At 60.6% G+C, this 57,671-nt stretch carries 49 protein-coding genes (1 of these 49 running past the window's edge); 20 read left to right on the top strand and 29 right to left on the bottom strand.

Annotated elements, in window-relative coordinates:
- Together ACTZWY_RS14575 and ACTZWY_RS14570 are read left to right on the top strand one after the other, a co-directional pair.
- Positions 1-413 carry the 3' portion of a DUF1850 domain-containing protein gene (locus ACTZWY_RS14575; protein WP_444791438.1) on the top strand. 61 nt of this gene lie to the left of the window's left edge, so 413 of the gene's 474 nt are visible here — the last part of the coding sequence; its start codon lies off the left edge, out of view; the stop codon is at positions 411-413.
- A complete protein-coding gene (locus tag ACTZWY_RS14570; protein WP_444791437.1) occupies positions 410-2,638 on the top strand; it encodes a TRAP transporter permease in 2,229 nt (742 codons plus the stop codon). The genes ACTZWY_RS14575 and ACTZWY_RS14570 overlap by 4 nt, the downstream gene beginning before the upstream one ends.
- Before the next feature lie 58 nt (positions 2,639-2,696).
- Here ACTZWY_RS14570 and ACTZWY_RS14565 read toward each other — a convergent pair whose 3' ends face one another.
- The 3 genes from ACTZWY_RS14565 to uxaC all read right to left on the bottom strand — a co-directional run bounded on the left by ACTZWY_RS14565 (position 2,697) and on the right by uxaC (position 7,068).
- Positions 2,697-4,175 (bottom strand): UxaA family hydrolase, encoded by a 1,479-nt coding sequence (locus tag ACTZWY_RS14565; RefSeq protein ID WP_444791436.1) that lies wholly within the window; start codon positions 4,173-4,175, stop codon positions 2,697-2,699.
- A complete protein-coding gene (locus ACTZWY_RS14560) occupies positions 4,168-5,595 on the bottom strand; it encodes a mannitol dehydrogenase family protein (protein WP_444791435.1) in 1,428 nt (475 codons plus the stop codon). The genes ACTZWY_RS14565 and ACTZWY_RS14560 overlap by 8 nt, the downstream gene beginning before the upstream one ends.
- Positions 5,596-5,661: 66 nt before the next feature.
- Positions 5,662-7,068, bottom strand: a complete 1,407-nt coding sequence (uxaC, locus tag ACTZWY_RS14555; protein ID WP_444791434.1) for a glucuronate isomerase — start codon at positions 7,066-7,068, stop codon at positions 5,662-5,664.
- 81 nt (positions 7,069-7,149) lie between these two features.
- On the opposite strand from uxaC, the gene ACTZWY_RS14550 reads away from it, so the two are divergent.
- Together ACTZWY_RS14550 and ACTZWY_RS14545 are read left to right on the top strand one after the other, a co-directional pair.
- The gene (locus ACTZWY_RS14550; RefSeq protein WP_444791433.1) at positions 7,150-7,836 is read left to right on the top strand and encodes a GntR family transcriptional regulator; all 687 of its coding nucleotides are present in this window, start codon (positions 7,150-7,152) and stop codon (positions 7,834-7,836) included.
- A 132-nt stretch (positions 7,837-7,968) separates the two neighbouring features.
- Complete coding sequence (locus ACTZWY_RS14545; protein WP_444791432.1) at positions 7,969-9,039, top strand: AbrB family transcriptional regulator; 1,071 nt, start codon at positions 7,969-7,971, stop codon at positions 9,037-9,039.
- Positions 9,040-9,050: 11 nt separating this feature from the next.
- On the opposite strand, the gene ACTZWY_RS14540 is transcribed toward ACTZWY_RS14545, so the two are convergent.
- The 10 genes from ACTZWY_RS14540 to ACTZWY_RS14495 all read right to left on the bottom strand — a co-directional run bounded on the left by ACTZWY_RS14540 (position 9,051) and on the right by ACTZWY_RS14495 (position 19,938).
- Positions 9,051-9,257, bottom strand: coding sequence for a formate dehydrogenase subunit delta (locus tag ACTZWY_RS14540; protein WP_444791431.1), 207 nt, complete (start codon positions 9,255-9,257; stop codon positions 9,051-9,053).
- On the bottom strand, positions 9,247-10,068 hold the full coding sequence (fdhD, locus tag ACTZWY_RS14535; RefSeq protein WP_444791430.1) for a formate dehydrogenase accessory sulfurtransferase FdhD: 822 nt from the start codon (positions 10,066-10,068) through the stop codon (positions 9,247-9,249). Before fdhD ends, ACTZWY_RS14540 begins: the two co-directional genes overlap by 11 nt.
- 10 nt (positions 10,069-10,078) lie before the next feature.
- On the bottom strand, positions 10,079-12,976 hold the full coding sequence (gene fdhF / locus ACTZWY_RS14530) for a formate dehydrogenase subunit alpha (protein ID WP_444791429.1): 2,898 nt from the start codon (positions 12,974-12,976) through the stop codon (positions 10,079-10,081).
- 145 nt (positions 12,977-13,121) lie between these two features.
- Positions 13,122-14,642: a formate dehydrogenase beta subunit gene (locus tag ACTZWY_RS14525; protein ID WP_444791428.1), complete on the bottom strand. Its 1,521-nt coding sequence runs from the start codon at positions 14,640-14,642 to the stop codon at positions 13,122-13,124.
- Positions 14,639-15,115 (bottom strand): formate dehydrogenase subunit gamma, encoded by a 477-nt coding sequence (locus ACTZWY_RS14520; RefSeq protein ID WP_444791427.1) that lies wholly within the window; start codon positions 15,113-15,115, stop codon positions 14,639-14,641. The genes ACTZWY_RS14525 and ACTZWY_RS14520 overlap by 4 nt, the downstream gene beginning before the upstream one ends.
- Before the next feature lie 89 nt (positions 15,116-15,204).
- Entirely contained in the window at positions 15,205-16,092 is an 888-nt protein-coding gene (locus tag ACTZWY_RS14515; RefSeq protein ID WP_444791426.1) for a LysR family transcriptional regulator, read from the bottom strand.
- Positions 16,093-16,133: 41 nt separating this feature from the next.
- On the bottom strand, positions 16,134-17,222 hold the full coding sequence (locus tag ACTZWY_RS14510) for a sensor histidine kinase (RefSeq protein ID WP_444791425.1): 1,089 nt from the start codon (positions 17,220-17,222) through the stop codon (positions 16,134-16,136).
- 230 nt (positions 17,223-17,452) lie between these two features.
- Positions 17,453-17,647 (bottom strand): hypothetical protein, encoded by a 195-nt coding sequence (locus tag ACTZWY_RS14505; protein WP_444791424.1) that lies wholly within the window; start codon positions 17,645-17,647, stop codon positions 17,453-17,455.
- Positions 17,648-17,797: 150 nt separating this feature from the next.
- On the bottom strand, positions 17,798-18,946 hold the full coding sequence (locus ACTZWY_RS14500; RefSeq protein WP_444791423.1) for an iron-containing alcohol dehydrogenase: 1,149 nt from the start codon (positions 18,944-18,946) through the stop codon (positions 17,798-17,800).
- Between the two features lie 98 nt (positions 18,947-19,044).
- Entirely contained in the window at positions 19,045-19,938 is an 894-nt protein-coding gene (locus tag ACTZWY_RS14495; RefSeq protein WP_444791422.1) for a LysR family transcriptional regulator, read from the bottom strand.
- A gap of 130 nt (positions 19,939-20,068) precedes the next feature.
- Between ACTZWY_RS14495 and ACTZWY_RS14490 the strand changes: the two genes are divergently transcribed.
- From ACTZWY_RS14490 to ACTZWY_RS14465, 6 genes are read left to right on the top strand one after another with little or no spacing between them, the layout of a single operon-like run.
- On the top strand, positions 20,069-20,959 hold the full coding sequence (locus ACTZWY_RS14490; RefSeq protein ID WP_444791421.1) for a carbon-nitrogen hydrolase family protein: 891 nt from the start codon (positions 20,069-20,071) through the stop codon (positions 20,957-20,959).
- A gap of 48 nt (positions 20,960-21,007) precedes the next feature.
- Positions 21,008-22,579 (top strand): ABC transporter substrate-binding protein, encoded by a 1,572-nt coding sequence (locus ACTZWY_RS14485; protein WP_444791420.1) that lies wholly within the window; start codon positions 21,008-21,010, stop codon positions 22,577-22,579.
- 3 nt (positions 22,580-22,582) lie between these two features.
- Positions 22,583-24,256, top strand: coding sequence for a dipeptide ABC transporter ATP-binding protein (locus ACTZWY_RS14480; protein ID WP_444791419.1), 1,674 nt, complete (start codon positions 22,583-22,585; stop codon positions 24,254-24,256).
- Positions 24,253-25,185: an ABC transporter permease gene (locus ACTZWY_RS14475; protein WP_444791418.1), complete on the top strand. Its 933-nt coding sequence runs from the start codon at positions 24,253-24,255 to the stop codon at positions 25,183-25,185. Before ACTZWY_RS14480 ends, ACTZWY_RS14475 begins: the two co-directional genes overlap by 4 nt.
- A complete protein-coding gene (locus ACTZWY_RS14470) occupies positions 25,178-26,041 on the top strand; it encodes an ABC transporter permease (protein WP_444791417.1) in 864 nt (287 codons plus the stop codon). Before ACTZWY_RS14475 ends, ACTZWY_RS14470 begins: the two co-directional genes overlap by 8 nt.
- 27 nt (positions 26,042-26,068) lie before the next feature.
- Positions 26,069-26,746 carry an RraA family protein gene (locus ACTZWY_RS14465; RefSeq protein ID WP_444791416.1) on the top strand — a complete coding sequence of 226 codons (678 nt, stop codon included), beginning with the start codon at positions 26,069-26,071 and terminating at the stop codon, positions 26,744-26,746.
- On the opposite strand, the gene ACTZWY_RS14460 is transcribed toward ACTZWY_RS14465, so the two are convergent.
- From ACTZWY_RS14460 to ACTZWY_RS14410, 11 genes are all read right to left on the bottom strand, one after another.
- Positions 26,743-28,116 carry a glutamine synthetase family protein gene (locus tag ACTZWY_RS14460; protein WP_444791415.1) on the bottom strand — a complete coding sequence of 458 codons (1,374 nt, stop codon included), beginning with the start codon at positions 28,114-28,116 and terminating at the stop codon, positions 26,743-26,745. The two genes, ACTZWY_RS14465 and ACTZWY_RS14460, sit on opposite strands and share 4 nt — an antisense overlap.
- Positions 28,117-28,216: 100 nt before the next feature.
- Positions 28,217-29,548 (bottom strand): cytochrome-c peroxidase, encoded by a 1,332-nt coding sequence (locus ACTZWY_RS14455; protein WP_444791414.1) that lies wholly within the window; start codon positions 29,546-29,548, stop codon positions 28,217-28,219.
- A gap of 82 nt (positions 29,549-29,630) precedes the next feature.
- A complete protein-coding gene (locus tag ACTZWY_RS14450; RefSeq protein ID WP_444791413.1) occupies positions 29,631-30,773 on the bottom strand; it encodes a Gfo/Idh/MocA family protein in 1,143 nt (380 codons plus the stop codon).
- Complete coding sequence (locus ACTZWY_RS14445) at positions 30,770-31,831, bottom strand: sugar phosphate isomerase/epimerase family protein (protein WP_444791412.1); 1,062 nt, start codon at positions 31,829-31,831, stop codon at positions 30,770-30,772. The genes ACTZWY_RS14450 and ACTZWY_RS14445 overlap by 4 nt, the downstream gene beginning before the upstream one ends.
- A gap of 41 nt (positions 31,832-31,872) precedes the next feature.
- Positions 31,873-33,474 carry a glycoside hydrolase family 43 protein gene (locus ACTZWY_RS14440; protein WP_444791411.1) on the bottom strand — a complete coding sequence of 534 codons (1,602 nt, stop codon included), beginning with the start codon at positions 33,472-33,474 and terminating at the stop codon, positions 31,873-31,875.
- 45 nt (positions 33,475-33,519) lie between these two features.
- Positions 33,520-34,641 (bottom strand): Gfo/Idh/MocA family protein, encoded by a 1,122-nt coding sequence (locus ACTZWY_RS14435; protein WP_444791410.1) that lies wholly within the window; start codon positions 34,639-34,641, stop codon positions 33,520-33,522.
- A gap of 10 nt (positions 34,642-34,651) precedes the next feature.
- Entirely contained in the window at positions 34,652-35,401 is a 750-nt protein-coding gene (locus tag ACTZWY_RS14430; protein ID WP_444791409.1) for a sugar phosphate isomerase/epimerase family protein, read from the bottom strand.
- A gap of 32 nt (positions 35,402-35,433) precedes the next feature.
- On the bottom strand, positions 35,434-36,519 hold the full coding sequence (locus ACTZWY_RS14425; RefSeq protein WP_444791408.1) for an ABC transporter ATP-binding protein: 1,086 nt from the start codon (positions 36,517-36,519) through the stop codon (positions 35,434-35,436).
- 4 nt (positions 36,520-36,523) lie between these two features.
- Positions 36,524-37,411, bottom strand: a complete 888-nt coding sequence (locus ACTZWY_RS14420) for a carbohydrate ABC transporter permease (RefSeq protein ID WP_444791407.1) — start codon at positions 37,409-37,411, stop codon at positions 36,524-36,526.
- On the bottom strand, positions 37,408-38,319 hold the full coding sequence (locus ACTZWY_RS14415; RefSeq protein ID WP_444791406.1) for a carbohydrate ABC transporter permease: 912 nt from the start codon (positions 38,317-38,319) through the stop codon (positions 37,408-37,410). The genes ACTZWY_RS14420 and ACTZWY_RS14415 overlap by 4 nt, the downstream gene beginning before the upstream one ends.
- Positions 38,320-38,394: 75 nt before the next feature.
- Positions 38,395-39,630 carry an ABC transporter substrate-binding protein gene (locus ACTZWY_RS14410; protein ID WP_444791405.1) on the bottom strand — a complete coding sequence of 412 codons (1,236 nt, stop codon included), beginning with the start codon at positions 39,628-39,630 and terminating at the stop codon, positions 38,395-38,397.
- A gap of 220 nt (positions 39,631-39,850) precedes the next feature.
- Between ACTZWY_RS14410 and ACTZWY_RS14405 the strand changes: the two genes are divergently transcribed.
- Positions 39,851-40,891: a LacI family DNA-binding transcriptional regulator gene (locus ACTZWY_RS14405; protein WP_444791404.1), complete on the top strand. Its 1,041-nt coding sequence runs from the start codon at positions 39,851-39,853 to the stop codon at positions 40,889-40,891.
- A 57-nt stretch (positions 40,892-40,948) separates the two neighbouring features.
- Here ACTZWY_RS14405 and ACTZWY_RS14400 read toward each other — a convergent pair whose 3' ends face one another.
- The gene (locus tag ACTZWY_RS14400; RefSeq protein ID WP_444791403.1) at positions 40,949-41,866 is read right to left on the bottom strand and encodes a LysR family transcriptional regulator; all 918 of its coding nucleotides are present in this window, start codon (positions 41,864-41,866) and stop codon (positions 40,949-40,951) included.
- Between the two features lie 146 nt (positions 41,867-42,012).
- Between ACTZWY_RS14400 and chvE the strand changes: the two genes are divergently transcribed.
- From chvE to ACTZWY_RS14370, 6 genes are all read left to right on the top strand, one after another.
- Entirely contained in the window at positions 42,013-43,062 is a 1,050-nt protein-coding gene (chvE, locus tag ACTZWY_RS14395) for a multiple monosaccharide ABC transporter substrate-binding protein (protein ID WP_444791402.1), read from the top strand.
- An 84-nt stretch (positions 43,063-43,146) separates the two neighbouring features.
- The gene (gene mmsA / locus ACTZWY_RS14390; protein ID WP_444791401.1) at positions 43,147-44,679 is read left to right on the top strand and encodes a multiple monosaccharide ABC transporter ATP-binding protein; all 1,533 of its coding nucleotides are present in this window, start codon (positions 43,147-43,149) and stop codon (positions 44,677-44,679) included.
- A gap of 1 nt (position 44,680) precedes the next feature.
- Positions 44,681-45,910, top strand: a complete 1,230-nt coding sequence (gene mmsB, locus ACTZWY_RS14385) for a multiple monosaccharide ABC transporter permease (protein ID WP_444791400.1) — start codon at positions 44,681-44,683, stop codon at positions 45,908-45,910.
- A 19-nt stretch (positions 45,911-45,929) separates the two neighbouring features.
- Positions 45,930-47,672 carry an L-arabinonate dehydratase gene (araD, locus tag ACTZWY_RS14380; protein WP_444791399.1) on the top strand — a complete coding sequence of 581 codons (1,743 nt, stop codon included), beginning with the start codon at positions 45,930-45,932 and terminating at the stop codon, positions 47,670-47,672.
- A complete protein-coding gene (locus ACTZWY_RS14375) occupies positions 47,672-48,586 on the top strand; it encodes a Gfo/Idh/MocA family protein (RefSeq protein WP_444791398.1) in 915 nt (304 codons plus the stop codon). The genes araD and ACTZWY_RS14375 overlap by 1 nt, the downstream gene beginning before the upstream one ends.
- A 10-nt stretch (positions 48,587-48,596) precedes the next feature.
- On the top strand, positions 48,597-49,514 hold the full coding sequence (locus ACTZWY_RS14370; protein ID WP_444791397.1) for a dihydrodipicolinate synthase family protein: 918 nt from the start codon (positions 48,597-48,599) through the stop codon (positions 49,512-49,514).
- A 47-nt stretch (positions 49,515-49,561) separates the two neighbouring features.
- On the opposite strand, the gene ACTZWY_RS14365 is transcribed toward ACTZWY_RS14370, so the two are convergent.
- The 4 genes from ACTZWY_RS14365 to ACTZWY_RS14350 form a co-directional block, all read right to left on the bottom strand.
- Positions 49,562-50,452: a DMT family transporter gene (locus tag ACTZWY_RS14365; protein ID WP_444791396.1), complete on the bottom strand. Its 891-nt coding sequence runs from the start codon at positions 50,450-50,452 to the stop codon at positions 49,562-49,564.
- Between the two features lie 84 nt (positions 50,453-50,536).
- Positions 50,537-51,544: a TRAP transporter substrate-binding protein gene (locus tag ACTZWY_RS14360; RefSeq protein ID WP_444791395.1), complete on the bottom strand. Its 1,008-nt coding sequence runs from the start codon at positions 51,542-51,544 to the stop codon at positions 50,537-50,539.
- A 37-nt stretch (positions 51,545-51,581) separates the two neighbouring features.
- Positions 51,582-52,859 carry a TRAP transporter large permease gene (locus ACTZWY_RS14355; protein ID WP_444791394.1) on the bottom strand — a complete coding sequence of 426 codons (1,278 nt, stop codon included), beginning with the start codon at positions 52,857-52,859 and terminating at the stop codon, positions 51,582-51,584.
- Positions 52,859-53,398, bottom strand: a complete 540-nt coding sequence (locus tag ACTZWY_RS14350) for a TRAP transporter small permease (protein ID WP_444791393.1) — start codon at positions 53,396-53,398, stop codon at positions 52,859-52,861. Before ACTZWY_RS14350 ends, ACTZWY_RS14355 begins: the two co-directional genes overlap by 1 nt.
- Positions 53,399-53,551: 153 nt before the next feature.
- Between ACTZWY_RS14350 and gntR the strand changes: the two genes are divergently transcribed.
- The 3 genes from gntR (at position 53,552) to ACTZWY_RS14335 (ending at position 57,623) form a co-directional block, all read left to right on the top strand.
- Positions 53,552-54,565 carry an HTH-type transcriptional regulator GntR gene (gntR, locus tag ACTZWY_RS14345; protein WP_444791392.1) on the top strand — a complete coding sequence of 338 codons (1,014 nt, stop codon included), beginning with the start codon at positions 53,552-53,554 and terminating at the stop codon, positions 54,563-54,565.
- A 104-nt stretch (positions 54,566-54,669) separates the two neighbouring features.
- Positions 54,670-56,451, top strand: a complete 1,782-nt coding sequence (locus tag ACTZWY_RS14340; RefSeq protein WP_444791391.1) for an IlvD/Edd family dehydratase — start codon at positions 54,670-54,672, stop codon at positions 56,449-56,451.
- Positions 56,452-56,471: 20 nt separating this feature from the next.
- Complete coding sequence (locus tag ACTZWY_RS14335; protein ID WP_444791390.1) at positions 56,472-57,623, top strand: fumarylacetoacetate hydrolase family protein; 1,152 nt, start codon at positions 56,472-56,474, stop codon at positions 57,621-57,623.
- Positions 57,624-57,671 lie beyond the last annotated feature (48 nt).

The following is a 57,671-nucleotide window of genomic DNA, read 5'->3' as shown; positions in this document are numbered from 1 at the left end:
GCCCCGGTGCCGCCCGCGACTGCACGCCACGGGCGCTTGACGTGGTTCGCCTGCACGATGGCAAGACATTGGCAACCCTACCCGCAGGTGCGTTTTCGATGCTGTGGCGTCATTCGGTCACCCTGACCATGGTTCAGGCCGATTATGTTCTTGACCCCCAAGGCCGGATCATCCAGATCGCGGAACGTTTCGCCGCGCATGGCCCCGGCATGGCCCATGACGGCACAGGTTGGCGTGTCCATGACGGGCAGATGGTCATTGACCTGAACCGCGATGTGGGCCGCCTGATCCTGCGCAGCGCCCCCGCGCACGAAAACCGCCTTATTGCAGGCGACACCGAACTTGACTTGACCCAATGGCCCGCCACGCCGCTGGAAATACGCCCGCCAGATTGCAAGGACACCCCGCAATGAGCACATCTGCCCCCCAAAGCGACCTGACCGCCGCCGAAATGGAAGCGCTGGTGCGCAAATATGACAGCGAAACCAATTTTCGCCGCCTGACGGGGGTGACGGGGCTTGTGGTGACGCTGGCCTGTATCGTGCTAAGTGTGTTTCACATCTACACATCGGGTTTCGGCCTGCTGAACGAGGTGATGCACCGGTCCGTGCATATGAGTTTCATCATGCCGCTGGTGTTTTTGCTGTTCCCGCGCACGCGGGCAGAACAGCCTGCGCGCGCATGGGGGTTCGGGCTGGCCTTTGCGGCGTTCTATGTGTTTTTGGGCGTGCAACTGGCCGATGCGCTGACCGGGCGCATTCCTGACATGGCGCGCTGGGGGTTGATTGGCGTCAGCTTCGCACTGGGCCTGACGGCGCTGCCTGTCACGGCACTGGGTGGTCAGGGTGACCGGCTGTCAGTGATGGACTGGCCGCTGGCCATCGCGGGGGGTGGGGCATCGCTGTATCTGATTGTCTTTTTCGATCAGATCTTCATCCAGAATGTCGGCTTCCCGCAGCCGCTGGATTATGTGATGGGCCTTTTGGCCATTATCATGGTGCTGGAAGCCGCCCGCCGCACCATGGGCGAGGTGCTGCCCGTGATTGGCACGCTTGCCCTGCTCTATGCCATTTTCGGCCCCTATTTGCCCGGTGATCTGGCGCATAGGGGGTATAATATCATCCGGCTGGTCAACCACCTGTATCTGGGCACTGAAGGGATTTACGGCATCGCCATCGGGGTGGTGGCGACATTCGTGTTTCATTTCGTGCTGTTCGGGGTGCTGGCGCAGAAATCTGGCCTTGGCCAGTTGTTCATTGATCTGGCCAGTATTGTGGCCGGGCGCTATGCGGGTGGCCCTGCCAAGGTAGCGGTCGTGTCATCAGGGTTTTTCGGCATGATCTCCGGCTCTCCGGTGGCGAACACGGTGACGACAGGTGCCTTCACCATTCCCATGATGAAGGCCAAGGGGTTTTCAGGCCGCTTTGCCGCTGCAACCGAAGCATCGGCCAGTTGCGGGGGACAGGTAACACCGCCCATCATGGGCGCAGCCGCGTTTGTGATGACCGAAATGTTGGGCGTCCCTTATAACGAATTGATCCTGATCGCCATCATCCCGGCGGCGTTTCATTACCTGTCGACGCTGTTCATGGTCCATCTGGAAGCGAAGCGCCTGAATCTGGAAGGGATCGCGCCCGACAAACTGCCGCAATTCATGGATGTGTTGGTGCGGTCGTGGCATCTGTTCATCCCGCTGATTGTCATGGTCACGCTGTTGTTGATGAAATTCACCCCGTTTCTTGCGGCCTTCTGGGGGATTATCCTGACAATCGTATGTTCCTATATTCCGGTCCTGTTGCAACTTGTGGGGCTTGGCCGGCGCATGGATGCCAGCAGCGCCCTGACCCCGTTCAAGCTGAAGGATGCGCTGGTTGGCGGCGCGCAGCAATCCATCGCCATTACCGCGGCCTGTGCCTGTGTGGGTTTCATTCTGGGGGTCACAACGCTGACGGGCATGGGATTCAAGTTTTCGGGCGCGGTGATTGATGGCGCTGCATGGATGGGGGCGGCCCTGTCGGGGCTGGACCCGTTCGGGTTCCTGTCGCAAAACGGCACAACGCTGTTTTTTGCGCTGATATTCGTGGCCGTCGCTTGCATCATCATGGGCGCGGGCATTCCCACAACGCCCACCTACATTATCCTTGCCGCGATTGCCGCGCCTGCGTTGCAACAATTGGGTGTGCCGCTTCTGGCCACGCATTTCTTTGTGTTCTATTACGGGGTTCTGGCCGATATTACGCCCCCTGTCGCCCTTGCCGCCTATGCTGGCGCGGGAATTGCGAAATCAGACCCCATGAAAACCGGCATGACCGCATTTCGCTTGTCCATGGGCAAGGCGCTGGTGCCGATGATGTTCATCTATGCGCCCGCGCTGTTGTTCATCGACTTCACATGGTGGGACTTCATGCTGGCGCTGTCGTCAGGGGTGCTATCCATCGTGGCGCTGTCTGTCGCCTATATCGGGTTTTTCAAAACAACTGTGGCACGCTGGGAAAAATGGGCGCTTAGTCTGGCGGGGCTGGTTCTGGTTGCGCATGACGTGACGGCGATTGTCCTAAGTGCGTCAGTGGTGCTGGCAATCCTGTGGCGCAACACGCGCAAGCCCCCTGATACGGCCATCCCGCGCCCCCAGGACTGAGTGGCGCGCGCCCCCCGCTTGGCGTGGCGGGGGGGCGTTGGCCGTTGCGACCAATACGCTAGACCACGGCCCCTATCTGCCATGGCACAAATTCATGATCGCCCAGTCCCAGCCCTTCGGATTTGGTGACATGCCCTGATGCGGCGGCAAGCACCATGTCCACAATCTGCGCGGCCTTGTCCTGCAAGGACACCCCGTCAAGCATGTCGCCGCAATTCAGGTCCATATCATCGCGCATGGCGTTGAACAGGCGCGAATTTGTTGCCAGTTTCAGCGTCGGCGCGGGTTTGGACCCGAAGGCAGACCCCCGACCCGTGGTGAACACGATCAATTGTGCGCCACCCGCAATCTGCCCAGTGGCCGACACAGGGTCATAGCCGGGTGTGTCCATGAAACTTAACCCCGGCGCGGTGATGGGTTCGCCATAGTCCAGCACGGCTTGCAACGGGGTGTTGCCCGCCTTGGCCACGGCCCCCAGGGATTTTTCCAGAATGGTTGTCAGCCCGCCTGCCTTGTTTCCGGGGCTGGGGTTATTGTCCAGCGACGCGCCGTTTTGCGCCGTGTAGTCTTCCCACCAGCGGATCTGCGCAAGCAATTTCTGCGCCACGTCCGGCGTTGCGGCGCGGTCCAGCAATAACCGTTCTGCGCCATAAATTTCGGGGGTTTCCGATAGCACGACGGACGCACCTTGCGCGGCCAGCATGTCGCTGGCCAGCCCCAGTGCAGGGTTGGCCGTTACCCCTGAAAACCCGTCCGACCCGCCACATTGCAAACCGATCTTCAGCGCAGATACAGGCGCTGCGCTGCGCTTGGCGGCGTTTACCTGTGGCAACAATTCCCGCACCCGCGCCTTGATGGCGTCGATCGTGGCGCGTGTGCCGCCGGTGTCCTGAATGGTCAGCCAATGGAACCGCGCTGCTTCGCCAAGCGACTGTTTCATGCGCGAAATCTGCATCACTTCGCAGCCAAGCCCCACGAACAGCGCCGCGCCCACATTGGCATGGCCCGCATAGCCCGTCAGCACGCGTTGCAGCACATCATAGCCGCGCCCGCTGGACGCCATGCCACAGCCCGACCCATGCGCGAAGGCCGCAACCCCGTCAACATTGTCATACGCATCAAGGGCGCCTTCGCGGTCCAGTTCATCGGCGGCGCGGCGAATGACAGTGGCCGAACAATTCACAGTGGCCACCAGCGCGATATAATTGCGCGTGCCTACCTGACCGCCCGCGCGATGATAGCCCTGAAACTGCATTGCGGGCAAATTCCGGTGGCATTCGAGCGCCGCGCGCGCTGCATCCAGCCCGGCACCGGGGGTGTAGTCGCGCCCATGCGCCCCAAAGGCGCAATTATGCCCATGCACATGCGCGCCCGTGTCAATGTCGGTGGTGGCATAGCCAATCACCTGCCCGTATTTGATGACAGCGGCCCCTTTGGGCATTGGCTTTCGTGCAATTTTATGGCCTGCAGGGGCAACCCCCTTCAGTGTCAGAATGGCAACCGTATCAGCGGGGTTCAGCACCAACGGGTCAGACATGTGTCACCATGACGCTTGCCCCATGGGCGCGCAGCCCCGACAATGCCTGCGCAAGTTCAGCGGCAAAACCCGCATCATTGCGCAGGGGTTCGGGGAATATTTCGGACATGGCCAGAAACCCGTCCACTGTCTGGCGCGGGTCATCTTGCCACAATGCCGCCAGACGCGGCGCAAGGGGGTCTTTCACGTCTATCGCCGTGCCGGTTTCGTCCTTGCCGGAAGTGTAGCGCATCCATGCGGCCACAGCCAGGGTCAGTCCTGCGCAGCTGCGCCCCGCCGCGCGGTTCTCCGCTATGGTGCCCAGAATCCGCTGGGGCAGTTTCTGGCTGCCATCCATGGCAATCTGCCAGGTGCGGTGCCGGATGGACGGGTTGGCATAGCGCGTGGCCAGCGCATCGGCATAGGCCCCCAGATCGGTGTTTTCCGGCGGCGTCAGGGTCGGAATAATCTCGGCCTGCCACAAATGGCGCGCATAGGTCACAAAGGCAGGGTCGGTCATGACACTTGCAATTGTCTGATGCCCGGCCAGATAGCCAAGATACGCCAGCGAACTATGCGTGCCATTGAGCATACGCAGTTTCATATGCTCAAACGGGGTGACATCTGCGACCATCTGCGCGCCTGCTGCTTCCCATGTCGGGCGCGGCCCGCAAAAACAGTCCTCGACCACCCATTGGCGGAAGGGTTCGTGCATCACGGGCGCTTCGTCGCGCGCGCCGGTCAGGGTGGCCACGCGGTCCAGATCATCAGGGGTGGTGGCGGGCACGATGCGGTCCACCATCGTGGACGGGAACGCCCCATGGGTGTCAATCCAGTCGGCCAGCGCCGGGTCCATCAGGCGCGCAAGGGCCAGCACCACAGCCCGCACCACGCGCCCGTTTTCAGGCAGGTTGTCACAGCACAGCACTGTAAAGGGCGGCAGCCCGCGTGCATGGCGCAATTGCAGCGCCCGCACCAGATAGCCGGGCGCGGATTTCGGCAGCGCCGCTTCCAGATCATGCACAATATCAGGATGTGCCGTGTCCAGCCGCCCCGTTGCCGGTTCGTGGCAATAGCCCTTCTCGGTGACTGTCAGACTGACAATCGACACTGTGGGCGCGGCCATCGCGTCCAGCACCGCTTGCGGGTTTTCCGGCGCGACCAGCACATTGCGCAGCAATGTCATGACCTGCGGCTTCTGCCCCTCGGGGGCCAGTTCGACCGCCGTGTAGGCCCAGCCCTGCGGGCGCAACCTGTCGCGCATACCCGGACTTTGCAGCGAAACGCCGATGACCCCCCAATCCCCACCGTTCTGGCGCATGGCTTCGGAAATATAGCTTGCGACATGCGCACGGAAGAATGCGCCAAGCCCCAGATGCACAATTCCGGCAGGGGCAGTTGCGGGGGGGTGATATAGTCTAGCGGTCAAGCCAGCCTCCATGAAACGTGAACAAGACGCGGGTGGCGCAATCAGGGCGGCGCAGCGGCTGCCCGACTGCGCCGCCGGTCACAGGTTATAGGCGCGTTTTGCCAGCCGGTAGGCCAGATCATGCGCCAATTCGGGCGCATCACTTTCCGACAGGCGGCCCGTTGCAACAAGCGTTGCCAGATAGGCGCAATCAACCCGCCGCGCCACATCATGGCGGGCCGGAATGGAACAGAAGGCGCGCGTATCGTCGTTGAAGCCCACTGTGTTGTAGAATCCTGCGGTTTCAGTGGTCATTTCGCGGAACCGGCGCATCCCTTCGGGGCTGTCATGAAACCACCATGCAGGACCCAGCTTCAGGCAGGGGTAAACACCCGCCAAGGGGGCCAGTTCGCGGGTATAGGATGTCTCGTCCAGTGTGAACAAAATCAATGTAAGGTCGGCGCGCATGCCAACAGCATTCAGCAGCGGGCGCAGCGCCGCAACATAATCAGTGCGGGTGGGGATATCGAACCCCTTGTCGCGCCCATATATGGCCCTGACCGCGTCGGAATGGTTGCGGTGCGATCCTGGATGAATTTGCATCACCAACCCGTCATCAAGGCTCATGCGGGCCATTTCCGTCAGCATATGCGCGCGGAAGGTGTCCGCGTCCTGCGCGGTGCAAGTGCCGCGCAGGGCCTTTTCAAACAGCGCCGCCGCATCCGCGCTTGGCAAATCCTCGGTTCGGGCCGTGGGGTGGCCGTGATCGGTTGAGGTTGCGCCGAATTCCTTGAAATACGCCCGCCTAGCGCGATGTGCGTTCAGGTAACCGGCCCAAGTGGTGGTATCTTCGCCGGTTTGTTCGCCCATCAGGGCGACATTTTCGGCAAACCCATCCGCTTCGGGGTCAATCACACCATCAGGGCGATAGGCCGTGACAACGCGGCCCGTCCAACCGCTGTCGCGGATCATGCGGTGCCAGCGCAAATCATCAGTGGCCGCTTCGGTCGTGGCAATCGCTTCGATGTTGAAACGTTCAAACAAGGCGCGCGGGCGGAATTCGGGCTTGGCCAGACATGCGGCGATATGGTCATAATACCAATCCGCGCTGTCCGCATTCAGCCGCCGGTCAATCCCGAAGACATGCTGGAACGAATAATCCAGCCACATCTGTGACGGCGTGCCCCGGAACAGGTGGTAATTCTGCGCAAATAACCGCCATATCTTGCGGCCATCGGTTTCAACTGGCCCGCCATCAGCACGCGGCACCCCCAGTTTGTCCAGCGCGATGCCCTGTGAACACAGCATGCGAAACACATAATGGTCCGGCGTGACAAACAGCTGCGCGGGGTCCGGAAACGCCGCATTTTCCGCATACCAGCGCGGGTCTGTATGGCCATGCGGGCTGATGATCGGCAAATCGCGGATATCCGCATACAGCGCGCGCGCAATGTCACGGGCGCGCCCTTCAACAGGAAAAAGGCGGTCTTCGTGCAGCAATGGCATTTGCACCTCTGGTTCGGGGGATGTGTGCGCGACTAATATTCTAGTTTACAGGTTGGGTCAAGGGATGTAGATATTCCGGCTATGAGCACATCGCCACTTCTTCCGTCGCTTGATACACAGCACCCGCGCAGCATGGCTGATCAGGTGTTTGATCTGCTGTATGACCGCATCATCAACCTGACACTGCCGCCCGGCACCAAGCTGTCGGAAGCCGAAGTGGCCACGCAACTGGGCGTATCGCGCCAACCCGTGCGCGATGCGTTTTATCGGCTGTCGCAACTGGGCTTCATCCAGATCAGACCGCAACGCGCAACCACTGTAACGCCCATTTCCAAAGATGCGATCATGCAGGCCTATTTCATTCGCAGCGCGTTGGAAGAAGCGACCATGCGCGTGGCGGCGCAAAAACTGGACACGTCCCATTTTGCGGCCTTGCAGGATGTTCTGGCCTTGCAAGAAAATGCGATGCACCTGGATGACAAGACAGGCTTCCATGCGCTGGATGACCAGTTTCATCATGATATTTGCACCTATGCAGGGCTTGGGTTCGGCTGGACCCTGATCAAGGACAACAAGGGCCATATGGACCGCGCGCGGTATCTTAGCCTGTCCTTCGGGGCGCCCCGCGTCTTGACGGAACACCACGACATTCTGATCGCCCTGAAGGCCCGCGACAGCGACAGGGCAGCGGCGGCGGTGAAACACCATCTTGGCCATATAGGCCAGATCATAGACTGGCTGCAAGTCAACCAGCCGGAAGTGTTCTGACCTGACAGGTCGTGCCCGCCCGCGCATGGCGCGCCTGTGGTTGCGCCGAATTTATACACAAGTGAAGTTTTCATCTGGCGCCGCGTTTCGACTTGGGCTAGACACACATCAAGCCACCTGCGGGGTTTCCCGATGCAGCAGTCCGTTTCGGGCAGATATGCAAAAATCAGCGCAATTTATCTGGGTGCCGCGGGCACAGGCTGGATGGCCGCGCAGGTGCATGTGCCATTGCCGTGGATGATCGGCGCCTTGGTGTTTTCCACCGGCATCAGCCTTGGTGGTGTCCAGATCAAGGCCCCTGCCATGACACGCCCGGCAGGGCAGATCGTGGTTGCAGGGTCTGTCGGGCTGGCCTTTACCCCGGCGGCGCTGGAATCGTTGGGGGCAATGTTCGTGCCCATGGTGATTGCCGCCTTGCTGACAATTGCGGCCGGATTTCTGGTTGCATGGGTGTTGATGCGCCTGTCGGACGTGGACGCAATGACCGCCACATTGGCGTCGGTGCCCATGGGACCTGTGGAATCAGCCCATCTGGCGCAGCGCTACGGGGTAAACCCCGGCCCTGTTGTCTTTGCCCAGACATTGCGGATCATGGCGCTTGTGTTGTTGATCCCACCGGCCATTTTGCTGATCGATGGCAGCGTGGCCGACCCGTCCGAAACCTTGCGCAACATGCACTGGACACCCACCGGGGCGACGCTGCTGATTGCACTGGCCGTTCTGGGCGCGTTCGCGTTCAAGATGCTGCGCGTCTCGAACCCGTTTTTCCTTGGGCCGCTGGCTGCATCGGCGGTGGCGGCAGCGCTGGGGTTGCCAGTGACGGCCACGCCCTATGTGGTGCTTGCGGGGGCGCAGGTGTTTCTGGGTGTATGGCTTGGCGCTGTCATAAACCGGGAGTTGTTTCGCCGCGCAGGGCGGTTTGTCCCGGCGGCGTTGCTGTCCACATTGTTGATGATTGTCTTGTGTCTGGCGCTGGCAATTGCGCTGTCGGTGGTCACCGGCACCAGTTGGTCGGCCATGGTTCTGGCAACCGCACCGGGCAGTGTGACGGAAATGGCGCTAACGGCCAAGGTGCTGCAAGAAAGTGTGGCGCTGGTGACGGCCTATCACATCACGCGCATTTTTATCATCATCCCGTCAGCGCCCTTGCTGACGCGCATTACCGCGCGCCTGACCCATTGGACCCCGCCCAAACGGGACTGACTGCAACCGCGTCAGGTCAGCAGCGCAACTGCCTTGCGGACATTTTCATCCATCGCAATGTCGTCCTGTTTGGCCAGTTCACACAAATATGCGCGCATGGACGGGTCCCAGAAATCACGCAGATGGCTGGCAATGCGTTCGGCCCCGTCATTGCCGGGTTGCGACTTGAAGAAAGTGGCGATCTGGTTGGCCATATAGACCAGTTTGTCAGGCTGCATCGGATACCTTTGTGATAATGCGCGCGGGATGCGCGAAAATGTCGAACCCGCCGCCACGGGCAAAGGCGGCAACAGTAATCCCCGCACCTTCGGCCAGTCGCACAGCGGCAGCGGTTGGCGCGGATACGGAAACAAGCACCGGACACCCCGCCATGGCGCATTTCTGAACCAGTTCCACAGACAGACGGCTGGTCATGATGACAGCCCCCTGCCCCACATCCAGCCCCGCGCGTGCCATGGCCCCGATCAGCTTGTCCAGCGCGTTATGGCGCCCCACATCCTCGCGGGCCAGAACAATGCGCCCGTCACGCGCCATGAAACCCGCCGCATGGGTGGCCCCTGTCTGGTCGCGCAGCGGCTGGCGCGCGGCCAGCGCGTGGCCTGCATGCGCAACGGCCTCGCGTGCCAGCCGCAAGCCGGTATCGGGCACATAGGGCAAGGGGCGGGTGGCCTGTTCCAGACTGTCAATTCCGCATAAACCACACCCGACAGGCCCCGCCATGAACCGGCGGCGCGCCGCCAGCGCTTCGGACTGGTCGTTGCGCAACCAAAGCCGCGCCTCCAGCCCTTGCGGGTGCTGGGCCAGCTCAAAATCCTGCACATCCCCTGCGGTGGCAATAATCCCCTCACTCAGGGCAAAGCCAATGGCCATATCATGAATATCCGCCGGGCTGGCCATCATCACCGCAAGGGTCGTGCCGTCAAACACCAGCGCCACCGGAACCTCGTCGGGCAAGGTGCGCCACATGTCGCGCTGTCCGTCACTATGGACGGACAGGCCCGACATGCTGGCGGCTGGGGCGTGCGGCATGGCCATCGGCCTATTCTGCGGCGGGCAGGATGCGGCGCGCCCGCGCGGCCTGCGCCTGATAGTCTTCCTGCCATTCTGTCGGACCGTTTGACGGGCTGATCTGCACGGCCGTCACCTTGTATTCCGGGCAGTTTGTGGCCCAGTCGGAATAATCCGTGGTGATGACATTCGCCTGCGTTTCGGGGTGGTGGAACGTGGTATAGACCACCCCCGGGCTAACCCTGTCGGTCAGGGTGGCGCGCAGCGTGGTTTCCCCTGACCGGCTGGCCAGCTTGACCCAATCCCCGTCGGAAATGCCGCGAAGTTCCGCATCATGGGGGTGGATTTCCAGCAAATCCTGATCATGCCACACCACGTTTTCCGTGCGCCGTGTCTGCGCGCCCACGTTATATTGCGACAAAATGCGCCCTGTGGTCAGCAGCAGCGGGAACCGCGGGCCGGTTTTTTCATCCGTGGCCACATATTCGGTCACAATGAACCGCCCCTTGCCCCGCACAAACCCGTCCACATGCATCAGCGGCGTGCCATCGGGGTTTGCGTCATTGCAGGGCCATTGCACCGACCCTTTTTCTTCCAGCGTGGCATAATCCACACCTGCAAAACTGGGTGTTGTCAGCGCAATTTCATCCATGATCTGGCTGGGGTGGGTATAGCGCCAGTTCGCGCCCATCGCATTGGCCAGAAGCTGCGTCACTTCCCAATCGGCATAGCCATTGCGCGGGGCCATCACCTGACGCACACGGTTGATGCGCCGTTCGGCATTGGTGAATGTCCCGTCCTTTTCAAGGAAAGTTGAACCTGGCAGGAACACATGCGCGTAATTGGCAGTTTCATTCAGGAACAGGTCATGGACAATGACACATTCCATCGCCGCCAGCCCTGCGGCCACATGTTTGGTGTCAGGGTCCGATTGCAGAATATCCTCGCCCTGACAATACAGGCCCTTGAACGTGCCTGACACGGCCGCATCCAGCATATTGGGAATGCGCAGGCCCGGTTCAGGGTCAATTTCCACACCCCAGGCGGATTCAAAAATCGCGCGCACTTCGGGCAATTTGACATGCCGGTAGCCGGGCAATTCATGCGGGAATGACCCCATGTCGCACGACCCCTGCACATTGTTCTGGCCCCGCAGCGGGTTCACCCCCACACCGCGCCGCCCGACATTGCCGGTCAGCATGGCCAGATTGGCAATCCCCATCACGGTGGTGGACCCTTGCGAATGCTCGGTCACGCCCAAGCCGTAATAAATGGCGCCATTGCCGCCGGTGGCAAACAACCGTGCCGCCGCGCGCAATTCGGATGCGGGCACGCCGGTCAGCAATGCGGTGGCTTCGGGGCTGTGGCGCGGGTCGGACACGAATTCGGCATAATGCTGGAATTCGTCCCAGTCACAGCGGGTGCGAATGAAATCCTCATCCATCAGCCCTTCGGTGACAATGACATGTGCCATCGCGGTCACCACCGCCACATTGGTGCCAGGGCGCAAGGGCAGGTGATGCGCGGCCTTGTAATGCGGGCCTTGCACGGTTTCAGTGCGCCGCGGGTCCACAACAATCAGCTTCGCACCCGCGCGCAGGCGTTTTTTCATGCGGCTGGCAAATACCGGATGGCCTGCATGCGGGTTGGCACCAATCACCATGATGACATCGGCCTGCTCCACGCTGTCGAAATCCTGCGTGCCCGCGCTGGTGCCGAATGTCTGGCCCAACCCATAGCCAGTGGGCGAATGGCACACCCGCGCGCATGTGTCGGTGTTATTGTTGCCAAACACCGCGCGCGCCAGTTTCTGCACCAGATAGGTTTCTTCATTGGTGCAACGGCTGGAGGTGATCACCCCCACAGATTTGCGCCCGTATTGCGCCTGAATACCGCGCATTTTTGTGGCAGCAAAGGACAGCGCGTCCTCCCAGCTGACCTCTCGCCAGGGCTGGTCAATGCTGTCGCGGATCATGGGGTTCAAAATGCGGTCTTTATGATTGGCATAGCCATAGGCAAACCGCCCCTTCACGCAGCTATGGCCGCGATTGGCCTTGCCATGCTTATAGGGCACCATGCGCACCAACTGGTCGCCGTTCAATTCCGCCTTGAACGAACAACCCACCCCGCAATAGGCGCAGGTCGTAATCACCGATCGCGTGGGCGTGCCCAATTCGATCACGGATTTTTCCTGCAATGTGGCCGTCGGGCAGGCTTGCACGCAAGCCCCGCAAGATACGCAATCAGACGCCAGCGCCGTGTCGGATTTCGCCCCGAACGACACGCGGCTGTCAAAGCCGCGCCCTTCAATCGTCAGCGCAAATGTGCCTTGCACTTCCTCGCAGGCGCGCACACAGCGCGAACACACAATGCATTTCGCCGGGTCATAGGTGAAATACGGGTTGCTGTCGTCTTTGGGCAGGTAATCACGATTTGGCTCAAGGCTGGTGTCACGCGGCGCAAAATGATTGGCCAGCGCGCCACCCTCGGGCGCCTGATAGCGCACATCGCGCAACCCCACAGCGCCCGCCATATCCTGCAATTCGCAATCGCCATTGGCCGCACAGGTCAGGCAATCCAGCGGGTGGTCGCTGATATACAGCTCCATCACACCGCGGCGCAGCTTGCGCAACTTCTCGTTCTGGGTGTGCACCACCATGCCCGCCGCAACAGGCGTTGTGCAAGATGCGGGCGTGCCGCGCCGCCCCTCAATCTCGACCACGCATAACCGGCAAGACCCGAACGCCTCCACGCTGTCGGTCGCGCAAAGTTTCGGGATCGACAGGCCCGCCAGCGCCGCCGCGCGCATCACAGACGTGCCTTCTGGCACCGTCACATCAAACCCGTCAATCGACAACGTGACGGCCGCCCCCTCCCGCGCAGGGGTGCCCAGATCACGGTCATCAAACGGAATGACAAAATCTTTCATTGGACAAACCTTTGCTTCATCTTGCCAAAAATACTCAGGGGGGTTGCCAATCGGTGCGCCATCGGTTCCTGCACGGATTGGCAACGGGGGGCAACGCCCCCCGCCGGGGTGGCGCGCGCAGCGCGGCGCAATATACAGTCCGGCATCATTCCGCCGCCTCCTTCACGCGCGCGAAATCATCGGGGAAATGCGTCAGCGCCGACATCACAGGGAACGGCGTGAACCCGCCAAGCGCGCAAAGCGATCCATCCTTCATCGTCTCGCACAGGTCGGTCAACAACGGAATGGCCGCGCCGTCCCCTGCCGCAATCCGGTCGATGGTTTCCACCCCGCGCACCGCCCCAATGCGGCACGGTGTGCATTTCCCGCAGCTTTCCACCGCGCAGAATTCCATCGCAAACCGCGCCATCCGCAACATATCGGCGCTGTCGTCAAACACCACCAGTCCGGCATGCCCGATCAGCCCGCCTGCGGCGTCAAATTCTTCATATCCCAGCGCTGTGTCAAATTTTGACACGGGCATATAGGCCCCCAACGGCCCGCCCACCTGCACGGCCTTCACGGGCCTGCCGCTGGCCGTGCCGCCCGCAATGTCAGTGACCACATCCCCCAGCGACATGCCAAACGCCGTTTCAAACAACCCCCCGCGCGCCACGTTGCCCGCAATCTGCAGCGTCACGGTTCCGCGCGACCGGCCAAGGCCGAAATCCGCGTAAAACTGCGCGCCTTTTTCAAAAATCACCGGCACTGTGGCCAGTGAAATCACGTTATTGACGACAGTGGGCTGGCCAAGGAACCCTTCCAGCGCCGGAAGGGGCGGTTTGGCACGCACCACGCCGCGCTTGCCTTCCAGCGAATTCAGCAGGCTGGTTTCTTCACCGCAGACATAGGCACCGGCCCCTTTGCGGATTTCCAGATCAAACGCGCGGCCAGATCCCAGCACGTCCGGCCCCAGCACACCGGCGGCGCGCGCAATGTCCACTGCGCGCGTCATCACCGAAATCGCATCCGGGTATTCCGAGCGCAGATAGACATATCCGCGCGTCGCCCCCACGCCCAGACCCGCAATAATCATCCCTTCGATCAGCGTGAAGGGGTCGCCTTCCATGATCATGCGGTCAGCAAATGTGCCGCTGTCCCCTTCATCCGCATTGCAGACAATATATTTCTGCACGGCCTGCGCCTGCCGCACAGTGTTCCACTTGATGCCGGTTGGAAACCCCGCCCCACCGCGCCCGCGCAGGCCCGATATTGTGACTTCCTCCACAATCTGCGCGCTGGTCATGGCAATGGCACGCTTCAGGCCCGCAAGCCCGCCATGCGCCTGATAATCGTCCAGCGACAGCGGGTCGATGATCCCGCAGCGCGCAAATGTCAGGCGGGTCTGGCGCTGCATCCAGTCCAGTTTGTCCACAGGGCCAAGCGCCTTGTCACTGGTGCCATCAAGGATTGCGCCCGCGTCTTGCGGCGTGGCAGGGCCAAAGCCGTGGCGCTGGCCCTCCAGCTCAACCTCGACCAGCGGTTCCAGCCAGATCATGCCGCGCGTGCCGTTGCGCACCAACTCCACGGACACCCCGCGCGCGCGCGCCTGTTCCATGATCGCGGCGGCAACATCATCCGCGCCAAGGGCCAGCGCTGCGCTATCTGCAGGAACGTAAATTCTCATGCGCCCACCTCTGCCAGCAATTTATCCAGTTTTGCAGCGTCCACGCGGCCCATCACCTTGTCATCCAGCATCAACGCCGGGCCACAGGCGCACAGACCCAGACAGTAAACGGGTTCCACCGTGACCGCGCCATTGGCGGTTGTGCCGTGCCAGTCTATGCCCAGCTTGTGCAAGGTCGCTTCTGCCAGCGCATTCGCGCCCACGGATTGACAGGCTTCGGCGCGGCAAATCTTCAGAACATGCCGACCGGCGGGGGTTTCGCGGAAATCATGGTAAAAGCTGATGACACCATGCAATTCAGCGCGTGAAATATTCAATGCCTCAACAATCAGCGGGCTGGCCGCGTCGGGGACATGCCCGAATGCGTCCTGAAGCGCGTGCAATATTGGCAAAAGCGGGCCTTCAAGATGGGTATGCTGCGCGATAATGGCGCGCATATCCTCAAGATCGGGGGCTGGCGCGGAAAGGGTCATGGCTGGCCTCGTTGGTGTTTGGACGACCAAATCACAAGCCACCATACGAAATCAATATTTGTTTTCTGTTGATTGATAGCCAACAGCTATCAATGCACGGTGGATAACTGGCGCGCCTCGCGCAGAAGGGCGTCCAGAACCGGGGTGTGGGGTTCGCGCCATGGGGCCACAAGCCCCACGACATGGGGCGTCGCCGCACCGTGCAGCGGAATGGTGCAGACGGCCTTGCCGCTAGCCAGAAACCGCGCGCTGTCTTCGGGCATCACCGTCATCCAGCCCCCTTCTGCGACCATGGCCATCAGAACCACGGTCGAATTCGCCTCAATCCATGTTTCGGGGTCAATATCCACATCGGCGAAATTGCGGTTGATGATCCTGCGGTTTTGCATGTCAGGCGTCAGCAGGCACAGACGCTGCGCGCGCAATTCTTCCCACCCCACACTGTCACGCCCTGCAAACCGCGATGCGGCATCGCATACCAGCAGATAGCGTTCTTCGTATAATGGTTCGGTGCTGACGCGGCCCATGGGTTCGTTATCCAGATATGAGATGCCCGCATCCACATCCAGATTGTCCAGCATCGACAATATCTCGACCGAGGTGCGCGACAGGATGGTGAGCCGCACATTCGGGTGTTTCGCGCTGAATTTTGCGGCCAGCCGCGCCGCCCATGTCAGCGCTGTAGGAATAACCGCAACCCGCAACCGCCCTGACAGGCCATGCCGCTTGAAGCGCATTTCTTCCTTCAACTGGCGGCTGTCACCCACAATGCGCCGCGCCCAGACCAGCGCGGCCTGCCCTTCCGGTGTCAGCCCGCCATAGCGCGACCCCCGAAACACCAGTTGCACGCCAAGCTGTTCTTCCAGATGCTTTATGCCATTGGACAGCGACGGTTGGGTAATGCCCAGACTGGTGGCCGCGCGGCCAAAATGCCCTTCGCGCGCGACAGCAATGAACATTTCCAGCTTATCAAGCATGACAACGCTTTTCCTGATCGGGGTCGCGCCGCCTGAACCCGTCAGGCGATGCGGTGCAAGATATCTTGCTCAGTGGCAAAATCGGGGCTGGGCGGGGCCGCGGCGTCGGCGGCGGGAACGGTGAAGCGCAATCTGGCCAGCGTTCCGCTGCCGGCGGCCACGCGGCTTAGCGTCAGATCCCCGCCAAGCACCTTTGCAAATTGCCGCGCCACTGTCAGCCCCAGACTGTCAGAGGCGTCAAGATCGAATTCAGGCGGCAGGCCCGGCCCGTTATCGCGCATTTCCAGCATGGCGGCAATTTTCCCGTCCTCATCAGGGGGGGCGACACTCAGCGCCACATCAACGATGGTTTTGCCTGTTTGCGCAGCGCCGTGTTCGATGGAATTCATCATCAATTCGCTGGCAATCAGCCCCAGCGGAACCGCCGCCCCGTTCAGCAGGCGCAACGGCGCAGCCTTCAGGGTCAATGCGACGGGTGCAGATTCCTTCGCAACTTCAAGGGTATCTTGCAACACTTCGCGCAGGTAGTCGCCCGCGTCCACGGCCTGCACATCAATCGAATGCAGTCGGCGTTGCAACCGCGATATTGACGTGATCCGCGCCTGAGACGCCGTTAACGCGCGCCGCGCTTCCGCGTCCTTGGTTTGCGATGTCTGTAACCGCAACAAGGCCGCAATGGTCGCCAGATTGTTGGACACCCTGTGTTGCAATTCCGAAAACATCAGCGTGCGCGATTGCGCCAGCGCAGTGGCTTTCGCACGCGACAGCGAAAGTTCCTGCAACGCCCAGACCGCCGCCGAGATGAACAACACATCCGTGGCCGTGATCAGCACATAAAACCCGACCGCCAGCAACGCCCCGCTTGTCAGGCTCAGCGCCCCGACCGGCGCGATGAACCAATACCATGCAACCAGCCCACACACCACCGCCACTGCAATACCGCACCGTATGGAGGCGAAAACCAGCGACAGCATGACCGCCGGAAAAAACGTCAGAAAAGGAAACCCCGGTGGCAGAACGTCATCAAGGGCGAACCGCAACGCAGTCGCAACCCCCGCCGCCAGCACCCCGAAGGCAAGTTCGAACTGGACACTGCGCCGCGCCATCAAGGCGGCACTTAGACCGTTCATCAACCTTCCGAAATGCCTGCTATTGTCGAAAACTGTCGGGGGACTGATCGGATTCAAAAAGGCGTCCTGTTCGCGCTGGGGGGCTGTTCAAACGTCACCAGAACACCCCAACGGGGCATTCCGCACCAATAAAAATTGCCGATATCCCGCAAGGACGCAAGCGCATTGTTCCAGACATCCGCGCTTTGGGCGGAATACCCCAAGCCCCGCGCACAACCCGCCTGCTGGTTTCAGTCCGGGTCTTTCGGGTCGAACGCAATGAAAAACTGATGGGCGCAGAAAACCGCGATTGCGCCGAAAAGAATGCCGAAAAAGGGGTTTGCCGTCGCAAATTCAAATAACGCCCACCCAAAGCATAGCGCAGTAATGACCACCCTGCGCCACATGGGGCGGTAAAACGGGTGCTGCATGTCAAAAAATTTCATCGCTTTGGCCCTGCCGCATAATGGTTTCCAGCGACAGACCATAGGCAGCAGCGCGGGCAGACACAAGGACGCGCTGTCAGCGGACCACGGCGCGCCCCGCCCCTGTCGGTGATGGCGCAGGGGCGGCGGGTTTGCCCCTGCTGCCGCGCATTACCATGCGGCGGCCATCACGTCCGCCAGGTCGCGGGCCGACAGGACAACCGGGTTTGCCTTCATCGAGGATGATGTTGCCGCCGATTGCGCGGCCAAATGTGCATCCGCATCGCTTATGCCCTGCGCGTGCAACCCCGCAAGCCCGGCCTGCGCCGTCCAGTGTGCCAGCGTCGCAAACGCACCCTGTGGCGCGCCACCCAGTGCCGCCACGATCCAGCCGCGCACATCCTCAAGGCGGGCCAGCAAGTCCGGATCGCTGGCATGCGCGGCATTCGCGGCCAGCCCGTGGGGCAGTAGCGCCCCGCAAATTGCGCCATGCGCCGCCCCTGACAGCCCCCCCAGCGGACCGGCCAGACCATGCACAACACCAAGGCCCGCATTCGCCAGCGCAAGCCCGCCGCATAGGCTGGTCCATGCCAGCGCATCGCGCGCGCGCGCTTCCTCGCCGGTGTCAATCAACTGGCGCAGTGCAGCCAGACCCGGCGCAATCGCGCTGCGGCACAGCGCGTCGGTCATCGGGTTTGCACGGCTGGAAATATAGGGTTCAATGACCTGCGTGACAGCATCCAGCCCCGATGCAAGTGTAATCGCGCGCGGCGTGCCATCCGTCAATGCGGGGTCCACAATGGCCAGCGCAGGCAGCATGGCGGGGTCGCGCAAGGACACTTTGCGCCGGTGTTCTGCCACGGTGATAACAGCATTGCGTGTCACTTCGGCGCCGGTTCCGGCAGTGGTGGGAATGGCCACAACCGGCAAGGGCGCAACCTCCAGCGGCAGGCCCTGGCCCACAACTTCCAGATGGTCAAGGATGGGCCGGCGCGCAGGGGCCAGCGCGGCAATGGCCTTGGCCGTGTCAATGACCGCGCCCCCCCCAAGGCCGACAACCACCTGCGCACCGCCCCGCGCGGCAACGGTTCCCGCACTGACAAGCGGCAGGTCGGGTTCATGGCCCACGGCAAATTCAACGACATCACACCCAAGCTGTTCCAATGCCGCGCGCAACCACGCGCTGCGCGCCCCAGTGCGCCCGCGCACCAACAGCACATTGCGGCCCCTTTGCGCAATGCGGGCGGGCGCTGTGTCCGAACACCCGCGCCCGAACAGGATTTTCCCTGCCGTGCTGAACGAAAAACTGGACCTGTGCATCTGTATCATCCCCACTTGTCGACCCCGCCCCCGGCGTGTTTGGGGGCTAATTAGCACATTCCCCGCAAAATCCGAGGGGGGATATTGTGCGCAGCGGGTCAACGGTGGGGGATGCGCTGCGCCAGTGCCCCCAACCATGACACCACCTGCGACACAGTGCTTTGCTTTCGCCCCGCGTTTGACAGGGTATAATAATAGCAGGCCTCTGTATCGATTGCGGTTTGTGACAGTGCAATCAGGCGGCCATCGCGCAAATAGCTGGCAATCAGGGCTTCGCGGCAAATGGCCACGCCATGACCGGCAAGCGCTGCGTCCGTCAGCAGGTTGGACCCCGCCAGATACAACAGCCCCTTGGTTGGCGGTTCGGGCACTGCGCATTGCGCCGCGTTCGCCCAGTCGGACCACATGCGCGAATCCTCGTCCTGCAACAATCGCGCCGTCAGAATGTCAGCGTCATTTTGCATCGGGTGCCGCGCCAGATAGGACGGCGCGCAAACCGGAATCGCCTTGCCATTGACAAGGGGTTTCGCGCCAGCGGGCAAATCGCCACTTAGTGAAAACAGGATCGTCACATCAGGTTCGGGGGTCATGGGCTGGTCGGACTGGATGGTTGCCAGATGCAAGGCCACATTGGGGTGGCGTTCATGAAAGTGCGGCAGGTTCGGCAACAGCCAGTTCTGCGCCACCAAGGGCATGGCCGCCAGCGTTACCGGCAGGCGTTCGCGCATGGTCAGGCGGTCCACTTCATGGCGAATGCCGCTGAACCCGCGATGCACCACAAGCGCCAGACTTTCGCCCGCATCGGTCAGCTGAACGCGCCGCCCTTCGCGGATCATCAGGCGCACGCCGGACCATTCCTCGATCTGGCGCAACTGGTGGCCGATGGCCGATTGCGTGACATTCAGGTTTTCTGCCGCTGCCGCAATGGAGCCGTGCTTCCACACCGCTTCCAGAACGCGCATGGCTCGCAACGGGGGCAATCGGTCGCGCATCACATCTCGATTCACAAATAAAACTTGGGTAATCAGACTTTATTGAACTTTTTTATTTCATTCAAGCTTGTTACGCTGCCCCCAAGGCCCACCAGACCGCAGCACACCGCCGTCGAAGGAACGCAGGCACATGACCAGCACGCCCCCACTGGACCCGACCGACACAGCCCGGCTTCGACTGGCCATTGCGCAAACGACGTCCTCCAACACACATGCCGACAATATTGCCGCCTTGCAGGGCATTGCGCGTCAGGCTGCGGACCAGGGCGCACAGCTTCTGGCGCTGCCCGAAGCGGCGGGTTTGATGAACCGTGACAGGGCATCTGCGCGCCATTCGGTGACGACCGAAGACACCGATCCCTTTCTGGCGGCCTGCCGCGATACCGCGCGCGACTATGGCCTTTGGGTGCAAACCGGGTCCACCCCGGTTCTGGACCCGCCCGATGAACGGTTTCGTAACAGGGGACATATGATTGCCCCTGACGGCAGCATCGTCGCGCAATATGACAAGATCCATTTGTTTGACGTCAATCTGCCCGGCGAACCCCCGCGCCGCGAATCCGACCGCTATGCGCCCGGCGACCGCGCAGCGCTGGCGCGAACCCCTTGGGGCCTGTTCGCGTTGTCCATCTGTTATGACCTGCGGTTTCCACATCTGTTTCGGGATTATGCACAGGCAGGTGCGACAGTGTTGTTTGTGCCCTCTGCCTTCGCGTTAAGCACGGGACAGGCGCATTGGGAAATTCTGCTGCGCGCGCGGGCCATTGAAAACGGGTGTTTTGTTGTGGCGGCGGCGCAAAACGGGCATCATGCCGATGGACGCCAGACATGGGGCCATTCACTGGTGATTGACCCATGGGGTAAAGTGCTGGTGGATATGAAACAGGAAAACGGCGTCGCCCTTGTTGATCTGGACATGAATGCGGTCACCCGCGCCAGACAAATGATCCCCGCGCTGCAAAACACACGCCCCTATGCGAAACCCGAACTGCCGCAACCGGGCGCACCGGCCGACCGATAATAACAAGAAAAACCAACATCCCCCCAACCTGACAGGAAGGACCTGAACATGCTGTTCAAAAGATTATGCTTCGCTTCCGCGCTGGCACTAAGCGTCAGCATCCCCGCTTTGGTTGCCGCCCAAGACCGCCCGACACTGAATTTCGCGGTCGACAACCTGTGGCCCACGATGGACCCCGTGATCGGGATTTCCACCACCGGCGGGCGCGTGCATTCCAATATCTTCGAGACATTGGTGCAGCGCAATTATTTTGAAGATCCTGACGGGAATGAACTTATCCCCGGACTGGCCACGTCATGGGAACGCACATCGGATACAGTGTGGACATTGACCATCCGCGAAGGGGTCACGTTCCACAATGGTGACCCCATGACCGCCGCAGATGTGGCGTTCTCGCTGTCGGCAGAACGCCTGTGGGGGGATGCACCCATGGCACCGCGCGGGGCAAGTTTTGCCAGTGGGCTGGTGCGCGTGGAAGCAATTGACGATTACACAGTCGAGTTGGAAACCGAATTCCCCGACGCAACCTTCATCGCGCGGCTGACAACCCCCATCGGGTTTGTCCTGCCAAAGGCGTATTACGAGTCTGTGGGCACTGACGATTTTGGCCAGAACCCTGTTGGGACCGGCCCTTACCGCGTGGTGGATTTCGACCCATCCACCCGCCTGACCGCCGAAGCCTTTGACGGGTATTGGGGCAGTGATCCGCTGTTCAGTTCCATCAGCTGGAATGTGATTTCGGAATACTCCACGCGCTATGCCGGTCTTGTCTCCGGCGAGTTTGATCTGATTGTCAGCATCCCGACCGACCAGCTTAGCGTTGTGGAAAATACCGACGGCGTTAACCTGCTGGTGTCACAGGTGGGCAATTACCCGATGTTCGCGTTCAACACGCTGGATATTGACGGCATGGAAGACAACCCCATCATGGATGCCGATCTGCGCAAGGCCATGGTCATGGCCGTGGATATGGACACATTGGCGCGCGCGCTGTGGGATGATGCCACCTATGCGCCCACACCCTTCAACTTTCCTGAATATGGCGACTACCACGACCCCGACCGACAGGCCACCTATGGCTATGACCCCGAACGCGCTGCCGAGTATCTGGCGCGCAGTGGCTATAACGGGGAAACGCTGCGCTGGCATATCGTGCGCGGGTTCTTCCCCAATTATGAAACTGCCGCCGAATTCATGGTCGAGGAATGGGCCGATCTGGGCATAAACGTGGAAATCCGCATTCTGGACAATTTCGCGCTGGCCTATGAACGCCCCTTCCACCTGCTGAATATGTCGATGTCGTCAGAATTCACCGGCGACCCGTACCGTCCGCTGTGGCTGGATTGGGGGCCGGGGTCCAACCGTGTGATCGCCAGCCACCGGACATGGGAACCGACCGAAGGATTCCTTGAAGCGGGCCAGCGTTTTGCGCGCGCGCAGGAATTTGACGAACGGTATGCGGCCTACAGGGACCTGCTGGCCGAATGGGAAGATGTGATGCCCGCAATGTATCTGTGGCGCAATGTCCAGACATTTGCCATGCGCGACGGGCTGGAATTCGACCCCGGCAGCACACAGGTTACTGTGTTCGATGAACGCTACGTCACCCTGACCGAGTGATCGATGACACAGGCAGGGCACCCCGTCCTTGGGTTGCGCGATCTTAGTATCGCGCTGCCCCATGGCAGTGACCGCGATTTTGCGGTGCAGGACATTTCGCTGACAGTGCAGGCGGGCGAATGTGTCTGTCTGGTGGGCGAAAGCGGATCGGGAAAATCAATCACGGGGCAGGCCATCATGGGCATGATCCCGCCTGCCCTGACCCGCCATTCAGGGCAGGTCAGCTTTTGTGGCCGCGCATTGGATCTGGACCAGCCGCATGCCATGCAAGCCCTGCGCGGGCGCGAGATTGGCATGATCTTTCAGGAACCGACCGCCAGTCTGGACCCGATCATGCGCGTGGGTGCGCAAATCAACGAAGTGCTGGCCGTTCATGGCATGCACGAGCGCACACAGCGCCGCGCGCGCCTGCGCCAGTTGCTGGAGGCCGTCCACCTGCCGGACCCAGACCGCATTGCGCAATCCTATCCGCATGAATTGTCGGGCGGGCAGGCGCAGCGCATTGTCATCGCCATGGCGCTGGCCCATGACCCCAAGCTGATCATCGCGGATGAACCCACCACCGCGCTGGATGTCACCACACAGGCCGAAATCCTGCGCCTGCTGAAGGGGTTGCAACAGGCCCAAGGGTCGGGGTTGTTGTTCATCACCCATGATCTGGGCGTGGTGGCCGATATTGCCGACCATGTCATCGTCATGCAGCATGGGCGCATCGTGGAACAGGGCCGCCGTGATGAATTCTTTTCCGCGCCCCAGCACCCCTATAGCCGCAAATTGCTGGCCGCCCTGCCGCAGCGCAGGCCGGGGGCGGCGCCCTGCCCCACCCCCCCTCCGGTTGTGCTGGAAGCGCGCGATATTTCCCTGACCTATCGCAAACCTGCCGGTTTGCTGGGCCATACCCGTGTGCAGGCCGTGCGCGATGTGTCATTGCACCTGCGGCGCGGCCAGACGCATGGCATTGTCGGCGAAAGCGGGTCTGGGAAATCCTCTTTCGTGCGGTGCCTGCTGCATCTGGAACGGTTTGACAGTGGCAGCGTGCATATTGACGGGCAAGACACCGCAATATGGGGCGGCACCCTGCCCCGCAGCCTGCGGCAGCGCATCCAGATTGTCTTGCAAGACCCCTATACCGCGCTGAACCCCCGCCAGCGCATCGGCGACACCATTGCAGAAGCCGCGCAAATTCACGGGGCCAGCCGCGATGACGCCCGCGCCCGCGCGCGCGATCTGCTGGAACTGGTCGGGCTGACGCCGGCCGCTTATGCACGCTATCCGCATGAATTTTCCGGCGGGCAGCGCCAGCGCATCTGCATTGCGCGCGCCCTTGCCCCCGAACCCGAAATCCTGATTGCAGATGAAGCGGTTTCCGCGCTGGATGTGTCCATTCAGGCGCAAATTCTGGCCCTGTTCCGCGATCTTCAGGACCGGCTGGGATTCGCCATTTTGTTTGTCACCCATGATTTGCGCGTGGCCAGCGCCATTTGCGACGATGTTACTGTCATGCGCGCGGGCCGCGTGGTCGAACAGGGGCCAATGGCGCGCATATTCGACGCCCCCGGCGCGGACTATACCCGCCAGTTGCTGGATGCGATGCCCGACAGGCAGAATTTCGCACTGTCCGGGGTGTTGGCACAGGCGGCGCAGGCACAGTTTCCCACAGACGGGGTGGCCCCATGACACGGATTATCCTGTTCAAGACCTTGCGCGCGATCATCACGCTTCTGGTGGCGGTGACATTGGTTTTCCTGTTCATCCGCCTGTCGGGCGACCCTGCTGTCGCGCTGGCCCCGCCAGATGCGCCCCCCGCCGTGATCGAGGAATACCGCCAGCGGCTGGGATTGGATCAACCGTTATGGACACAATACCTGTCCTATATCGGCGGCATGTTTCAGGGCAATTTCGGCTATTCCATCCATACCGGACGCAGCGCACCGTCGCTGTTCATGGACAGGTTGCCTGCAACCTTGCTGCTGGGCCTGACCGCGCTTGGCATTTCGGTGGTGCTGGGTGTCACATTGGGCACCATCGCAGCGCTGCGGCATAATTCGGCCATTGACCGCATGGTGATGTCCTTTTCGGTCTTTGCCTTTGCCATGCCGAATTTCTTTTTCGGGCTGTTGGTGGTGCTGACGGGGGCGTTGGTGTTCGGGGTCTATTTCGGCGGGTCGGGGGCCACGCGCACTCTGGGCCAGTTGCTGGCGCCTGCGGCGACATTGGGACTGGCCACAATGGGGTCTTTTGCACGGTTCACGCGCTCGTCCTTGCTGGAAACACTGAACAAGCCCTTCATGACAGCGCTTGCCGCGCGCGGTGTGCCCTTTCGGCGCCGGTTGCTGCGCCATGCGGCCCCCAACGCGGCCATTCCGGTGGTTACCATGCTGGGCCTTAGCCTTGGGGGTATTGTGGCGGGGGCCGTGGTGACAGAACAGGTGTTCAGCTGGCCCGGCGTGGGGCAATTGCTGATCCGGTCGGTGGAAACCCGCGACATCGCGGTGTTGCAATTCATCGTGCTGATGATTGCGCTGGTCATGACCATAACCAACCTGCTGGTTGATCTGCTGTATCTGGCACTTGATCCGCGCATGAGAGGGGGCAGAAATGGCTGAGCACACCACATTATCAGCCGCGCGCATTCCGTTCGTCGTGCGCTTGTCGATGGGGTTTCTGGCGTTGTTTGTCCTGTTTGCCATGTTCGGCACATGGCTGACCCCATATGGGTTCCGCGAAACCGCCCTGATGCACCGGCTGGAGGCACCGGGCCTGTTTGGCAGCGGGTCAGACTATATTCTGGGCACGGATGCGCGCGGGCGTGATCTGGTCGCGCGGCTGGCTGTGGGGGCGCAGATCACGCTTCTGGTGGCAGTCGTGGGCACGCTGATCGGCACCATATTCGGGTCCCTGCTGGGGCTGATTGCGGCGGCGCGGCGCGGCTATACGGAAGCCGCCATCATGACAGCGGTGGATGTGCAATTATCCCTGCCCATCATTGTGGTGGCGCTGTTTGTTCTGGCGATGTTTGACAACAGTTTCACCCTTTTGGTGCTGCTGATCGGGTTCACAGGATGGGAAGCCTATGCGCGGCTGGTCCGGGCGGCCACGCTATCGGCAAAAACCCAAGGCTATGTTACCGCGCAGCGGGTTCTTGGGGCGGGGGCCGCGCGCATTTATCTGCGCCATATCCTGCCCAATGTGTTCAATGTCATTCTGGTGCAGTTCACCGTAAACCTGCCGCTGACAATATTACTGGAAACCGCGCTTAGTTTTCTGGGCCTTGGGGTTCAGCCCCCCATGACAAGCCTTGGCCAGATCATGAGCGAGGGGCGCGACAGGCTGCTGAACGCATGGTGGCTGACACTTCTGCCCGGCACGCTGATCTTCCTGCTGGCGTTGTCCATTTCGTTGGTGGGGGACTGGCTGCGCGACCGGCTGGACCCCACATTGCGCGGTCGCCAGATCGCATGATCCCACACCTGGAAACAAGGAAACGGTATGTATACCGCACATGAAATGCCCCCGCAGGTGCCACAGGCCGATCTGGACCTGCTGGCGCAAGCAGAAACCGCAACGATCGGACATTTTCGCCATATCGGGTTCATGGATATTGCGCTGCGCCCCCTGCACCCCGGCCAGCGGATTTGCGGCACGGCGGTAACATTGGCGCTGCCGTCGCTGGATTCGTCGATGCTGCATTATGCGCTGTCGGACATGCGCGCAGGCGATATTCTGGTGATTGACCGGCTGCAGGACCAGCGCTTTGCCTGTATTGGCGGGGGGGTGGCATTGGCCGCGCTGGCCGCAGGCGTTGCCGGGGTCATTGTGGATGGCCCTTGCACGGACCCGTCAGAAATAATTGACGCGGGCCTGCCGCTGTGGTCGCGCGGCATTTCGCCCATAACCACGCGCATGGCCAATATCGGCGGGGCGCTGAATATTCCCGTGTCCTGCGGCGGGGCCGTCGTTTTGCCCGGTGATGCCATTCTGGCCGATGAAAGCGGCATTATCGTTCTGCGCCCCCATGAAGTTGTCGAAACCGCCACCGAGGCAATCAACCGCCAAAACCGCGGTGCGGAACGTCAGGACATGCTGCGCCGCGGTGTCACCCGCATTGGGGATTTGTCCGGCGCACGCGACCGCGTGGCCAAGGCCTTGGCGGGGCCAGACAGCTAAAGCGTGGCGCCGTAAAGCTGCCATTCCTGTTCCGTCACCTGCATGGCCAGCGCGTCATGTTCACCGCGCTTGACCGCTGCGAATACCTGATGCAACGGCGCGCCAAGAATGGCGTTCATCGCCTTGGACGTTGCGAATTGGTCAATGGCGTCCAGCCAGCTGCGCGGCAGGGGCGGGGAATCCGCGCACCCGTCCCGCCCTGCCGCACCCGGTGCGCAGCCCGCCGCCATCCCGTCCAGCGCCGCCCCCAGCACCACAGCCGCCACCAGATAGGGGTTGGCATCCACCCCGGGCACGCGATGTTCGAAATGGCGGGTCTGTGCGGCACCGGCGGGAATGCGCAAGGCCACGTTGCGATCATCGGCCCCCCATGAATTGGACGCGGGCGAATAGACCGCGCCCGCAAACCGGCGCCAGCTGTTCAGCACCGGCGCCAGAACCAGCATCGAGCAGGCCATACTGTTGCGAATACCGCCAATCGCGTGCAGCATGGGCGGGGCCAGCCCCCCCGCGCTTGGGTCAGCAAAGATATTGGCGCCTGTTGCATCCATCATCGACAGGTGCAGATGCATCCCGGAACCAGAGCTTTGCGCAAAGGGTTTCGACATGAAACACGCCTCCATCCCGAAACGCCGCGCGGTGCTGCGCAGGACCCGCTTCGCGCGCACAATATCATCCGCCGCATGCGCCAGATCGCGGTAGCGCAGCGTCAGTTCAAACTGGCCCGCAGCGTATTCGGAAATCAAACTTTCCATCGGGACATCCAGCGCGGCCGCAGCTTCATAGACCGCCTCAAAGAAGGGCGACATCTCGTCAAGTTCGTCCACCGACATGCAATTGGTGCCCGACAGCCTGCGGCGTGTCAACGCCGCGCGCGCGGGCTGGGGTTTGCCGCCCGCATCCCGGTCCTTGTCGACAAGGTAAAATTCCAGTTCAAACGCCCCCATCGGCCTGTAGCCCATTGCGTCCGCGCGCGCGATCTGGCGCATCATGGCATTGCGCGGATCAAGCGGCGATGGATCGCCAGCCGGTGTTTCCATTTGCAACAACACCAGGCCCCGCCCGTTTGCCACCTGATACCCCAGCGTATTGGGCACCGGCCAACACCGGCTGTCCCCCCCGCCATCATCCATCAGCGCGATTGCCGCGCCAATGTCATGGCCCGACACATCCTGTGCAAACAGGGATGCAGGCATGCCCCGCCCGGATTGGAACAGGCTTTGCAGTTCATGACGGCGAATTGTCTTACCCCGCCCGATGGCGTGCAGATCACTTAGAACAATATCTATCGCCTGCACATCCGGCCAAGCGTCCAGAAAGTCCTGCGCTTCGGAAAGCGGCGCTTTCTGAAGGGGCGCATCTGGTGTCATGGTCGTCTTATCCCGGGCATTTGCGCGATGTGTATACTGCGTTTCCGGCCAATGTATAGAACCTGTTTCACGCGGCCATTGCCGGCGGGACCGCGCATTGTCAGGGGTTGGGCACGTCCAGCCCGCTGGGCACATGCGGGGGCACACCCAACCGGCCCGCCAATGCCTGCGCATCGCTCAGGCTGTGCAAAAAGGCAACGATATCCGCAATGTCGCTGTCACTTAGCAAAATGGGCGGGGTGTGCACGGCGTCGCGTATCGCGCCCAGTTCAACAGGGTCATCCATGATCTGCCAGTCGTCCACGGGCAAAGCGGGCAAGATGACCTGCGCGCGGTCATAGCGCGCCAAGGCGGCCACTGGGTCGGCATGGTCGCGGATGAACCCAGCCAGCGTGGCATGTGACCCTGCATGCCCATAAGGCGCTGTGTGCGCCGCATTGCGCAAGGACGGCGTGCGAAACGCGAACGCATCTTCTGTCCGCCCTGTTACGCGCATGCGCCCTGTGTCGCGGCGGTGCGATTCAAAGCGCGCGGCCTTGCCCGGCCCCAGTTGCGGCACGCCGCGCGCGTGAAACCCGTGATCGGTCTGGAACGTGCCGGAATGGCAACTGGCGCAGGTGGCGCGCCCGTAAAACAGCCCCATCCCGCGCGCGGCATCATCGGGCAAGGTGCCCTGACCGCGCAGATAGGCATCAAACGGGCTGGTATCGGACCGGAATTCAACCGCCACAAACGCCGCGACAGCATCAGAGATATGCGTAAACGCAATATCATCCGGGGTGGCAATATCGTCATGCGTGGCCACAAACCGCGCGGCATAATCTGGAATGTCGCGCACCCGCTGCGCGATCAGGTCCCACGCGCCGCCCGCGCCGGTAATGCGGCCTTGCCGCACGGCCTGCGCGATTTCGTTTTCACTGTAGTGACCGGCCATTTCATCTGGGCTAAGCACCGGGAACATGTTCTGCGCCGACAGAAGCGAGGCAAACCCCGCCATCATATCCCCTTCCAGCGGTGTGCGCAGGCCAGTTTCGCGGGTTGGGTCAACCTCTATGCGGCCATCATGGAACATACGCGTGAATTCATGCGCCCCAAGGTTCCACAGCGCAGGCGAATTGCGCGGAATGCGCTGTTCGGGCATATTGCCCGCATCGGCCACCCGTGCAGGCCCAAGGCCCCTGCCCCCGTCGCCCAAACCCAGCGACACCCCGTCAGATGTGCCAAAAGCGGGGTGGTGGCATGTGGCACAGGCCACTTCGCGGTTGCCTGACAGGATGGGGTCATAGAATAAATGCCAGCCAAGCCGCACCAGTTCGGGCGGATGGCTGGCGAAATCAGCGTCACCTGCCGCAGCGGGCAAGGGCAATTCAGCCAGGGCACTGGCGCACCCCAACCCGGCCGCCGCCGCCAGCCCCAAAGCGATTCTGCGCATCGCGCCCCCCTGCGTCCTTCTTGCTGCACACAATGCCGTATCATCAGGGGCGGCGGCAAGGGGCAAGGGGGGGGCCACGCCGTCAGCCTTGGGCAACAACCGGCGTCCAGACCCCGCCCGCCTGTGATGACCGAACACAGGCATCAATGAAACGCATGCCTGACAGCCCGTCCGAAATTCCCGGCAAAACCCCACCGGCGGACGCGCTGCCCGCATCATGGGCACGGATGGCGTCAGCCGCTTCGCGGTAGAGCGTGGCAAACCCTTCAAGATACCCTTCGGGATGGCCTGCGGGGGTGCGCGTTGTGGCAAGGCCCGCGTCATTGGCCCCCGCGCCTGCGCGCGTCAGAATTTGTGTGGGCTGGCCAAAGCGGGTAAACTGCATCTGATTGGGGTTTTCCTGCGCCCAGTCAAGCCCGCCCTTGTCGCCATGAAGGCGCAACCGCAGCGCGTTTTCATTGCCAACGGCCACTTGCGATGCCCAGAGCATGCCCTTGGCCCCGCTGGCATAGCGCAGCAAGACATGGGCATTGTCATCCACGGCGCGCCCGTCCACAAAACTGGACAGGTCAGCGGCCAGCGCATCAGGCGTTTGGCCAGTGACAAATTCCGCCAGTTGCCACGCATGGGTGCCAATATCGCCAATGGCCCCCCCTGCACCAGACCGCGCGGGGTCCGTGCGCCATTCGGCCTGTTTGCCAGTTGCCGCTTCGGTCAGCCAGTCCTGCACATATTCGACATGCACCAGCCGCAAGCGCCCCAATTCGCCCTGCGCGACCATATCGCGCGCCTGCCGGATCAGTGGATAGCCCGAATAATTATGCGTCAGCACAAACAGCTTGCCCGATTGCGCCACCGCCTGTTCCAGTTGCAGCGCGTCATCCAGTCTGGACGCCAGCGGCTTGTCACAAATCACATGAATGCCCGCGCGCAAGAAGGCCAGCGCGGCGGGGATATGCATATGGTTGGGCGTGACAATCGCAACTGCGTCTATGCCATCATGGCGCGCAGCTTCGGCCTGCGCCATCTGCGCGAAGCTGTCATAGCTGCGGTCCGGCGCGATCCCAAGGGCGGCAGCGGAGGTGTGCGCGCGGGCGGGGTCCGATGACAGCGCGCCCGCGACCAGGTCCCACTGCCCGTCAATGCGCGCGGCAATGCGGTGAACGCCCCCGATAAACGCGCCTTCACCGCCGCCCACCATGCCCAGTTTCAAACGCGCACTCATCGTTCAATTCCCAGCATGGCGCGGATTTGCGCAATATCGGTCTGGCCGCCTGCAAAATCATCGAACGCCTTGTCGGTCACATCGATGATATGTTGCGCAATGAAGGGCGCGCCTTCGGCGGCCCCTTGTTGGGGGGATTTCAGGCAACATTCCCATTCCAGCACGGCCCAGCTGTCATAATCATACTGCGCCAGTTTGGAAAAAATCGCGGCGAAATCAACCTGCCCGTCACCAAGGCTGCGAAAGCGCCCCGCGCGGTTCAACCATGGCTGATAGCCGGAATACACGCCCTGCCGCCCATCGGGGTTGAATTCGGCATCCTTGACATGGAAGGCGCAGATCCGGTCATGATAAATGTCGATGAACGCCAGATAATCCATTTGTTGCAGCAGGAAATGCGACGGGTCGTAATTGATGCGCGCGCGGGTGTGACCGTCCAGCGCGTCCAGGAACATTTCCCATGTCGCCCCGTCAAAGACATCTTCGCCGGGGTGAATTTCATAGCCGATATCGACGCCGTTTTCGTCATAGGCATCAAGGATGGGACGCCAACGCCGCGCCAGTTCGGCAAAGGCCTCCTCGATCAGGCCAGCGGGGCGTTGGGGCCACGGATACAGGAACGGAAACGCCAAAGACCCGGTGAAACTGACGGATGTGGTCAACCCCAGATGGCGGCTGGCGCGCGCGGCTTTTGTGACCTGATCGACGGCCCATTCCTGCCGCGCTTTCGGGTTGCCATGCAGTGCCTTGGGGGCGAACGCATCGAATGCCACGTCATAGGCGGGGTTTACCGCAACAAGCTGGCCTTGCAGATGGGTGGACAATTCGGTGATTTCCACACCTGCCGCCGCGCAAATTCCTTTGATCTCGTCGCAGTAATCCTTGCTGTCGGCAGCGCGGTCCAGATTGAACAGGCGCGCATCGAATGTGGGGATTTGCACGCCCTTATAGCCCAATGATGCAGCCCAATGCGCAATCCCTTCCAAGGTATTGAAAGGGGCGTCATCGCCAGCGAATTGTGCCAGAAACAGGGCGGGACCCTTAATTTTTGCGGGCATTGGTCTTCCTCGTGGTTTTGTGTGCGTGGGCCGTGTGCCGCTTAGGGCTGGCCCGTTTCGGGACTATAGTCGAAACTGCGAAACAGCGCGGGCCGCGCCTGTCCGGTAATGTCAAACGCTGCCATCCCGACAAACGCCCCGGTGAAAGAGCCATGCTCCCCGCGACCGCCTTCATCCGATATGACAGACGCATCCAGCGCAGGCCCAAGCGCCACCCAGTCCCCGCCCTGATGCCAGTAAAACTGTTGCACCGCGCGGCTGACCTTGACCGCCAGCCATACAGGGCCGGGGTTCAGGGCCACAGCGTCGCAAGGCCAGTGCAGCGCCCCATCCGGCCAATCCCCCGCGCAGGACATGATTGTCAGGCACCGGCCAAGGGTTTCGTCCCATGTGACCGCCGCAAAATGGAACTTGCTGCGGTTGTAATAGGTCACCAACCCCGCCGCCTGTTGATAGGTGTCGGGCGCAAATTCGGCCAGTTCGGTTTCCGCGCGGTAGTGCAAATGTTCCTGCCTGCGCGCGACAAGCGATTGTTCAAACCAGCTGCCAATGCTTTCGCGGGCATGCAGGCACAGGGCATCGCCTGTCAGGGTGAACAAGCGGTCAGGGTGCGGGCTGCGCAACCACTGGAATTCGGGCGGCAGGTCTGGTTCATCAAACCTGCGCCGTATCGCTTTGGGCGCGCGCGGGGCCACATTCACAGGGGCAGGCACGTCCAGCGCGGGCACCGGCCCGCCATGCGCCAGATACAGCCAGCCATCATCGGCCCAGACACATTTTTGTATCGCGGTTTCGCGCCCCAGCGGTGAAAACCGCCCCGGAAGCGGGCGCGAACACAGATGGGTGTGATACACCTCGCCTTGCGGGGTTTCCACAATCTGGCCGTGGCCCGCGCGCTGCAAGGGCGCGTCGGGGTGGTCCTTGGACGTGATCAGGTGCGTATCGGGGTGCAACTCATAGGGGCCATCAATCTGGCGCGCGCGCGCCATGGTGACAGCATGACCATAGCCCGTGCCCCCTTCGGCGGTGGTCAGGTAATAATAGCCCCCCCGCTTGAACAGATGCGGCCCTTCGACCAGCCCCAGCGGACTGCCGGGAAAGATGTTGCGCACCGGCCCTGTCAGCCCGTGTTCGGGGTGCCATTCCTGTAACAAAATCCCGTCAAAGGCAGGGCTTTTGGGTTGGCCGCCCACGGACCGGCCACGGTGGTTCCACTGCATGTTCACGAACCATTTGCGCCCGTCATCGTCGTGGAACAGCGACGGGTCAAACCCCGATGAATTCACATAGATCGGGTCCGACCATGGCCCTTCTATCGCGGGCGCGGTGACAATGTAATTATGCGCATCCTTGAAATTGCCATCCAGTCGCTTGACATCAGTATAGACCAGCCAGAACAGCCCGTCAGCATGCGACAGGCAGGGCGCCCAGACACCGCAACTGTCGGGGTTGCCGCGCATGTCCAGCTGGCGCGCGCGGCTCAGGGGCCGGCAGGCCAGATCCCAGTTCACCAGATCGCGGGAATGGTGGATCTGCACACCGGGGAACCATTCAAAAGTTGAAGTGGCAATGAAATAGTCGTCGCCCACGCGGCAGATGGACGGGTCCGGGTTGAAACCCGGTAGAATGGGGTTGCGGATCATCTTGTTACACCTCCCTTGCTGCGGGCTGTTTGCGCGCGTGTGCAGTCATGCCAGCAGCGCCTGCGCGTCATCCGGGGTCAGGGCCTGTGGCCGTTCGCAACTGGTGGTGATGTCCAGCACCGTGCCCGCATCGGCAGCGTTCAGTATTGCGGTCATCACATCCACCACATGCAGCGCAAATTCCAGATTGCAGCGATGGGGCCGCCCCTCGACAATGCCCACAGCCATATCGGCCAGTCCGGCCGCGCGGTAATTGGCATTTACCCCGTCATTGGCACGCGCAAACGGGTGGTCCCATGCCACACCAGATGATGTGAACGCGGCCCTGGACGTCATGCGCACTTCGCCCCCGAAGAAATTGGGGTCGGGCACATGCAAGGTGCCATGCTGGCCATACAGTTCCATGGGCGCATGGCCATGTTGCCACACATCCCAACTGGCGCAATAGGTCACCTGCGCGCCAGACTGGAACTGCAAGATTGCGTGTATGGTGGTGGGGGTTTCCACAGTGATTTTTTCGCCATGGCGGGGTTGGGATGTGATGGTGCGTTCGGCCTGCGCGCTCATGCTCATGGCTGTCACGCGTTTGACCGGCCCCAGAAGCTGCACAAGGTTGGAAATGTAGTATGGCCCCAGATCCAGGATTGGCCCGCCACCGGGCTTGAAAAAGAAATCAGGGTTGGGGTGCCACATCTCCATGCCCGGACTTTGGACAAAACAGGTGCCCGAACTGACCTTGCCCACGCGCCCAGTATCCACCAGATGGCGCGCAAGCTGATGTGCGCCACCCATGAAGGTGTCGGGCGCAGACCCCACGCGCAGGCCCTTTTGCGCAGCTTTCGCAGCCAGCGCCTGCCCTTCGGCCAGCGACAGCACAAAGGGCTTTTCGGAATAGACATGTTTGCCCGCGTCCAGAATTTGCATGGACACGTCAAAATGCGCGGCGGGCACTGTCAGGTTAACGATGATATCAATGTCATCGGCGGCCAGAAGCCCATCCACAGTTTCCGCACGCAGGCCGAATTCCGCCGCGCGCGCCCTGGCCGCATCTGCGTTCAAATCTGCGCAGGCGCGCATTTCAATTCCACGAAACAGCGGCGCAAGGCGCATATATGCCGCCGAGATATTGCCACAGCCCAGAACCCCGATACCCAGTGTTTTTGTCATGCTATGCCCCTTAGAACTGGCGGAAATTGGTGATTGAACGGCGCGCGAAGCGGGCCAGATCATTGGGGTTGTCATGTTCCATCACGAACAGGCTGACACCATTGCCGCGCAAGGCGTCCATGATCGCGGGCCAGTCCATGGTGCCGTGGCCCACATCGGCCCAGCCGTCTTCATCCGCGCATTGCCCTTCAGGGGCGATGTCCTTGACATGGGCGGCGGTGATGCGCGCCCCGTGCTGCGCAATCCAGTCCAGCGGGTCACCCCCGCCACGCACAATCCACGCAATGTCAGCTTCCCATTCCATGGATGGCGCGCCGTCCAGCAACAGCGCCATGGGAATTTCGCCACTGGCCAGCGGCATGAATTCCCAATGATGGTTGTGCCAGCCAAAACGCAGGCCCGCATCCTGCACGCGCTTGGCCGCCACGTCCAGCCGCCCGGCCAGATCGCGCCATGCCTGCGCATCCACCCCGTGGCGATAGGCATCATCAGGGGCGGGGCAATACAGCTGTTTGACACCCAGCGCCCTGGCAGTGGCGATGGTCTTGTCGAACTGGTCTTCAAAGCTGGCCAGCGGGAAGAAATGCGCCGATGGCATGCTTAGCCCGCGCGCATCCAGCGCAGCGCGAAGCGCGCCCGCATCGTCATAGACGCCGCCGAACCCTTCGACCTGCGTGTAACCAAGCGCGGCCAACTGGTCCAGAACCCCATCCCATGGGGTGAAATTGCGCGCGGAATAAAGCTGGAATGAAACATCCATGGTGTTTTCCTTCTTGGAGTGTTGGTTAAGCGCTACAGGCGCGCTTCACTTTTCTTGTCAAACAGCGACAGGCGGGCAGGGTCGAACCCGATGGGCACCGTGTCGCCAATGGCGATTTGCGCCTGTCCGTCCATGCGGAAGCGCAGTTCCTGTTCACCCACCTTGGCCCAAACCTGTGTGTCGGACCCCATGGGTTCAACCATGTCGACATAGGCGTTCAATTGCACCGGCTGCGATTGCGCCAGCACGCCCGCTTGCACATGTTCGGGGCGCAGGCCCAGCCAGACGGGGCCGGATACAGGCGCGCTGGTGAAATCATAGCCTTGCACCGAATGCGCCATACCGCGCCCCGTGTCAAAATGCTGGCGTCCTGCGTCCAACTGGCCGGAAATAAGGTTCATCGCGGGCGACCCTATGAACCCCGCCACATATTTGTTGACCGGACGGTTATAAATTTCAGCCGGGGGGGCAAGCTGCATGATCTGGCCGCCTTTCATGATGGCGATACGGTCTGCCAGCGTCATGGCCTCGACCTGATCATGGGTGACGTAGATCATGGTATTTTTCAGCTTATGGTGCAGCCGCTTGATTTCCACCCGCAAATCAGCGCGCAGTTTCGCATCCAGATTGGACAGCGGTTCGTCGAACAAAAACACATCCACATCGCGCACCAAGGCCCGCCCGATGGCCACACGCTGGCGCTGCCCCCCTGACAGGGCCGCAGGCTTGCGCTTCAGCAGCGGTTCGATTTGCAGCACTTCCGCCGCACGCGCAATGCGCTGTTCTATTTCCGGCTTTGGCACGCGGGCGTTTTTCAATCCGAAGGCCAGATTGCCCTCGACCGTCATTTGCGGGTAGAGTGCATAGCTTTGGAACACCATGCCGATGCCGCGCCTGGAGGGTTCTTCCCATGTCACATTCCTGCCCTGAATGTGGATTTCCCCGTCGGTAATGTCCAACAGCCCCGCGATACAGTTCAGCAGCGTGGATTTACCGCAGCCCGAAGACCCCAGAAGCACCAGAAATTCACCCTGCCCCACATCAAGGTTCAGGTTTTCCAGCACCGTGACAGCGCCAAAAGCAAGTTTCAGTTCTTTGATAGAGATGGAATTTGTCATGTTCCTAGCCTTTGACTGCGCCGGCAGCAATGCCGCGAACAAAAAGTCTGCCTGAGAAGAAATACACCGCCAGCGGCACCAGCCCCGTCAGCATGGTGGCGGCCATATTTACGTTGTATTCCTTGACCCCCTGCACCGAGTTGACGATGTTATTAAGCTGCACTGTCATCGGGTAATTCTCGGGGCGGGTATAAACGACACCGAACAGAAAATCGTTCCAGATGCCGGTGACCTGAATAATGCCCGACACCACGAAAATGGGCAGCGACATGGGAACCACGATGCGAAAGAAGATGCCCCAGAAGCCAGCACCGTCAACACGCGCGGCTTTGAACAGTTCTTCCGGCAGGGCCACGAAATAATTGCGAAACAACAACACGTTTATGGGCATGGCAAACACCGTGTGCACCAGCACCAGCCCCCAAAGCGACCCGAACAACCCCAGTTCGCGCAAGATGATGACCAGCGGATACAAAAGCACCTGATAGGGAATGAACGCCCCCATCAGCAAAATGCCGAAGAAGACTTCGGACCCTTTGAAGCGCCAGCAAGCCAGCACATAGCCCGTCAATGCCGCCACCGAGACCGAGATGATCAGCGAGGGGATCAGAATGCGGATGGAATTCCAGAACCCGCGCGACAGCCCGTCGCAATTGATGCCGGTGCAGGCCTGTGACCATGCCTTGACCCACGGCTGAAACGTCACTTCCACAGGTGGGGAAAAGATGTTGCCAACACGGATTTCGGCCATATCCTTCAGCGATGTGACCATCATCACATATAGCGGCAGCAGGTAATACAGGCTGAAGATGATCAGCGCCCCATACAGCATGATATTGCGCGCCGAGAGGGCCTTTTGCGGCTTCGCACCGCGGGGGGTAACAGCGGTCATTGGCGCTTCTCCCTGTATTGCATATACGCCCAAGGGATCAGGATGATGGCGACAGTGACCAGCATCATGGTTGATGCCGCGAAGCCCTGCCCAAGGTTTTGACGGGTGAACAGCGTGTCATAGACATATTTCGCCGGCACTTCGGACGCGATGCCCGGCCCGCCAGATGTCATGGCCACCACCAGATCATAAAGTTTCACAATCCCGCTGGTCACCAGCACCAGCGCTGTGACAAACACGGGCTTCATCATCGGAATGATGACCACGATATAGGTTTTCCACACAGGAATGCCGTCCACGCGGGTGGCTTTCCAGATGTCTTCGTCAATGCCGCGCAACCCCGCCAGCATGATGACCATGATCAGCCCGGTGCCCTGCCACAACCCCGCAATCAGCAACCCGATGATCACCAGATCAGGGTTATACAGCGGGTCAAAATTGAAATTCGCAAACCCCAGCCCGCGAATGATGGACTGAATCCCGAATTCGGGGTTCAAAATCCATTGCCACGCCAGACCGGTCACAATGAAAGACAACGCGAAAGGATACAGAAAAATCGTGCGGAACGTGTCTTCGAACCGGATTTTACGGTCCAGCAGGGCGGCCAGAAAGAACCCCAGACACATGGTCAGCACCAGCGACACAATGCCGTAAACAGCCAGGTTTTCGATGGAAACCAGCCACCTGCGCGTATTCCACAGACGTTCATACTGATCAAACCCAACCCAGTTCAGCCGTGGCAACAGCCGCGAGTCGGTGAAGGAATGCACAATCGTCCAGATTGTGCCCCCCACAAACACACCAAGCCCCACAAGAACCATGGGAATGGCCGCCAGTTTGGATGAAAGATTGCGCAGCAGGCGGATTGGCGGGCGTGCGCCATCCCGAGCGCGTCTTGCGCTGGACATCTTGATCCTCCGGTATTTTGGAAAATGCGGGTGAATGGCCGGGGTTCGGGGTTTCGCAAACCCCGGCCAGTTTAATCAATCCGCGCGGGCGATGATTTCCGCATACAGACGCTGCGCATCTTCGGCGGTGTAGCTGGGGTCGTTCCAGAACTCGACCATCAGATCCTCGATCTGGCCTTGGGTATCGGGCGAGAAGGTCTGGTTTGCATCCGGCAGGATGTTCCCGGTCGCCAGAATTGCCAGCCCCTTGGCCATGCAGTCATTGGCCGCAGTCAGGTCAATATCGCCCCGCACCGGAAGCGACCCTTTTTTCAGGTTGAAGGCAACCTGCGCTTCTTGCGAAATCATCAGGGATGCCAGTTCCAGCTGGGCGGCTTCAACTTCGGGGTTGTTGATTTTCGGGAAATAGAACGCATCCCCGCCGGTGGAAATGATCTCGTTCATGCCCAGACCGGGCAGGCAGGAATAATCTTCGCCCGCGACAAGGCCCGCGACCTGAAATTCGCCCTGCGCCCAGTCGCCCATGATCTGCCCGCCGGCCTGACCGGAGATCACCATATTGGTGGCCTGGTTCCAGTCCTGCACATTCGACCGCGCTGAAAATGCGCGCGCCTGCGCCGCGGCTTCAAACACGCGGGCGTAGTCGGGGCCTGCCGCCACTTCGGCGTTTTGGTCAATATGCACGGCCTTCCATGCGTCGGTGCCCGCCAGCGCAATGGCCATGACGCCAAACGCCCCTGTTGCCTGCCAGGGCTGCCCGCCCATGGCCAGGGGAATTTTTCCTGCTTCTTCAAGTGCTGGGGCGGCTGCGATGAATTCTTCCCAATTCGTGGGAACTGGCAGGCCTGCATCCTCATAGGCCTTGTGACTTAGCCACAGCCACTGCCATGAATGAATGTTGATCGGCACGCAGTAGATGCGCCCGTCAATGGTGCAGCTGTCCAGAAGCGATGTGGGGTTCACAAAATCACGCCAGCCTTCAGCCTCGGCCAGGTCGGTCAGGTCCAGCATCAGCCCGGCCTCGACCAGTTCTTCTGCCTGACGGCCATGATTGAACTGGGTTGCGCCCATCGGGTCACCGCCCGTGATGCGCCCGATCATGATGGGGCGCGCAGTGCCGCCTGAGCCAGCAATTGCGCCATCTACCCAAGTATGGTCCGTGTTTTCATTGAACAGGCGCGCGAATTCGGCCACAGCGGCCGCTTCCCCACCAGATGTCCACCAATGCGTCACTTCCAGATCAACGGCCAAGGCGGCAGTTCCTGCGGAAATCAGGCTGGTTGATGCCAGCAATGCAAATGTTTTTTTCATGCGTTCCTCCCTGAACGGCATAAGCCGCATATGTCACGGTGCAGCGCGGGTTATTGAAAGATTATCTTGCCCGCGTTATGTAATCGATTACATTACAAATACAAAAACGACCTCCTCCAAGGATGAATCATCATGTAATCGATTACACCACCTTCAGTCAGTCGAAACAATCTGTCAAGAAATTTGTAGCCGTTCATAAAACAAGGATGCGGACACCCGGATGCAAACCCCCCCGCCAAAGATCAAGGATGTTGCGCAGGTTGCAGGTGTGTCCACCGCTACAGTCAGCCGCGCCCTGACACAACCCGACCGCCTGAGCGAGGCAACGCGCAAAAAGGTCTTCGATGCAATCGAAACCACCGGCTACCGTGTCAATCAGGCCGCGCGCAACCTGCGCACGCGCCGCGCCGGCGCGGTGCTTGTGCTTGTCCCCAATCTGGGCAACCCGTTTTTTTCCGCGATCCTGTCCAGCATGAATGACGTGCTTTCCGCAAACGGGTATTCGGTGCTGGTGTTCGACAGCCAGCAACCCGGCGCATCCGAACAGGCTGTGGCAGATTGTTTGCTTAATGGCAGCGTGGACGGCATGGTAACCCTTGACGGGCACATGACCACCACAACCGCGAAGGCCCTGCGCAACGCCAACATGATGCGCAATGTCGTGTTTTGTTGCGAATGGTCCGACCAATGGCCGCTTCCGTCCATCCGCAGCAATAACGGGCTGGGCACAAAGCTGGCCGTCGATCACCTTGTTGCCCTAGGGCACCGGAAAATTGCCCATGTCACAGGCCCCGCGTCCAACATTCTGGCCGACATGCGCAAATCCACGTTTTTGGAACGCTGCGCGACCCATAATCTGGACATTCCGCCCGATTGGGTTGTGCAGGGCGATTTTTCGCTGATGGCGGGCGCGCAGGCCGCTGACAAAATTCTGGCGCTGTCCCCGCGCCCGACCGGGGTTTTCTGCGCATCTGACGCTATGGCGCTTAGCTTTATTGCGCGCTGTCGGCGGCGCGGGCTGCGTGTGCCAGATGATATATCGGTCATCGGTTTTGATGATATTGAAATGGCCGCATACGCGGAACCGGGCCTGACCACCATCCGGCAGGACCGCGCGGGCCTTGGGCGACTGGCGGCGCAGGAATTGCTGGCCCGCCTGCGCGGCGAACAAAAAACCGAGGGCGCTTATGTCATCTATGCCCCTGTTGCCCTGATTGAACGCGGCACCACCGCCCCACCGCAGCACAGCACAGCCCCTTGACGCATGTTGCGCATAACACGCGCCCCCAAGGGTGCGGGTGCCCTGGCCCGAAACGGATTACAGGATTTCCAGAACCCGTTGATAAACCTGCATAACTGCCGGTGTGGTTGCATGGTGCCGGTGACGAATGATGAAATAGGGTTCCACGCTGATATCCTGCGCAATGTCCAGCACCGCCAGACGCGCACCAATGCCATCTGCGCCCAGCAGGTCCGCAACCTCCTGCGCTTGGGGGGTGATGGCATGTCCCGCTGCCAGCATCGTCAAGGCCACCAGAAGCGAAGAACTGTTCGACACCCGTTCCGGCAGCGCCATTCCTGATACGCGGAACATATGTTCAACTGCCTGCCGGATGGGCGTCCCGCGTTCTTGCATAACCCATTCATACTGCCGCAAATCTGACAGGGCACAGGCCCGCTGGCCCACCAGTGGATGGCGGTCATTCACCAACAGCACCACCCGTTCGGTGCGCGCGGGGTTCACTTCCAGATCAGCGGCATCATAACCCGGTGGCAAGCGGGCAATGATGAAATCAAACTGGCGGTCCTCCAGCCCGCGCATAAGGTCGGCAGACGGCGCCACATGGATGGTCACGTCAAGGAACGGGGCGTGTTGGCGGATATGGGAAATGGCAGGCACGGCATACCCCACCGCAGGCCCCGTCACTGCCCCGATGCGCACACGCCCGGACCGCCCGGACTGGATCATGCCCAATTCGTGTTCCAGCCCTTCAAATTCCGTCAGAATCATGCCCATGCGCCGCAAGACGGACCGCCCCACTTCGGTGGGCATCATGCCACGCGGCAAGCGTTCAAACAGCGGGGCGCCAAGATCGGCCTCCACCTCTGCCAATATGCGGGATGCTGCGGGTTGCGACATGGCCATCTGGTCGGCAGCAAGCTGAAGCTTGCCCGTTTCGGCAATCCGCAAAAGCAGTTTCAAATGACCGGGTTTCAGGCGCAATAAGGACAGCATGTGCTAAGCCATATCGTAAATGATATGCCTTGTTCAATAAATATGATTTGATGGAAATGTCCTTCCCCCCTAAGAAGACTTTGCCGGTGCCCCTCGACGGACCAACATTCGACGGCACCGCACCATTTCGCTGGGAGGAGCGCATAATGACATATAAATTTGTGACCGCATCAGTGGTCGGCCTGACGCTGGCAACAGGGGCCATGGCCGAAGGGGTGATCGGAATTGCCATGCCAACGCAATCATCCGCCCGCTGGATCGCAGATGGAAACGCCATGGTCGGCCTGTTTGAAGAAGCAGGCTATTCCACCATTCTGCAATATGCCGAAGATGACATTCCCAACCAGTTGGCCCAGATTGAAAACATGGTCACCAACGGGGTTGATGTGCTGGTCATTGCCGCGATTGACGGCACCACCTTGTCCAACGCACTGGAAAACGCGCATTTCGCGGGAATTGACATCATCGCCTATGACCGGCTGATCCGCGACAGCGAACATGTCAGCTACTATGCGACATTCGACAATTTCCAGGTTGGTGTGCAGCAGGCGGAATCGCTGGTATCGGGGCTGGAATCGCGGTTCGGGTCAGGGCCGTGGAATGTGGAACTGTTCGGCGGTTCGCCCGACGACAACAACGCTTTCTTCTTCTATGACGGCGCAATGTCGGTGCTGCAGCCGCTGATTGATGATGGATCGGTGAATATTGTATCAGGCCAAATGGGCATGGACCGTGTGGGCACGCTGCGCTGGGACGGTGCTGTTGCACAGGCGCGCATGGATAACCTGCTATCCGCCCATTACACTGATACCGAAATTCACGGTGTTCTGTCCCCCTATGACGGGCTGTCCATTGGTATTTTGTCATCCCTCAAGGGGGTTGGGTATGGATCGGATGATCTGGAAATGCCCATCGTGACAGGGCAGGATGCGGAAGTTCCGTCCATCAAGTCCATTCTGGCAGGCGAGCAATACTCGACCGTGTTCAAGGACACGCGCGAACTGGCGCGGGTGACGGTTGGCATGGTGGATGCCCTGCTTGGCGGGGGCGAGCCGGAAATCAATGACACCGAAACCTATGATAACGGTGTCAAGATCGTGCCAAGCTTCTTGTTGGAACCCGTGTCGGTTGATGCGTCGAACTGGGAAGAAGTCCTTATCGGGTCGGGCTATTACACCCAAGAGCAGCTGCGCTAAGCGCGGTATTCCCAACACGGGACAAGCGCATGCCTTGGGCATATTTCAGGGCATGCGCGTAACCGTAGCGAAGGGCGGGCAGTCATGAAGCCACTTCTGGAAATGCGCGCAATTTCCAAATCCTTCCCCGGCGTCAAGGCGCTGGACGAAGTGACCCTGTCGGTTGCAGAAGGGGAAATTCACGCAATCGTTGGCGAAAACGGCGCGGGCAAATCCACCTTGATGAAGGTATTGTCGGGCGTCTATCCGGCGGGCAGTTATGATGGTGAAATCCATTATGACGGCGCTTTGGCGGAATTCCGGTCCATTCAGGACAGCGAAGCGCGCGGGATCATCATCATCCATCAGGAACTTGCGCTGGTGCCGCTGCTGTCAATTGCCGAGAACCTGTTTCTGGGTAATGAAATCAGCCGCAACGGGTATATTCACTGGCATGAAACCACGCGCCGCACGCGCGAATTGCTGGCGCGTGTGGGCCTTAGCGACCCGCCCACCATGCTGGTGGAAAAGCTGGGTGTGGGCAAACAGCAACTGGTGGAAATTGCAAAAGCCCTGGCCAAGGATGTGCGCCTGCTGATCCTTGACGAACCCACCGCCGCCTTGTCGGAATCCGACAGTGATGCGCTGCTGGACCTGATGCTGGAACTAAAATCGCGCGGGATGACGCAGATCATCATCAGCCATAAACTGAATGAAATCCGCAAGGTGGCCGACAGTATCACAGTTATCCGCGACGGCAGCACCGTGTCCACCATGCGCGCGGACACTGACGAAATTACCGAAGACCGCATTGTGCGCGACATGGTGGGCCGTGACATGGCGCAGCGCTATCCGCCGCGCACCCGCCGCGCGGGGCCTGTGTTGATGGATGTGGCAAACTGGTCCGTGCGCCACCCGGATTTCCCTGAACGCATGGCCATCAAGGATGTGTCCTTTCACGTCCGCGAGGGCGAGGTGGTGGGCATTGCCGGCCTTATGGGCGCTGGTCGCACCGAACTGGCCATGAGTATTTTCGGCCGGTCCTATGGCCGCGACATTCAGGGCGACGTGCGCATGCGCGACACGCCTGTAAAGCTGAACACTGTCAGCGATGCAATTGCCGCCGGGCTGGCCTATGTGACCGAGGACCGCAAGTCCCTGGGCCTGATTCTGGAAGACAGCATTCAGCGCAACATAACCCTGGCCAATCTGCACGCTGTGGCCAGCAATGGCCTGCTGAATGAAGCGCGCGAAGCGCAGGTGGCCGAAGGCTACCGCAAAAGCATGAATATCCGCACACCGGGCGTGTATCAGCGTGTCATGAACCTGTCGGGGGGCAACCAGCAAAAGGTGGTCTTGTCGAAATGGCTGTTTTCAGGGCCAGAGGTTCTGATCCTTGATGAACCGACACGCGGCATCGATGTGGGCGCCAAATTTGAAATCTATGGCCTGATCAATGACTTGTCGGCGCAAGGCAAGGGGGTTGTCATGATCTCCTCGGAAATGCCGGAACTGCTGGGCATGTGCGACAGGATCTATGTCATGAACGAAGGGGCCATCATGGGCGAATTGACGGCAGAAGACGCCAGCCAGGAACGCATCATGTCCATGATCGTCACAAGATCGGAGAAAGTCTGAAATGCAACAGGCAAACACACAATCCGGCACTGCGCAGTCAATGCGCGAGTATCTGGTCAACCATTTGCGCGAATATGGCCTTCTGGTCGCATTGATCATGGTGATGGTGTTTTTCCAGATCACCACCAACGGGACGCTGCTGCGCCCGGTGAATATTACCAACCTTCTGTTGCAAAACAGTTATATCGTCATCATGGCGCTTGGCATGCTGATTGTCATCGTGTCCGGCAATATTGATTTGTCGGTGGGGTCGGTGATGGGCTTCATCGGGGCGCTGGCGGCGGTGCTGATTGTGTCGATGGGGTTGCCGCTGATGCTGGCAATTGTCATCTGCCTGATTACCGGCGGGTTGATCGGGGCGGCGCAGGGATACTGGATTGCCTATTGGAAAATCCCGTCCTTCATTGTGACGCTGGCGGGGATGCTGGTGTTTCGCGGGCTGTCGCTATGGCTGCTGCAAGGGCAGTCGGTCGGCCCCTTCCCGCGCGAATTTCAGGTTATTGCCACAGGGTTTGTGGCCGACCCGTTCCCCGCCGCATGGGGCCAGTCGCTGGCCGTCATGTTTGGCGAACGCAATGTCAATATTCTGGCGCTGCTGACAGGCGTGGTGGCGGCGGCGGTCATTGTCTGGATGGGGGTAAAGAAACGCGCGCGCAACAAATCCTTCGGCATGATGGATGAACCTTTCGCGTTCTTCGTCATCCGCAACATCATCGTGGCGGCAGCATTGGTGTTCATCACCTATAAACTGTCCAGCTTTCGGGGCCTGCCCAATGTGTTGCTGACCATGGGCATACTGACCATCATCTATGCGTTTCTGACTGAAAACACCGTCATGGGCCGCCAGATTTACGCGGTGGGCGGCAATGAAAAGGCCGCGAAACTGTCAGGCATCAAGACCGAACGCCTGACCTTTCTGGCCTTCGTCAATATGGGGGTGCTGGCGGCGGCGGCGGGGCTGGTTTTCGCCGCGCGCCTGAACACCGCCACCCCCAAGGCGGGGTTTGCACTGGAACTGGACGTGATTGCCGCTGCCTTCATCGGGGGGGCGTCCATGTCGGGCGGTGTGGGCAAGATTGTCGGCGCAGTGGTGGGCGCGTTCCTGATGGGGGTGTTGAATAACGGCATGTCCATCATGGGCATCGGCATTGATTACCAACAAATGATCAAGGGGTTGGTGCTGCTGGCTGCTGTCATCTTCGATGTCTACAACAAAAGCAAACGTGCATAATTCGGGCAAGGGGTAAGACATGACTTTCACACCGGCAGAATGGCCCCGAAAATTACGGTCGCAGGAATGGTTCGGCGGCACAGGGCGCGATGCGATCTATCATCGCGGCTGGATGAAAAATCAGGGCATCCCGCATGACATGTTCGATGGCCGCCCCGTCATTGCCATTCTGAACACATGGTCGGAACTGACCCCCTGCAATGCCCATCTGGCCGATCTGGCGCAAAGGGTGCGCGCGGGCATTTATGAGGCCGGGGGCCTGCCGGTCGAAGTGCCTGCCTTCTCGGCGTCGGAATCGGGGTTCCGGCCCACCGCGATGATGTTTCGCAACCTTGCCGCCATGTCCATTGAGGAACAGATGCGCGGCCTGCCCATGGATGGGTGCGTGTTGCTGGCGGGTTGCGACAAGACCACGCCCAGCCTGCTGATGGCGGCGGCGTCCACCAACCTGCCGTCAATCCTTGTCAGCGGCGGGCCCATGCTGAACGGGCATTTCCGCGGGGAACGCGTGGGGTCTGGCACGCATTTGTGGAAATTCTCCGAGGCGGTGAAGGCCGGCGACATGACCCCCGAGGAGTTTTTGGAAGCCGAGGCGTCCATGTCCCGATCGCCGGGGTCGTGCAACACCATGGGCACCGCGTCCACCATGGCGTCGATGTCCGAGGCCTTGGGCATGGCCCTGTCAGGCAATGCCGCCATTCCGGCGGTCGATGCGCGCCGCCGTGTCATGGCGCAACTGTCGGGGCGGCGCATTGTCCAGATGGTCAAGGATGATCTGAAACCATCTGATATTCTGACCAAACGGGCCTTTGAAAACGCCATCCGCACCAATGCCGCAATTGGCGGGTCCACCAATGCGGTCATTCATATGATGGCGGTTGCGGGGCGTGTGGGCGTTGATCTGACGCTTGATGACTGGGACCGCTGCGGGCGCGGGGTGCCCACCATCGTCAACCTGATGCCATCGGGCAAATACCTGATGGAGGAATTCTTCTATGCCGGGGGCCTGCCGGTCGTGCTGCGCCGTCTGGGGGATGCGGGAATGCTGCATAAGGATGCACTCACAGTGTCGGGTGGGCCGATCTGGGACGAATTGCAAGATATTGTGAACCACAATCCAGATGTCATCCTGCCCGTGGACCGCGCGCTGGCGCAAGAAGGCGGCATTGTCGTTTTGCGCGGCAATCTTGCCCCGAAAGGCGCTGTGCTGAAACCATCTGCCGCGTCAGCGCATTTGTTGCAGCATCGTGGCCGCGCGGTCGTGTTTGAAGATATCGACGATTACAAGGCCCGCATCAATGACCCCGATCTGGACATTGATGAGCATTGCATCATGGTACTGAAAAATTGCGGCCCGAAGGGTTACCCCGGCATGGCAGAAGTGGGCAATATGGGCCTGCCGCCCAAGATATTGAAAAAGGGCATCACGGATATGGTGCGCATATCAGATGCACGCATGTCGGGCACGGCCTATGGCACGGTTGTTTTGCACACCTCGCCCGAAGCGGCGGCAGGCGGCCCGCTGGCAGTGGTGCGCAATGGCGATATGATTGAACTGGACGTGGCCGCGCGCCGCCTGCATCTGGACATACCGGACGCCGAACTGGCCGCGCGGCTGGACGGGTGGACCCCGCCCGCGCCCTTGCCGGCATCGGGCTATGCATGGCTGCATGCCCACCATGTCGAAGGGGCCGATACAGGCGCCGATCTTGATTTCCTGAAAGGGTGCCGTGGCGCCCCTGTCGGAAGGGACAGTCACTGATGAAAATTGCCCTTGTCGGAATTGGCAAAATCGCCCTTGACCAGCATGTGCCCGCCTTGCGCGCATCCCCCGATTGGGAACTGGCCGCAACTGTGTCGCGCCATGGCAGCGTTGACGGGGTGGAAGCATGGCGCGATCTGGACGCCATGCTGGCCGCGCGCAGTGACATCCGCGTAATTTCACTGTGTGTGCCGCCCGCGCCGCGGTTTGATCTGGCCGCGAAAGCCTTGCAGGCCGGGCGCTATGTCATGCTGGAAAAACCCCCCGGTGCCACGCTGTCGGAATGCGCCACCTTGCAGGCCATGGCCCAGAATGCACGCCTTGGCGTGTTCGCCACATGGCACAGCCGCGAGGCCGCGATGGTTGCCCCCGCAAAAGCATGGCTGACCGACAAGATTGTGCGATCCGGGCGCATTACATGGCGCGAGGATGTGCGCAAATGGCACCCCGGCCAGGACTGGGTGTTCGACGCAGGCGGCATGGGCGTGTTTGACCCCGGCATAAACGCGCTGTCCATCCTGACCGAAATTCTGCCCTGCACGGTGCATCTGCGCGCCGCTACACTGGAAGTGCCGCAAAACCGCCAGATGCCGATTGCCGCACAACTGGACTTCAGCAACAATATCAGCGCCGATTTCGACTGGCGCCAGACCGGTCCGCAAACATGGTCCATCGCGCTTGAAACGGACCAAGGCACGCTGGAATTGCATGATGGCGGCGCGCGTATGGTGGTGGATGGAACGCCCCAGAATGCCCCCACCGATGCGCTGTCGGGCGAATATCCGCGCCTGTATCAACGCATGGCGCAGCTTGTGCGCGCGGGCGCGTCTGACATGGACATGCGCCCGCTGACACTGGTGGCCGATGCCTTCATGACTGGCGCGCGCGTCAGTGTTGACCCTTTCCATTTCTAAGGACCCCCACATGCAAACCCCCCTCAAGGGTATTCTGCCCGTAGCCCCCACCCCGTTTCTTGATGATGGCAGTCTGGACCATGACGGCATGCGCCGCGTGCTGGATTGCATGATTGATCAAGGTGTTGATGCGATTTGCATTCTGGCGAATTATTCCGAACAGTTTGTCCTGTCCGATGACGAACGCACCGCCATGATGCGCGTGTCACTGGAACATGTCGCGGGGCGGGTGCCGGTTATTGTGACCATCAGCCATTTTTCCACCAATCTTGTGGTGGCGCGCGCGCGCGCCGCGCAGGCCATGGGGGCGGCCATGGTGATGATGATGCCCCCCTATCACGGGGTCGGGCTGGTCCCCACCGAGGGGATGATATTTGAACATTTCAAGGCCGTGTCAGACGCCATCACCATTCCCATCATGGTGCAGGACGCGCCCTTGTCGGGGTGTCAGCTATCGGTGCCGTTTCTGGCCCGCATGGCCCGCGAGTTGGAACAGGTCAGCTATTTCAAGCTGGAAATGCCGTTTGCGGCCGACAAGCTGGCAGCGTTGATTGAAACGGGCGGCAAGGATATTCTCGGCCCCTTTGACGGCGAAGAAGCGGTCACATTGCTGGCTGATCTGGATGCGGGTTGCACAGGCACCATGACATCCGCACTTCTGCCCGAACATATCCGGCCCATTGTGACGCAGTATCTGGATGGCGCGGTGGATGCGGCCTTGGCGCAATGGAAACTGTGCCTGCCGCTGATCAATCATGAAAACCGCCAATGCGGGTTGCGCGCGGCCAAGACTGTCATGAAACATGGCGGCGTCATCCGGTCGGACCATGTGCGCCACCCGCTGAAACCGCTAAGCCCGCGCACCGAAGACCGCCTGTTGCAATTGTCGCGCGAACTGGACCTGATTGCCCTGCGCTGGGGCAAATAACCCCCGCTACAGGTGCCGACACAAATGCCCCTTGACCGCGCGCGTGGTCAGGGGGCTTTTTCCTTGCGCCAGCGCTGCAAAAATGCGGCCTTGATGCGCTGTTCAGGCAGCACCAGCACCAGACCGGACAGCATAATCACCACCGCCCCCATCAACATGGCGAAACGCGGAATATCCCCAAAGAATATCCAGCCCAGGATTACGGCCCATAGCAGCAATGTATATTGCAACGGCGCAATCAGCGCGGCATCGGCCAGCTTCAGGGCGCGGTTCACGCACAGATGCGCCCCCATTGCCACCACACCCACAAGCGCCAGTAAGCCCCAGTCAAACGCCCCCGGCATGGACCAGCCCACAGGGGCTGCAATAACACCTGCGACACCTGCGCCAACCAACTGCCAGAACACCAGCGTCATGTCGGGCGTGCCACGCAAATAGCGCCCTGTAATCATCATCAGCGCAAAACACAGCGACCCTATGATGGCCACAAGTGTGGCCATCCCTGCCCCCTCGCCACTGGGTTTCAGCGCGATCAACACGCCCACAAACCCGAACACCACCGCCGCCCAACGCAACGGGCTGACAGACTCGCGCAGCAACAGCGGCGACAGCACCGCAACATAAATAGGCGCCGCCAACCAGAAGGTCATTGTGTCGGCAAGCGGCATATGGCGCACCGCGAAATAGAAGCAGAACACTTCTGCCGTGGACAGCACCACGCGGGCAAATTGCACCGCAGGCCGGTCCACATGAAACAGCTTGCGAAACCCGAACGCATACAGAAACGGCAACAACACTGCCAAAGCCGCAAGACTGCGGATCGCCAGCACCTGACCCACCGAATAGCTGCTGACCAGCCATTTCCCCAGCGCGTCGTTGGACGCAAACAGGAACATGCCAAGCAACATCAGGGCCAGACCTGCAAGGGTCGGGTTCATGCGCATCATCGCATCACTTCATTTCGGGAAAAGTGGCAATAGCAACATGCGGGGACCGTGGCCCCCGCATACCGGTTTCAAGGCTTATTCGCCGCGCAGTTTGGCAAGCTCTGCCTGCATCATGTCGATCACCTCGACGCCGATTGTTTCGGCGTGTTTTTCATACACACCTTCCACAGCGGCCCGAATGCGGTTCAGTTCTGCGCCGTCCAACTCGTTGAACGCCATGCCCGCTTCCTGCACATTGTTCAGCGACACGTCCGACAATTCGCGCCCGACACGGCGCTGGACATCACGGCCCACCACAGCGCATTCACGCAAGATGGTCTGTTCGGTTTCCGAATATGTGTTGAAGATCGGACCAGAGAACAGCACCATAAACGGTGTATAGGCATGCTGCGTGGCCGACAGATAGCCCTGCACCTCATAGAATTTGGAGGTGTCGATCGTCACATAGGGGTTTTCCTGTGCGTCGATCGCGCGGGTTTCCAGCGCGGTGAACACTTCGCCAAAGGCCATGGGCGTGGCATTGGTGCCAAGCGCCTGGAACGTATCAAGGAAGATGTTGTTTTGCATCACGCGCACGCGCATTCCGTCAAAATCTTCCAGGCGGGTGATGGGGCGCACCGAGTTGGTCAGGTTGCGGAACCCGTTTTCCCAGTAGGCCAGGTTCACAAGGCCGGAATCTTCCATCTTTTCTGCGATATAGTCCCCGAAAGCACCGTCAAGAATGGCGTCGGCTTCTTCTGCGCTGGAAAACAGGAACGGCAGGTCAAAAACCCCCAGCGCCGGTTCAATACCGACCAGCGGCGACGAAGACGTGACCACCATTTCCTGTGTGCCCGAGCGCAGCGCCTGTGTGGCCGTCAGGTCATCACCAAGCGCCGAGGACCAGAATGCGTTCAGCGTCCACGCCCCGTCGGTGCGCTCATCGATACACGCGCGCATCGCGTTGATCCCGTCACCCACCGGGTGGGTTTCCGCCACGCCGTTGGACACTGTAATGGTGCGCGTGCTGATATCTGCCAGCGCGGGCAGCGCCACACCTGCAACAAGCGCCGTTGTCAGGGTTAGTTTGGTCAGGGTTTTCATGGTCTTTCCTCCCAGATTGAAAACAGGTTTCTTCTTCTCAGCGCAGCCATTGCAGCGGCACCAGAACAAGTTCGGGAAACGCAATCAGCACCATCAGCACACCCACCTGGGCCGCAAGGAAGGGCAAGACACCCCAAATCACCTTGCCCAAGGGCACGCGCGCCACGCCACTGACCACGTTCAGAACAACACCCACCGGCGGGGTCAGAAGCCCCACACAAGTGGTCATCACGAAAATGATCCCGAAATACACCGGGTCAATTCCCGCTGCGCGAATGACGGGCATCAACACCGGCACCAGAATCAGGATCGTGGGCGCCAGGTCCAGCACTGTGCCAACCACCAGCACCAACAACACAATCACCAGCATCAGCATTTTGGGGTTATCCAGCACCGGCGACAGGAAGCGTGTAATTTCTGCCGGAATATTCGCCCGCGTGATCAGCCAGGACGTAACCAGGGCCGCCGCAACCAGAAACAACACAACAGATGTCGTTTTGGCCGCATTCAGCAGCACATGATACAAATGCGCCACTTTCAATTCGCGGTAGACGAACATCCCCACAAACAGCGCATAAACTGCCGCAATCACGGCCGCTTCGGTAGGGGTGAAAATGCCAAAGCGGATACCGCCCAAAATGATGACAGGCATCATCAATGCCCAGCCCGCCGCTGCCGTGGCGCGCAACCGCTCGCGGCCAGTGGCGCGCGGCAGGGGTTTGACATTTTCGCGCCGCGCAACAATCAGCCATGCGATAATCAGCGATGCGGCCATCATGATACCGGGCACAATGCCGCCCATGAACAGCGCCGTAATCGACACATTGGCCGCAACCCCGAAGATGATGAACGCAATAGACGGGGGAATGACGGGCGCAATCACCCCGCCCGCCGCCATCAAACCCGCTGCGCGCGGCACGTTATAGCCCGCCTCGCGCATCATCGGGATCAGGATTGCCGCCAAGGCCGCCGAATCCGCCGCCGCAGACCCTGAAAGCGAGGCCATCACCACCGCCGCGATGATCGCCACAATCCCCAGCCCCCCGCGAATATGCCCCACACAGGCCACGGCAAACGCCACAATCCGTTTGGACAACCCGCCTGCATTCATCAATTCGCCCGCCAGCAGGAAGAACGGAATTGCCAGCAGCGTAAAGGAATTGGCGCCCGTCACCATTTGCTGGCTGATGATCTGGGGGTTGAACAGCCCCATCCATGTCATCAAAACGACCGCGCAGAACATCAGCGCAAAAGCGACCGGAACCCCCAGCGCAAGCCCGAAAAACAGCGTTCCCAGAAAAACCAGAAGAACCATTAACGCTTCTCCTTCTGGTCGAGCAGGTCAAAATCGCCGGTGAAGCGCGCCATTTCATCCGTCGGCGTCAAGCCGAAGATCGCGCGCACCATGCGCAGAAACGCAATCAGCGCAATGCACGCCCCCGTGACATAGGTAATCCCGTAAACCCAGATCATCGACAGGCCAATCACGGCCGCATTCATGGACGCATTGATCGGGTGCTGAACCCAGGTGCCCCAGAACAGCACAGCCGCACAGGTCAGGATGACAAGATTGGTCAGCGCCAGACACACCCGCCGCCCCACCGGCCCGAACATGCGCACCACGGTTTCAACCCCGATATGGTTATATTCACGGAACGCCAGAATAGCCCCGATGAAGGTCAGCCAGACAAAGAAATAGCGCGACATTTCTTCCGAAAAGTTCCAGCCGCTGTTGAACCCGTAGCGCAGAACGACATTACCAAACACCATGACGGTCATACCCGCCAGCAGCGCCACAAGTGCAAATTCCCCCAGCCGGACCGCCAGCAGTTCAATTCGTGCCAAATGCTTCACAAGCCCCTCCCGGTTGGCGCAACCGCCGATCATCATGACCATAAAGCGGTTGTGATTTCCTAAATGAAAGCGTATATCATTGTCAAACGCCAATTACAGATATTTGGACGCAGGCATGCCCCAATGAAGGACAAAACCACAAAAAATAAAGCGATGAAGCTGTCTGATGTGGCGCTGCATGCAAATGTAAGCGTTGTCACTGTGTCCCGCGCCCTGCGTCAGCCGGAACTGGTGTCACAAGACACCCGCGACAAGGTGGCCGCCGCTGTCCAGTCGCTGGGCTATGTGCCCAACCCGGCGGCACAGGCGCTTGCGTCGGCACGTTCGCGGCTTATCGGCGTGGTTATTCCGTCCCTGACCAACCAGATATTTGCCGAATTGCTGCGCGGCGTCATGGATGGTGTGGAGGGGACGACCTACACCCCCCAGTTTGTGAACACACGTTACAAGTTATCGCGCGAAGAAGACCTGTTGCGCGTTCTGGCAACCCAGCGCCCTGCCGGAATGATTGTGGCCGGGATCGACCAATCCCCCGATGCGCGCCGCCTGCTGGAACAGATGGATTGCCCTGTCGTGCAGGTCATGGAAACCGGCCCGGACCCGGTGGACATGATGATCGGGTGCGACCAGCAGGATGCAGGACGCGCAGCCGTGCGCCACCTTATCGAACAGGGGTATCGCCGAATCGGGTTTTTGGGCGCGCGCATGGACCCGCGCGCGCAACGCCGCCTTGCGGGGTATAATGACATCATGTCCGCACATGGCCTGTCGGATGATGCGCTTGTTGTCACCACGCCACATCCCAGCGCCTATTCGGTTGGCAGCCAGCTGATGGCGGATTTGCTGGCCAGCGCCCCGGATGCGGATGCCGTGTTTTGCAACAATGACGACGTGGCATTGGGGGTCTTGTTTGAATGCCAGCGGCGTGGTTTGCGGGTGCCCGAACAGATGGGCATTGTGGGTTTCAATGATCTGGATGTGGTGTCGTGTTCGGTGCCCACCATCACATCAGTGCGGACACATCGCTATGAAACAGGCTTGCAAGCCGTTAACATGATAATTAACCAGTTGCACGGCACCCCGCCACAAAAGCGCATCATTGATGCAGGCTATGATCTGATCGTCCGAAACAGCACATTGCGGCAACCCAAGGGGGGCACAATGTAAACCCCGCGCGCAACTGTCGTTTTTTCCCATTCGCGCGGATTACGCTGGCCTTGAACAGCCAATCCGAATGCCCGACCGACCCAATCCCAAAAGGCAAAACCAACATGTCTGACACTCGCGCCCACAAGAAGTTCCGTTCACAGGAATGGTTTGACAATCCCAACAACCCCGGCATGACCGCGCTGTATCTGGAACGCTATCTGAACCAGGAATACACCCGCGCCGAATTGCAGGGCGAACGCCCTGTCATTGGCATTGCACAAACCGGCAGCGACCTTGCGCCATGCAACAAGATTCATGTGTTCCTGATGGACCGCATCAAGGCAGGCATCCGCGACGCAGGCGGGATTCCAATGGAATTTCCGGTCCATCCCATTCAGGAAACCGGCAAACGCCCGACTGCTGCGCTGGACCGCAACCTTGCCTATCTGTCACTGGTCGAGGTGCTGCATGGCTACCCTATTGACGGGGTGGTGCTGACCACCGGCTGCGACAAGACCACACCCGCCATGCTGATGGGCGCGGCAACTGTGGACCTGCCTGCGATTGCGTTGAATGGCGGGCCAATGCTGGACGGCTGGTGGCAGGGCAAGCGCGCGGGATCGGGCACAATTGTGTGGGAAAGCCGCCGCCTGCTTAGCGAGGGCAAAATCGAGTATGATGAATTCATCTCGCGCGTGTGCGCCTCCGCGCCCAGCCTTGGGCATTGCAATACCATGGGCACGGCCAGCACCATGAACGCCATGGCCGAAGCACTTGGCATGACCCTGACCGGCAGTTCCGCCATTCCCGCGCCCTTCCGCGAACGCATGGCCATGGCCTATGAAACGGGTCGGCGCATTGTGGCCATGGTGCATGAAGACCTGAAACCGTCCGATATTATGACGCGCGAAGCGTTTGAAAACGCCATTATCGTGAATTCCGCCATTGGCGGGTCCACCAATGCGCCGCCGCATTTGCAGGCCATCGCCCGCCATGCGGGGGTGGAACTGCATGTCAGTGACTGGCAGAAAATCGGGTTCAACGTGCCGCTGCTGGTCAATATGCAACCTGCGGGCAAATATCTGGGCGAAAGTTTCTTCCGCGCTGGCGGTGTGCCCGCCGTGATGGGCGAGTTGCGCAAGGCAGGGCTGTTGCATGATGGCGCCATGACCGCCAGCGGGGCCACCATGGGCGCAGCTTTGGGCAATTGGGCCAGCCTTGATACGGACGTTATTCTGCCTGTCAGCGCGCCCTTGCGCGAGAACGCGGGCTTTCTGGTGCTGTCGGGCAATCTGTTTGATTCGGCGCTGATGAAAACATCCGTCATCTCGCCCGATTTTCGCGCGCGGTTCCTGTCCAAACCGGGGCAGGAAGGCATTTTTGAAGCGCGCGCCGTGGTGTTTGAAGGACCCGAGGATTACCACGACCGCATCAACGACCCCGCCCTTGGCATTGATGAAGAAACCATCCTGTTCATTCGCGGCGTGGGTTGCGTGGGCTATCCCGGTTCCGCCGAGGTGGTGAACATGCAGCCGCCTGACGCGCTGCTGCGCGCGGGCGTAAACCATTTGCCCACCGTGGGCGACGGGCGGCAATCGGGCACATCGGAATCCCCTTCCATCCTGAATGCCAGCCCTGAATCAGTGGTGGGCGGCGGGCTTGCGCTGTTGCAAACCGGCGACCGCGTGCGGCTGGACCTGAACGCCAGCCGTCTGGATGCGCTGGTGGACCCTGCCGAATGGCAGGCCCGCCGCGACGGCTGGACCGCACCCAAACTCCACCATCAGACACCATGGCAGGAAATCTACCGCACCCATGTGGGCCAACTGGCCGATGGCGGCTGTCTGGAACTGGCCACCGCCTATCAGCGCATCCGCCATGACCTGCCGCGCGACAATCACTGACCCAGAAAGACCCCATTAATATGACACACGACCAGAACCTGGACGATGCCGGCATGTATATCGGCCGCATTTGGCGGCCTGATATCGGCCCCAGCGTGGTTGCCCTGCGCGCAGGCCAGATCATCGACATCACCACCAAAGCCGCGCCCACCATGCGCGACCTTCTGGAACTGCCCGACCCGCTGGCGCATGTGCACAACACCCCCGGCACGCCAGTTTGCACGCTGGACGACCTGAACAGCGCCAGCCACCCCGATGCCGGTGAAAACGACCTGCGGCTACTGGCGCCCTGCGACCTGCAAGCGGTCAAGGCTTGCGGCGTGACCTTCGCGCGGTCCATGTTGGAACGGGTGATCGAAGAACGCGCTGGCGGTGATGCCGCGCGCGCCGACGCAATCCGCACCAAGGTATCGGGCGTTATCGGCGACAGCCTGCGCGACCTTGTGCCCGGATCGCCGGAAGCGGTGCGTGTGAAATCCGTGTTGCAGGCCGAAAACCTGTGGTCGCAATATCTGGAAGTGGGCATTGGCCCCGACGCCGAAGTGTTCACCAAATCGCAGCCCATGTCTGCGGTCGGGCACGGCGCGGCTGTGGGCCTGCACCCATCCAGCAGCTGGAACAACCCCGAACCCGAAATCGTGCTGGCCTGCGCGTCCGACGGGCGCATTCTGGGCGCGTGCCTTGGCAATGACGTCAACCTGCGCGACATTGAGGGGCGCTCGGCGCTGCTGCTCGGCAAGGCCAAGGACAACAACGCCTCCGCCGCGCTTGGCCCCTTTATCCGGCTGTTTGATGGCCGCTTCGGGCTGGATGACATACGCCGCGCAGAACTTGTCATGACCATTGACGGGGTGGACGGGTTCCAGTTGTCGGGGCATTCCTCCATGCGTGAAATCAGCCGCGACCCGGTGGATCTGGCCGCGCAAACCTGCGGGGCGCATCATCAATACCCTGACGGGTTCATGCTGTATCTGGGCACAATGTTTGCCCCCGTGGCCGATCGTGGCGCAAAAGGTGCAGGTTTCACGCATCATATGGGCGACCGCGTGACAATTTCGGCAGCGGGCTTGGGTAATCTGATCAACACTGTTATGTGTTCAACCAAAGCGCCGCGTTGGACGTTCGGAACAAGCGCGTTGATGCGCAATCTTGCCGGGCGCGGCCTGCTGTAACGCGCAGCGCATTGCGGCGCACACACCAAGACAACTGACATACAAGAC

Origin of the sequence: Roseinatronobacter sp. NSM (assembly GCF_052379845.1) — a bacterium.
Lineage (GTDB): Bacteria > Pseudomonadota > Alphaproteobacteria > Rhodobacterales > Rhodobacteraceae > Roseinatronobacter.
Note: the sequence above shows the minus strand (reverse complement) of the source record. Positions and strands in the feature narration are given on the sequence as shown.

What these genes read in the sequence shown, in the direction of transcription:
- ACTZWY_RS14445 (WP_444791412.1), bottom strand. Translation starts at nt 31,831, where the DNA reads ATGCCCGCAAAAATTAAGGGTCCCGCCCTGTTTCTGGCACAATTCGCT.
- ACTZWY_RS14500 (WP_444791423.1), bottom strand. Translation starts at nt 18,946, where the DNA reads ATGCACAGGTCCAGTTTTTCGTTCAGCACGGCAGGGAAAATCCTGTTC.
- ACTZWY_RS14460 (WP_444791415.1), bottom strand. Translation starts at nt 28,116, where the DNA reads ATGACACCAGATGCGCCCCTTCAGAAAGCGCCGCTTTCCGAAGCGCAG.
- fdhF (WP_444791429.1), bottom strand. Translation starts at nt 12,976, where the DNA reads ATGAAAGATTTTGTCATTCCGTTTGATGACCGTGATCTGGGCACCCCT.
- ACTZWY_RS14360 (WP_444791395.1), bottom strand. Translation starts at nt 51,544, where the DNA reads ATGAAAACCCTGACCAAACTAACCCTGACAACGGCGCTTGTTGCAGGT.
- ACTZWY_RS14505 (WP_444791424.1), bottom strand. Translation starts at nt 17,647, where the DNA reads ATGAAATTTTTTGACATGCAGCACCCGTTTTACCGCCCCATGTGGCGC.
- ACTZWY_RS14400 (WP_444791403.1), bottom strand. Translation starts at nt 41,866, where the DNA reads ATGCTGTCCTTATTGCGCCTGAAACCCGGTCATTTGAAACTGCTTTTG.
- ACTZWY_RS14440 (WP_444791411.1), bottom strand. Translation starts at nt 33,474, where the DNA reads ATGATCCGCAACCCCATTCTACCGGGTTTCAACCCGGACCCGTCCATC.
- ACTZWY_RS14475 (WP_444791418.1), top strand. Translation starts at nt 24,253, where the DNA reads ATGACACGGATTATCCTGTTCAAGACCTTGCGCGCGATCATCACGCTT.
- ACTZWY_RS14520 (WP_444791427.1), bottom strand. Translation starts at nt 15,115, where the DNA reads ATGACCCTTTCCGCGCCAGCCCCCGATCTTGAGGATATGCGCGCCATT.
- ACTZWY_RS14570 (WP_444791437.1), top strand. Translation starts at nt 410, where the DNA reads ATGAGCACATCTGCCCCCCAAAGCGACCTGACCGCCGCCGAAATGGAA.
- fdhD (WP_444791430.1), bottom strand. Translation starts at nt 10,068, where the DNA reads ATGCCGCACGCCCCAGCCGCCAGCATGTCGGGCCTGTCCGTCCATAGT.
- ACTZWY_RS14450 (WP_444791413.1), bottom strand. Translation starts at nt 30,773, where the DNA reads ATGAGTGCGCGTTTGAAACTGGGCATGGTGGGCGGCGGTGAAGGCGCG.
- ACTZWY_RS14550 (WP_444791433.1), top strand. Translation starts at nt 7,150, where the DNA reads ATGAGCACATCGCCACTTCTTCCGTCGCTTGATACACAGCACCCGCGC.
- ACTZWY_RS14430 (WP_444791409.1), bottom strand. Translation starts at nt 35,401, where the DNA reads ATGGATGTTTCATTCCAGCTTTATTCCGCGCGCAATTTCACCCCATGG.
- gntR (WP_444791392.1), top strand. Translation starts at nt 53,552, where the DNA reads ATGAAGCTGTCTGATGTGGCGCTGCATGCAAATGTAAGCGTTGTCACT.
- ACTZWY_RS14525 (WP_444791428.1), bottom strand. Translation starts at nt 14,642, where the DNA reads ATGAGAATTTACGTTCCTGCAGATAGCGCAGCGCTGGCCCTTGGCGCG.
- ACTZWY_RS14375 (WP_444791398.1), top strand. Translation starts at nt 47,672, where the DNA reads ATGAAAATTGCCCTTGTCGGAATTGGCAAAATCGCCCTTGACCAGCAT.
- ACTZWY_RS14470 (WP_444791417.1), top strand. Translation starts at nt 25,178, where the DNA reads ATGGCTGAGCACACCACATTATCAGCCGCGCGCATTCCGTTCGTCGTG.
- ACTZWY_RS14490 (WP_444791421.1), top strand. Translation starts at nt 20,069, where the DNA reads ATGACCAGCACGCCCCCACTGGACCCGACCGACACAGCCCGGCTTCGA.
- ACTZWY_RS14370 (WP_444791397.1), top strand. Translation starts at nt 48,597, where the DNA reads ATGCAAACCCCCCTCAAGGGTATTCTGCCCGTAGCCCCCACCCCGTTT.
- ACTZWY_RS14545 (WP_444791432.1), top strand. Translation starts at nt 7,969, where the DNA reads ATGCAGCAGTCCGTTTCGGGCAGATATGCAAAAATCAGCGCAATTTAT.
- uxaC (WP_444791434.1), bottom strand. Translation starts at nt 7,068, where the DNA reads ATGCCATTGCTGCACGAAGACCGCCTTTTTCCTGTTGAAGGGCGCGCC.
- ACTZWY_RS14510 (WP_444791425.1), bottom strand. Translation starts at nt 17,222, where the DNA reads ATGAACGGTCTAAGTGCCGCCTTGATGGCGCGGCGCAGTGTCCAGTTC.
- ACTZWY_RS14365 (WP_444791396.1), bottom strand. Translation starts at nt 50,452, where the DNA reads ATGAACCCGACCCTTGCAGGTCTGGCCCTGATGTTGCTTGGCATGTTC.
- mmsA (WP_444791401.1), top strand. Translation starts at nt 43,147, where the DNA reads ATGAAGCCACTTCTGGAAATGCGCGCAATTTCCAAATCCTTCCCCGGC.
- mmsB (WP_444791400.1), top strand. Translation starts at nt 44,681, where the DNA reads ATGCAACAGGCAAACACACAATCCGGCACTGCGCAGTCAATGCGCGAG.
- ACTZWY_RS14410 (WP_444791405.1), bottom strand. Translation starts at nt 39,630, where the DNA reads ATGAAAAAAACATTTGCATTGCTGGCATCAACCAGCCTGATTTCCGCA.
- ACTZWY_RS14415 (WP_444791406.1), bottom strand. Translation starts at nt 38,319, where the DNA reads ATGTCCAGCGCAAGACGCGCTCGGGATGGCGCACGCCCGCCAATCCGC.
- ACTZWY_RS14355 (WP_444791394.1), bottom strand. Translation starts at nt 52,859, where the DNA reads ATGGTTCTTCTGGTTTTTCTGGGAACGCTGTTTTTCGGGCTTGCGCTG.
- ACTZWY_RS14465 (WP_444791416.1), top strand. Translation starts at nt 26,069, where the DNA reads ATGTATACCGCACATGAAATGCCCCCGCAGGTGCCACAGGCCGATCTG.
- chvE (WP_444791402.1), top strand. Translation starts at nt 42,013, where the DNA reads ATGACATATAAATTTGTGACCGCATCAGTGGTCGGCCTGACGCTGGCA.
- ACTZWY_RS14540 (WP_444791431.1), bottom strand. Translation starts at nt 9,257, where the DNA reads ATGCAGCCTGACAAACTGGTCTATATGGCCAACCAGATCGCCACTTTC.
- ACTZWY_RS14560 (WP_444791435.1), bottom strand. Translation starts at nt 5,595, where the DNA reads ATGGAGGCTGGCTTGACCGCTAGACTATATCACCCCCCCGCAACTGCC.
- ACTZWY_RS14515 (WP_444791426.1), bottom strand. Translation starts at nt 16,092, where the DNA reads ATGCTTGATAAGCTGGAAATGTTCATTGCTGTCGCGCGCGAAGGGCAT.
- ACTZWY_RS14405 (WP_444791404.1), top strand. Translation starts at nt 39,851, where the DNA reads ATGCAAACCCCCCCGCCAAAGATCAAGGATGTTGCGCAGGTTGCAGGT.
- araD (WP_444791399.1), top strand. Translation starts at nt 45,930, where the DNA reads ATGACTTTCACACCGGCAGAATGGCCCCGAAAATTACGGTCGCAGGAA.
- ACTZWY_RS14480 (WP_444791419.1), top strand. Translation starts at nt 22,583, where the DNA reads ATGACACAGGCAGGGCACCCCGTCCTTGGGTTGCGCGATCTTAGTATC.
- ACTZWY_RS14420 (WP_444791407.1), bottom strand. Translation starts at nt 37,411, where the DNA reads ATGACCGCTGTTACCCCCCGCGGTGCGAAGCCGCAAAAGGCCCTCTCG.
- ACTZWY_RS14565 (WP_444791436.1), bottom strand. Translation starts at nt 4,175, where the DNA reads ATGTCTGACCCGTTGGTGCTGAACCCCGCTGATACGGTTGCCATTCTG.
- ACTZWY_RS14495 (WP_444791422.1), bottom strand. Translation starts at nt 19,938, where the DNA reads ATGCGCGACCGATTGCCCCCGTTGCGAGCCATGCGCGTTCTGGAAGCG.
- ACTZWY_RS14335 (WP_444791390.1), top strand. Translation starts at nt 56,472, where the DNA reads ATGACACACGACCAGAACCTGGACGATGCCGGCATGTATATCGGCCGC.
- ACTZWY_RS14455 (WP_444791414.1), bottom strand. Translation starts at nt 29,548, where the DNA reads ATGCGCAGAATCGCTTTGGGGCTGGCGGCGGCGGCCGGGTTGGGGTGC.
- ACTZWY_RS14435 (WP_444791410.1), bottom strand. Translation starts at nt 34,641, where the DNA reads ATGACAAAAACACTGGGTATCGGGGTTCTGGGCTGTGGCAATATCTCG.
- ACTZWY_RS14425 (WP_444791408.1), bottom strand. Translation starts at nt 36,519, where the DNA reads ATGACAAATTCCATCTCTATCAAAGAACTGAAACTTGCTTTTGGCGCT.
- ACTZWY_RS14485 (WP_444791420.1), top strand. Translation starts at nt 21,008, where the DNA reads ATGCTGTTCAAAAGATTATGCTTCGCTTCCGCGCTGGCACTAAGCGTC.
- ACTZWY_RS14340 (WP_444791391.1), top strand. Translation starts at nt 54,670, where the DNA reads ATGTCTGACACTCGCGCCCACAAGAAGTTCCGTTCACAGGAATGGTTT.